This window comes from Marinomonas foliarum (assembly GCF_016906065.1).
Classification (GTDB): Bacteria; Pseudomonadota; Gammaproteobacteria; order Pseudomonadales; family Marinomonadaceae; genus Marinomonas; species Marinomonas foliarum.
Map to the genome: position 1 here is coordinate 57,672 of NZ_CP070273.1, position 57,671 is coordinate 115,342.

Sequence of the window (57,671 nt, forward strand, 5' to 3'; positions counted from 1 at the left end):
AATCAAAGGTGGCGTAGATATTCTGCTAATCGAAACTATCTTCGATACTTTGAACGCAAAAGCCGCTATTTATGCAGTTTTAGATTATTTCGAAAAAACGGGTGTTCGTTATCCGATAATGATTTCCGGCACTATTACCGATGCCTCAGGGCGTACTTTATCCGGTCAAACCACGGAGGCTTTCTGGAACTCTATTTCTCACGCTAAACCTATTTCTGTTGGTTTAAACTGTGCGCTAGGGCCAAAAGAGCTACGCCAATACGTAGAAGAGCTTTCGCGTATTGCCGACACTCACGTATCTGCTCACCCAAATGCAGGCCTACCTAATGCCTTTGGCGAATATGACGAATCGCCAGAGGAGATGCTTGAAGAGATTCAAGGTTGGGTTGATTCAGGATTTTTGAACATAATTGGTGGTTGTTGTGGTACAGCCCCTGAACACATTAAGACTTTCGCAACGGCCTTTGCAGAAGCAACACCACGGGTCATTCCAGAAATTGACAAAGCCTGTCGCTTATCAGGCCTCGAGCCATTTAACATCGATGGCGATAGCCTGTTTGTTAACGTCGGTGAAAGAACCAACGTGACCGGCTCGGCCATGTTTAAACGTCTTATCAAAGAAGGTGATTTTGACACCGCTTTGGATGTCGCTCGTCAGCAAGTGGAAAACGGTGCGCAGATAATCGACATCAACATGGATGAAGGCATGTTGGATTCGCAAGCTGCAATGGAGCGCTTTCTTAAGCTCATCGCGTCTGAACCGGATATTTCTCGTGTGCCTATCATGCTGGATTCTTCGAAGTGGGAAATCCTTGAAGCGGGTTTGAAATGGATTCAAGGTAAAGGCGTCGTTAACTCTATCAGTATGAAAGAGGGCGAAGATAAATTCCGCGAACAAGCGCGTAAGCTAATGAAATACGGCGCTGCGGTTATCGTCATGGCCTTTGACGAAGTCGGTCAAGCGGACACTCGTGCTCGTAAAATAGAGATATGTCGTCGTTCATACCATATTTTGGTGGATGAAGTTGGCTTTCCACCTGAAGACATTATTTTCGATCCAAACATCTTCGCTATCGCTACAGGTATTGAAGAACATAACCGATACGCTTTGGACTTTATCGAAGCAACAGGCGATATTACTCGCGAATTGCCTTATGCCAAGGTGTCAGGCGGTGTTTCAAACGTCTCTTTCTCGTTCCGTGGTAACAATCCAGTACGTGAAGCCATTCACGCGGTTTTCTTATATCACGCGATTAAACAAGGCATGACAATGGGTATCGTTAACGCAGGGCAACTTGCCTTGTATGAAGATATCCCAACAAAATTGCGTAATGCAGTTGAGGATGCTGTGCTTAACCGTACGCCCGATGCCACAGACAACTTGTTAGCAATCGCTGGTGAGTTTGCAGGAAACGGCGAAGTCGCAGAAAAAGAAACGCAAGAATGGCGTGGTTTACCCGTTTCTGAGCGCTTAAGTCATGCGTTGGTTAAAGGCATAACCGAATTTATAGATGATGACACTGAAGAAGCTCGTTTAGCCTTTGCGCGTCCGTTAGAAGTCATTGAAGGTCCATTGATGGATGGTATGAGCATAGTTGGTGACTTATTCGGTTCCGGTAAGATGTTCTTGCCTCAAGTAGTGAAATCAGCGCGAGTAATGAAAAAAGCCGTAGCCTACTTGATGCCTTTCATTGAAGAAGAAAAGCGTCTCAATATGGATACGGCTTCATCCAGCAACGGCAAAATCGTTATGGCGACGGTGAAAGGCGACGTACATGATATTGGTAAAAACATCGTTGGTGTTGTATTGCAGTGCAACAACTTCGAAGTGATCGATCTTGGTGTCATGGTGTCGGCGGAGAAAATCCTGCGCACAGCAAAAGAAGAGGGCGCAGACATGATCGGCTTGTCTGGCTTGATCACGCCATCGTTGGATGAAATGGTGCATGTTGCCAAAGAAATGGAGCGCCAAGGCTTCGATTTGCCCGTCATGATTGGCGGTGCGACAACATCAAAAGCCCACACAGCAGTAAAAATTGAACAAAACTATAAACGCAACCAAGTCGTTCATGTGACTAATGCGTCTCGTAGTGTTGGTGTGGCCAGCGCCTTACTGAGTAAAGATAAAGAGCGTTACCAAAAATTTGTCGATGAAATTAAAGCGGATTACGAGAAAACACGTATTCGTTATAAAGATCGCGCTAAAGCGGGTCGCCGTGTTTCTTTGGATAAAGCGCGCCAGAATAAAGGCCCAATCGCATTTGATGGCAGCAATGTTGTCCAGCCGAACAAACTTGGCATCACCGTATTAACGGAAAGCGATATCGACCTAAACCTAGTTAAAGACTACATAGATTGGACACCTTTTTTCCAAACATGGGAACTTGCAGGTGCTTATCCTCGCATTCTTACTGACGACGTGGTCGGTGTTGAAGCCACCCGCGTGTTCCAGGATGCCTTAGTCATGCTGGATGAAGTGATTGCGAGTAAATCGTTGCAAGCAAGAGCGGTTGTTGGCTTATTCCCTGCTAACCAAGCAAACCATGATGATATTGAGATCTATGCAGATGAATCACGCAACGAAGTGATCGAGCGCTTGTCTTTCCTGCGTATTCAAAACGAACTGACGGCCCCAGGTAAATACAACCATAGCTTAGCCGATTTTGTTGCACCAAAAGAAAGTGGCGTCGCAGATTATATCGGAGCCTTTGCTTGTGCGGCAGGCTTTGGTATCGATCCTTTGGTAGCGAAATACGAAGCGGATCATGATGATTACAATTCCATTATGATTAAGGCGGTTGCAGACCGTTTAGCTGAAGCGACGGCTGAGTATTTACACGAAAAAGTTCGTAAAGAGTATTGGGGCTACGCTGAAGTAGAAGAATTAACAAATGAACAATTGATCAAGGAAAAATACCAAGGTATTCGCCCAGCACCTGGTTATCCAGCTTGCCCAGACCACACTGAAAAAGCCAAGCTTTGGACGTTGTTAGATGTAAAAGAAAAAATTGACATGGAAATCACGGAAAGCTTTGCCATGCTTCCAACCGCCGCAGTAAGTGGTTGGTATTTTGCTCACCCTGATGCGACGTATTTCGGTGTTGGTAAAATTGGCCCTGACCAAGTGGATAACTACGCAGAACGTAAAGGTATGAGCAAAGACGATGCGGAGCGTTGGCTAGCGCCTAACCTTGGTTACGACCCAGAAGACGATAGAATTTAATTCACCTTGTGAAAGCCTTATTTGCTCGAGCAAATAAGGCTTTTATTTTCAGCACCAAGAGGCGTTATGTCAAAAGCAATCAAAGATCCAGAAAAACATCAGCAGCGTATGCAAAATATCAAAAAGCATGTTGATCAGCGTATTGCTAAGGCCCAAGAAGATAAAGGCACTTTTGTTCTTTTGACGGGAAATGGAAAGGGCAAATCTAGTTCGGCATTGGGAATGGTTGCCCGTGCACTTGGGCATGATATGAAGGTCGGAGTGGTTCAATTTTTGAAGGGAGAATGGAACACTGGCGAGATTGATTTCTTCAAACAACAAGCAAATGTACGATGGGAAATTATGCCTTCGGGCTTTACTTGGGAAACACAAAATAGGGAAGCAGATATTGTCTCTTCGGAAGAGGCATGGGCAAGTGCTGTGAGCATGCTCAATGACACTACCGTTGATTTGGTCGTGCTAGATGAGCTGACTTATCTATTGCACTATGAATACCTTAACGAAGATGATGTGTTAAAAGCCTTAATGTGTCGCCCTGAAAACCAACATCTTGTTGTGACTGGTCGTGGCGCTTCTGATGCCTTGATTGAGCTTGCTGACACAGTGAGTGAGATAAAAGAACTTAAGCACGCCTTTAAACGGGGTATCAAAGCGCAAAAAGGTCTGGAATTTTAGGGGCTTCTACCTTTATAGTGGGGCACATAAAATTATAAACATAAAAACGTATATTCTTTCTTAACGAAATAGAGGTATTTATGGCAACAATTGAGCGCATGGAAGTAGGTCAACGCATGAGCCGGATCGTTAAACATAACGAGACTGTGTATTTATGCGGCCAAGTGGGTGCGGATGCAAATACGGATATCACTGAGCAAACTAAAACCATGCTAGAGAAAGTTGACGTCTTATTAGAGCAGGCCGGTTCAGACAGATCTTATATCTTATCAGCAACAATTTATCTTCGAGATATGAAAGATTTTACAGAAATGAACGCTGTTTGGGATTCATGGATTCCAAAAGACCACGCACCAGCTCGAGCTTGTGTTGAGGCGAGACTAGCAAGAGCTGAATTGTTAGTAGAGATCTCGGTTGTCGCAGCCATCAAATAAAGATAATTACGATTATTAACCGACAGTGCGACCAAGCTTTAGTCGGTTAATTTCTTTTCACAAGCACATCATGCTCAACCAAAGCATTACTTAGTACTCGTATGGTTCTTGCCATATCCCGCGATAAGTTCATTAGCAAAATACCAAAATCAAACGGATATTGGTCATGGAAGTCACTAAATAACTGACTTGAAATTTCCAACAATAAAGAATCTTCTAAAGCATATAGACTGCCCACACGCTCATGCAGAGCAATCATGGACACGAAGCCAATCGCTTCACCAAAACAAATGGTCCGAGTTCGTAACTTCTTATCATCATGCTGTTTATAAAAATCTAACCTACCATGTAAGACAGCATGAAAACTTCCACCTTGGCTGCCATAAGAAAAAATCTCATCGCCTTTTGTTACTTTGTGCAAAACACCTTCGTCTAGTAAAAATTGGATAGAGGGGTTTGATAAAGCACCAAAAATTGAGCCCTCTTTTAAGTGTTCTGGCGATACATCATACTGTGAATCTACTGCTAAGACGGTTTCCATATCTCTCTCCGTCAGTGGTTATAAATATATCATCGGCCATGAATTGAATTTCTAAATAGCCAACTTATACATTAGTTTTAGCATTACCTAGCCAAAAGGTTAGTGTCATTTTGTATTCTGTTTGTGGGTTATTGACTCTATATGTAACAGTTAGTTCGCGCTTTTTTTAACAATAAGCACTTTCTTCCTTAAAGAGTCACTTCATTCTGTGCGATAATGCGCCGCATAATCTTTGCTCTTATGATGACAAACAAATAAAAGCAAAAACACTTACCTCATGATAAACGGAAGAATGCTTTGTTAACGACGGCTAATATCACCATGCAATTTGGTGCAAAACCTCTTTTTGAAAATGTCTCTGTCAAGTTTGGAGAAGGAAAGCGCTACGGTCTAATCGGTGCCAATGGATGCGGTAAATCCACCTTCATGAAAATTCTAGGCGGTGACCTAGAGCCAAGCGGAGGAAACGTATCTAAAGACCCAAATGAGCGTCTGGGTAAATTGAAGCAGGATCAGTTCGCCTACGAAGAATACTCCGTTATTGATACTGTCATTATGGGCCACACAGAGCTTTGGGCAATTAAGTCTGAAAAAGATGCTATCTACGCAAACCCGGAAATGACAGAAGCTGATGGTTTACGCGCTGGAGATCTTGAAGCTGAATTTGCTGAAATGGACGGTTATACGGCCGATGCCCGTGCCGGAGAGCTTCTATTAGGCGTGGGAATTCCTACAGAACAGCATTATGGTCTGATGAGCGAAGTCGCTCCTGGTTTAAAGTTACGTGTTTTACTTGCTCAGGCTTTGTTCTCTGATCCAGAAATCCTATTACTAGACGAACCAACCAATAACTTGGATATCAATACTATCCGCTGGTTGGAAGGTGTTTTGGTCGAACGTAACTGTACCATGATCATCATTTCCCATGACCGTCACTTCTTAAACTCTGTATGTACTAACATGGCAGATTTGGATTACGGTGAATTGCGTTTATTCTCTGGTAACTACGATGAATACATGACGGCGGCGACTCAAGCGCGCGAACGTCTGTTATCTGACAATGCTAAGAAGAAAGCACAAATTAACGAATTGAAATCATTCGTTAGTCGATTCTCTGCCAACGCCTCTAAGTCAAAGCAAGCGACTTCACGAGCTAAACAGATTGATAAGATTCAACTAGAAGAAGTAAAACCTTCTAGTCGTCAGAATCCATTTATTCGTTTTGAGCAAGAGAAAAAATTACACCGTATGGCAGTGCAAATTGAAAACGTTGCCAAGTCATACGACGAAGAGCTATTTAGTGGCTTGAACATGATGGTGGAAGTCGGTGAGCGTATTGCAGTTATCGGTCCGAACGGTATCGGTAAAACAACCTTGCTAAAATGTTTGGTTGGTGACACAGATCTAACCAGAGGTGATGTTAAATGGTCCGAAAATGCGAATATTGGTTACTACGCTCAGGATCATGCTCATGAATTTGAAAAAGACGTCGATCTAATTGAATGGATGGGTCAATGGGGACAAGAAGGGGATGACGAGCAAGTTATTCGTGGCACTCTAGGTCGTTTACTTTTCTCTCAAAACGACATTAAGAAATCTGTGAAGGTACTTTCTGGTGGTGAACAAGGTCGCATGCTATTTGGTAAGTTGATGCTGCAAAAACCTAACGTTCTAGTTATGGACGAGCCGACTAACCACATGGATATGGAATCTATCGAGTCTTTGAACTTGGCGCTTGAAAACTATCCAGGCACTTTGATTTTTGTCAGTCATGACCGAGAATTCGTTTCATCCTTGGCGACTCGTATCGTAGAAGTAACGGAATCTGGTATCGTCGATTTCCATGGAACATACGACGAATACTTAGCGAAACAAGAAGTGTAAGCATTCGACTAACCAAGTATGGTGTGTAAAAAAGGAAGGTCAAGCGCCTTCCTTTTTTGTGAGTTGAGAAAGTAGTGCTTTATGCTTTTCGCCTATCTACATATTTCTCCGGCTCTCTATATTCAAGAACCTCAATGCTGTCATCCAATTGAATACTTCCTGTATTCATTGCAATCATATTTACTCCAAAAGTAACACCGTCCTTACCCAGCAATCTAAACTTACCTAGTGTTTTCAGTGGTTCACCTTTTCCTATTCGTTCTGCTGTTTTCGGATTTAATGTTGTGAAAATACAGCGAACACAGGGCTTTACGTTTTCAAACTCTACTTGCCCAATACGAATTCGCTTCCAGCTGTCTTCTTCGAATGGATAATTCCCCTTTACAACCAAATTAGGTCTGAATTGCATCATGTCTATGTCTTTAGGGCAGCTACGATTAAGCTCTTCGAGTGACGCTTCACTTGTTAAAAGAAATGGATAGCCATCAGCAAAAGCCACTGGCACGTCAGGCCTACGACTGGTAAAACGCTCTGATGCTCCGCCAAAATGAACAAGCTGTACAGGTTCTCCGGCCACCTCGCTAAACCAGTCATTTATGTTTTCACTGGTTGTTTGCCCTTGTAGTACATCATCCCACACAGTTACGCTTTTATATTGCTCAGCAAAAATAGATGGGCTAATAACAATATTGTGAGGCATATCAGGGTGTGAAAGGGACCATTGCTCCTCACCAATAACTTCAGCAGACACTAGAGTGATATTCGGGTGTTCTCGCCCTGTAATAAACAAACCATTTGGCTTCACGAGCATGTAGCGGCGATCTCCAAAAAGGCCAGTCATTTCGACATTGCTGCTTTCTAAAGAAATACCTTGGATAGATTTTATCGGATAGATAACGAGTCCACTTAGGGTGTAAGGCATGAAAATTCCCTTTTTGTGCTGTAGATAAAAAATAAGTCATTATTATTGCTCAACGGGAAAGTCTTTCCAATAAAAAGCCCCAGAAAATCAATTTCTGAGGCTTTAGTGTGCTTGCAATTTGAACGCGTAGCTTACAAGTAGTATGAAGCCAGAGGCGGGAAACCGTTAAACTCTACAGCACTGTAAGTTGTTGTATAGGCACCGGTTGATAACCAGTACATGCGATCACCAATTGCTAGATTCAGTGGCAGGCCATACTTGTAGTTTTCGTACATGATGTCTGCGCTATCACAGGTTGGCCCTGCAATAATCACTTCTTCCAGCTCACCGCCTTTATCTACGTGAATTGGATATTTGATAGATTCATCCAATGTTTCAATAAGGCCAGAAAATTTACCAACATCGGTAAATACCCAGCGATTTAATGCTGTGTGTGATTTACGAGAAATCAAAACAACTTCACTCACTAGAACGCCTGCATTAGATATCAAAGAGCGACCTGGCTCTAGAATGATACGAGGTAAGTCTGTACCAAAATCTTCTTCCAAGAAACGTTTGATTTCTTCTGCGTATGTTGCCAAATCATTTGTACGAGCAATATAGTTAGCAGGGAAACCGCCACCCATATTAATCATCTCTAATACAATGCCATCTTCTTCTTTCAAGCGTTCGAAAATTACTTTAACGCTAGCAATTGCTGCATCCCATGCGCCGATATCACGCTGCTGAGAACCAACATGGAAAGACACGCCATAAGGAACTAATCCTAACTCTTTCGCAAGTACAAGTAGATCCATCGCCATATCAGGACGGCAGCCAAACTTACGTGAAAGAGGCCAATCAGCGGTTACCGTTCCTTCTGTCAAAATTCGAACATAAACACGTGAACCAGGAGCTGCTTTTGCGATATTACGCAAATCCGCTTCTGAATCTGTCGCGAACATGCGCACACCTTTTTCATAAAAGTACCGAACGTCCTTTGCTTTCTTGATGGTGTTGCCGTAACTAACTTGCTCTGGTGTGATACCGCCAATTGCAAGCAGCTTATCTAATTCATAACGTGATGCCACATCAAAGTTTGACCCGCGATCACGAAGTAGAGTTAAAATTTCAGGTGCTGGATTTGCTTTAATTGCATAAAAAATATCAGCAACCGGAAAACCCTTTGTTAATTCTGTATAGGCTTCATCAATGATATCAGTATCGATAACAACAAAAGGGGTGTCTTTGGTCTCAGCAAACGCTTTAAAGCGAGCAAAGCGCTCTGGTGTGTAAAAAGAATTGACGTCAATAGTCATGGGCAAAAAGCTCCTTAATTATGCAAAACATAAACCGATTTAATAAGTAAACGCCTTTACCTTCTCCCGTCCTACTTATGGCTGTTACTTATCCGGCTTTATTGGCCTTAAGCGACTAGCGCAGCAGTTGAAGCGGTGCGGATTATGTTCAGCAATGACGCGGGCGAAATTTAAGACGCAGGACGTCTTTGGTCAAGTATTTTTTCATATTTTAGACCAAAAAAAAGAGACTGTGATCATCTCCTTTTTATTTAGGGGTTTTACTGCCTATTTCAGACCAGATCGAGCCTGAAAATAATGTAATCCGCTGCCGATAATCAAAGCTGAGATAAAGTAAAAACCTTCAGCAGGATTGTTGATCAAAGCAGTTAAACCTGGACCGGGGCAATATCCACTTAACCCCCAACCAATACCAAAAAGTACTGAGCCTATAATAAGCTTACTATCTATATGACGTAACGATGGCACTTGCCATTTATTCGATAAAAGTGGCTTAATTTGTTTGTTTTTAATGATGTAACCAAGCATACCAACAGCAATAGCACTGGCCATCACTATGAGCAGTGATGGGTTCCAGTTACCAAAAATACCTAAAAAGCCTATGACAACGGCTGGGTTGGTCATTTCTGAAAATGCCAAACCTAAACCAAACAAGATACCAGTGATGAGTGTTACGATTGCAGACATGTGATTTCTCCTAATTTAACACTGCTACAGTCATAATGGCTGCCAACATAAAAGTTAATGTAGCGATAATTGAGCGCGGCGATAGTCGTGAAATCCCGCAAACACCATGGCCGCTCGTGCACCCACCACCTAACCTAGTACCATAACCGACCAATAGTCCAGATGCGATAAGCAGCCATGGGCTCCTGACTTCAGGAAAATCCACTGTTTGCTCAGTTAACGTACCGTAGGCAGCACCACCAATAATTAGTCCAACAATAAATAAGAAAGGTAGAAAGCGCTCTTTAGAAAAAAGCAATTGCGATAAAATACCACTTATACCAATGACTTTACCAAGGGTTAACAGGTAAATCGTTGTTGTTAGACCTATGAGTAAGCCACCAACTAAAGGGTTAAAAATCATGTCCATCATTCAGTCCTCATTTTTATATTAACTAATTCTAATATATCTCATAAGAAAACCCTAATATATTGTTTCTTGCTATTTTTCACCTCATTTGTACACAGTGTTTATTCATTACGATACTGATATTAATCAATCTTCATTGTATTCTTAGATATCTTGAGGAGAGACTAATGAACGAGTTGTGGCTAGGTGCGTCAGCAGAAAGTGCAGATTATATTTTTTTACTGCCGAATAAACCGGAATTTCCGCCCCATTTCTTAACAAAAGATTTCACTAATGCTGATGTTGCCACTTTAATTGAAGTTAATGGAAATCATTGGCGTAAAATTTTCACCATTATGGCAAAGCTGGCAGTACCAGATGACAGCACTTGGCGAACATTTCGTGATGTGGATTTACTAGAAAGAGTTGGTATCGCTTTCTCCGTCGATCAAATTCATAATTTTAAAGGCATTGTGTTTATTGTTGGCAAGACTTTTGAAAGTGTATACCCAGTTCCTGATCATGCAGAATTAATAGGCGACAAACATCAAGCCAAAATTAGTCTTCCCTATATCTGGTGCCCATATCTAGACTATCGACAATTCCCTAATAGCCTTATTGAAGCTCTACGCGAGTGTATTTTGGAGAAATAATGATTACAGCATTAAAAAATCTTTTTAAACTTCCAGTGGAACAGGTCGAGCAAATATCTTATCAAAAAGCGGTTGCCGCTTTGTTAATGGAAGTCATGCTTGCAGATCATAAAGTCGATGAGCAAGAAGAAAAGCAGGTCAAAGGCTTTCTCCGTGAAATAAGCGATTTAGGTGAAGATATTGATGTTTTATATGAAGACGCTAAGTCTGGGGTTGATGAAGCCAATGATCTGTATCAGTTCACTAAAGTCATTAATGACGGGGCGACACTAGAGCAAAAGATGCTACTACTTAAGGGTTTATGGCGCGTGGCCCTTGCAGACGGAGACATTGATTCATATGAAGATCATAGAATAAGAAGAATCAGCGAATTGCTATTCATGCCTCATTCAGAATTCATTCAGGCTAAACTCTCGACTCAAGCAGAAATGAAAGCAGAATAATAGAAAATAAAAATGCGGCCAGTGTGCCGCATTTTTTTGACTGGTCTAGATCTAATTTACAAGACTTAGACTTACGCTGCGAAGTTTGCTGCTGCGAATTCCCAGTTAGCAAGAGCCCAGAAACCTTTAAGGTAATCAGGACGAACATTGCGGTAATCAATATAATAAGCGTGTTCCCAAAGATCAACGGTGATGATCGCTGTTTGGCCGCTTGTCATAGGAGTGCCTGCATTGCTAGTGTTGACGATTTCTAGAGAACCATCAGCGTTTTTAACCAACCAAGTCCAGCTAGAGCCGAAGTTGTTTACTGCTTTGTCATTAAATGCTTCTTGGAATTTCTCGAAAGAACCCCATTTTGCATTAATTGCATCAGCAAGAGCGCCAGTTGGCTCGCCGCCGCCATTAGGGCTTAGGCTGTTCCAGAAAAAAGTGTGGTTCCAGATTTGAGCTGCATTATTGAAAACAGGGCCCGCTGGAGCAGATACAATGATCTCTTCAAGCGTTTTATTTTCGTATTCAGAACCTGGTACTAAGCCGTTCAGTTTAACAACGTAAGTGTTGTGATGCTTGCCATAGTGGTATTCAAGCGTCTCAACCGACATGTGAGGCTCTAGTGCGTCTTTAGCATAAGGAAGAGCGGGTAATTCAAAAGCCATTTCAATTCTCCTTGCTTTTATTTAACGAAAAATGCTTGTTATCAAGCAGTTAATGGTGCTTATATAGTATCACCGAACATCTAAAGATAATATTCTTTAGATTTGTTCTTGAGCTAATTTCCATAATTTTTGTTAATAACGATATATAAGATTTCCATGCGAAAAGACGATGATGTTGAGATCCCAAGCCTGACTCTGGATCAAGATGAAGTCAGCGAAAGAAGGCCTAGTGCTGCCACGCCTAAGAGCCAGACTACTCCTACACCAGCAAGACCCGCTCATGCGCCAAACGTTGTGCATAAGAAGCAGAGCCTTGCAGGAATCTATTTTTTGTTAATTCTTTTGCTTATTATTTCTGCTGGCGCCGGTTATTGGCTGTGGCAACAAAATATGCAGTTGCGCAACGAGCTTTACGGCGCTAAAAGTGAAATACAAAATTTGGATCACCAATTGCTTGCTGCAGATGTTTCTGCCAATAAGCAGGGAGAAACATTGGAGGAAACACTAAACAACCATGCCAGCGAAATTCGCAAATTATGGGGTGTTGCTTACGATACAAATAGAAAGTCCATTGCAAGTAATGATGCTGCTATTGAAGAAGTGCAAAAAAAGCTTTCGACAATGCGTGAAACTATGTCGACTCAATCTAAGCGCATAGCGGTTCAAGCAGAAGCTTTCAATGAAGTCGAAGCGGGCTTTAATAAGCTGGTTCCTTCTGTTGCCAACATTGATCAAGCCGTGAAATCAATTGCCGTAAAACAAGCCGATCAGGCTAAGCAATTGCAATCTACTGAAAAGCTGATCACCTCACAGAGCGGTCAGAACGAGGCACAGGCATTAAGTTTAGAGCAAGTCTCTCAAAGTTTAGCGGCCCTAGAAAACAAGGTTGCCTCGATAGAGGCGCAAGCTAAGGGCTCAAACAATTCTGATATGGCGAATATTGAACAAACATTGTCTAGACATCAAGAAGCTATCGAATCTAGCGATACATTTAGAGTTCAGGTAAATGCAGAAATCATTCGATTACGTAAGCAAATTAATCAACTGATGCTAGAGCAGCAACTGATTAATGAATGATAGATAACATTACTCATTACGTTACTTAAAGGCCGATTGTTTCGGCCTTTTTTGTGTCTTCGCTTTTTTAAACTCCTCTATAAACCTTATGTACCTCCTAGCAACATATGGATTTTTTAATATCTATATTCCACTAAAGTCTAGATGGGGTTATTTTTATAACTTTAAGGCATGTTATAGTTTGGAAAATGCTGAATCCTGATATATAGAGATGGGAAATTATGACAGAGGCAAGACTTACTCACTTAAAACAACTAGAAGCCGAAAGCATTCACATAATACGTGAGGTTGCGGCTGAATTTGATAACCCGGTAATGCTTTATTCTATCGGTAAAGATTCAGCTGTAATGCTGCACCTTGCTATGAAGGCATTCTATCCAGGCAAACCGCCATTTCCACTTATGCATGTGGATACTGGCTGGAAGTTTAAAGAGATGATTTCATTTCGCGATGAAATGGTCGCAAAACTTGGCCTAGAGCTTATTGTTCATCAAAACCAAGAGGGTATTGAGCAAGGCATTGGACCTTTCACACATGGTAGTTCAAAGCATACCGATGTAATGAAAACCCAAGGCTTAAAACAAGCTTTAGACAAATATGGCTTTGATGCTGCTTTTGGTGGCGCTAGACGTGACGAAGAAAAATCTCGCGCCAAAGAGCGCGTTTATTCTTTCCGTGATAAACAGCATCGCTGGGACCCAAAAAATCAGCGTCCAGAATTGTGGAATATTTATAATGGAAAAGTTAATAAAGGAGAGAGCATCCGTGTTTTCCCGTTATCAAACTGGACCGAATTGGATATTTGGCAATACATTTATCTGGAAAGTATTCCAATTGTTCCTCTTTATTTTTCAGAGAAGCGCCCAGTTGTAGAGCGTGATGGCACTTTAATCATGGTCGATGATGAGCGTATGCCTTTGAATGGCGAAGTACCTGAAATGAAATCAGTCCGCTTTCGTACACTAGGCTGCTACCCATTAACCGGGGCTGTGGAGTCTGAAGCAGCATCTCTGCCTGAAATTATTCAGGAAATGCTACTAACAAGAAGCTCTGAGCGACAAGGGCGAATGATTGACCATGATTCATCTGGGTCAATGGAAGAGAAGAAGAAACAGGGCTATTTCTAAGTTTGGAGTAAAGAAAGAATGTCTCACCAATCAGAATTGATCAGCCAAGACATACTTGGTTATTTGAAACAACATGAAGAAAAAGACTTATTACGTCTTCTTACATGCGGCAACGTCGACGACGGCAAAAGTACCTTAATTGGCCGCTTACTTCATGACTCTAAGTTAATTTATGAAGACCACCTAGATGCTGTTAAACGTGATAGTAAAAAATCCGGCACACAGGGTGAAGAAGTTGATTTGGCTTTACTTGTTGATGGTCTGCAAGCTGAGCGTGAGCAGGGCATCACGATAGATGTCGCTTATCGCTATTTTTCTACTGAAAAACGTAAGTTCATTATCGCTGACACCCCCGGACATGAGCAATACACTCGTAATATGGCAACAGGGGCATCAACTTGTGACCTTGCTATTATTTTGATTGATGCGCGTTATGGGGTTCAAACCCAGACTCGTCGCCACAGCTATATTGCTTCTCTATTGGGAATTAAGCATGTTGTTGTTGCTATTAATAAAATGGATTTGGTTGATTTCTCTGAGGAGAAGTATGAGCAAATCAAAGCGGACTATTTGAAATTCATTGGTCAACTTGGCGATCGCCAACCGGAAGATATTCATTTTGTACCCATGTCAGCATTACGTGGCGATAACGTGGTAAATGCTTCGGAAAGCACTCCTTGGTATCAGGGTGGGTCATTGATGTCTATCCTAGAAACCGTACAGATCAACCGTGATGTTAAGCGTGACTCGTTCCGATTCCCTGTTCAATATGTTAATCGCCCGAATTTAGACTTCCGTGGTTTCTCTGGAACCATTGCGGCAGGAGTTGTGAAGCCTGGCGACAAAGTGGTTGCCTTGCCATCTGGAAAAACGTCGACTGTAGAAAGAATTGTCACCTTTGATGGCGATCTAGAAACAGCAAAAGCAGGGCAGGCGGTTACTATTACACTGGAAGATGAGATTGATATCAGCCGTGGCGATATGCTTTCGCACCTTGGTCAAGAACCTCTGATCGCGACGACGCTCCGCTCTTCAATTGTCTGGATGGCTGATCATCCACTGGTGCCTGGTAAATTGTATGATTTCAAGCTCGGAACACAAACTGTGCCCGGTAAAGTTCATCACTTTAATCATAGAGTTGATGTTAATACACTCGAAGTCAGCGACATCGATTCACTAGAGTTAAATGGTATTGGTGATGCTGTTATTCAATTCGATGCACCTGTTGCGTTTGATGAATACACAGATAGTCGTTTTACTGGCGCACTTATTATTATCGACCGTTTAACCAATGTAACGGTCGGTGCTGGGATGGTTGAAGAGGCTGTAGCTGAACTAGATCAAGAAACAGTAGTTACTGCAGAAGATCGTGCAGCTCGACTTGGGCAAAAGCCTGCGATTATTGCATTGTCAGCCAATGTCTTAGCGCAAAGTGACGCTCTTGAGCGTCTGTTGTTGCGTCAAGGCGTTGTTGCATTGGTCAAGGCGGATGCAACTGCACAAGAAGCTGATTTGATTCGCCAGACGGGCATTGCCTTTTTAGTCGCCGATTCAGTAATTTCTGACTCTGAAATTACAGAAACATCGCTAGATGAAGTGGTTGAGTTGATTGTAGAAAGTGTAGTGCTATAAGTGAGTGAAATAGTGAAAAAGCCAGTTCACATATAATGAACTGGCTTTTTTGTTTTTGTAACAAGTGGACTAGGCGGTTTCTTCAAGGTCCACCCGTTTAACCACTTTATGCTGATCTTCATTACTACCAAACTTCCAATAGCTAGAAATGTAAAATTTATCTTTTTCAATTTCTTTTTCGACTTTAAAGAATGAGCGCAGTGCTTTCATATTAGTAAATTCACAGGCGACCCATACGGACACGCTTCCTTTAGGCCATGAAAGCGATTTTACTACCTCAAGTAACAAGCTGTTATTTTCACCAGGATGTGGATTAATTACCCATTTCAACTCAATACCTTCTGGGTGCTTTAAGGGTTGAATATCATCTTCAGAAATAACTTCTAAGATTGCATACCCTTTAGCATCATGCGGTAATTTTTCTAAATTGACACTGATCGCGGGTAGGGCTGTCATATCTCCTACGATGATCTGCCATTGTGCAGATTCTTCAATGAGCTTTTTGGGCCCAGGCCCACCAACAAGAATTCTATCATTGGGATGAGACTGTTTCGCCCAAGTTGATGCAGGACCTCCATCTTCATGCAGGACAAAATCAATATCAATTTCATCCTCTCTCTGATGGCGAATAGTATAAGTACGGAACAATGGTTTTTGATTTTCTGTGGGGAAAATAAGTTTTACATATCCACTTTCTTGATCTTCAGGAATGGTATTAATTTCGTCACCACCCAAGGTTACACGCAACATATGAGGGGTAATGTATGCTTTTTTAATAACAACTAGTTCTCGTGATTGTGGCTTGCTCATGGCGGTCTCCTTAATTCTGTTTGTCGCATTTAGATAATGAAACGCAGTCGCTTATCATGGTGTCCGAAATACGTATAAAATCGTTTATTTGCTGATCTGTTAAATTTCGCGTCATTCTCTCGACTGCTGCCTGTTCTAAGGTGGTTATTTTTGATAGTTGCTCATGACCTAGATCAGTTAAACTCAATAACTGGCTTCGGTGGTTTTCTGGGCTGCGAACTTTCGTTATATAATTGCTCGTAAGCAATTCTTTTAGAACTCGTGTAACCTGAGATTTATCTAATGAAAGTCGGTCAGAAATATCCTTTGCGCTGCAGTTGTTGATCTTATTTACACACTTTAGAGAGCGTATATGAGTCACTGGCATAGAGACATTTGCCTCTAATGCAGCGCTGCGCACTTGATGTCGATAGAGATGCAGAAGCCGGTGAACCGACTCGCCAATATTTTCCTTCATGCAACCCTCTTTAATAATGTATGAAGCCCTTTTATATGAGAACGATTATCAATATATTCCTAATAGTTGACAGTGTCAACTAACGGATCGCACAACACCATAAAGCCATAATCCTTGTCATTTTTCTTGCGTGCATTGACAGTATTTATGAGTTGCTTCTCTTATTGGCGTGAATCATTACAATACATGCATCAATATTAAGTAGATTTAAAAGTGGATAAAAAAAAGGTTTATCAAGCCATTACTGATGCATTATTACAGCGCTTCGAAACCGCCAAATGGGCTGCTAAACAAGCCCATGATGCTGCGACCAATGAAGAAAGTGTGGCTGAAAATAAATACGATACCTTTGGGTTAGAGGCTTCATATTTGGCTCATGGCCAATCAAAGCGAGTTCTCGAATGTGAAAAAGATTGGTTGTTTTTCAATAAAAAAACATTTGATATTTTTAATGAGAATGACGCTATTGAGTTATGGTGCCTAGTAGCACTAAAGATAATTGACACAGTCAATGAAGTTGAAAAATATTTCATAATTTCTCCCTGTGCAGGTGGTCTAACGGTCGAGATAAATGGCAAATCTATTTATCTCGTCACGATATCAAGCCCTGTTGGAAAAGCACTGCTAGGAAAAATGGTAGGTGAAGAGGTCGAATTGCTGCAAAATGGCAAGCAAACGGCTTACGAAATAACCAGTATCAGTTAATAGCGAATATTGTAGCCGACAAATTTAGGCCAGCCCCTAGAGAGTCGGCTTATGTTCGCATATAATGTTTTGCCTTAAATTATTCAGCTCTTCCATTTAGCATAAAACACATTGTTTAACTTGGTGGAAGGCACTCTAAGAACACATCACTCTCTTACTGAGATAGTAATAGGAAAAGAAATTATGCGCAGCCATTATTGCGGCGAGTTAAATGCTTCTAACATTTCACAAGAAATAACCCTATGCGGTTGGGTTCATCGTCGCCGAGATCACGGTGGCGTTATTTTCCTAGACGTCCGTGACCGTGAAGGTATTACGCAAGTTGTTTTTGACCCAGATCGCGCAGAAAGCTTTGCTTTGGCAGACAGTGTTCGTAACGAGTTTGTTGTCAAATTAAAAGGCTTGGTTCGTGCTCGCCCAGAAGGCACAGTCAACCCAAATATGAACACTGGCGAAATCGAAGTTCTTGGTACTGACTTAGAAATTCTAAATGCCGCTAAAACACCACCGTTCCAGCTTGATGAACATCAGTCTGTTGGTGAAGATGTGCGTTTGAAAAATCGTTTCATCGATTTGCGTCGCCCTGAAATTCAGCAAAAAATGCGTTTCCGTTCAAAAGTTACTTCTGTATTGCGTCGTTATTTAGATGAAAATGGTTTCTTGGATATTGAAACACCAATCTTGACTCGTGCTACTCCTGAAGGCGCACGTGACTATTTGGTTCCTAGTCGTACACAACAGGGAAGCTTCTTCGCTCTTCCTCAGTCTCCACAGCTATTTAAACAGCTGTTAATGGTGTCTGGTTTTGATCGTTACTACCAAATTGCTAAATGTTTCCGCGATGAAGATTTACGCGCCGATCGTCAGCCTGAGTTCACTCAAGTAGATATTGAAACATCTTTCATGAGCGAAAAAGAAATCATGGCGATGACGGAAGATATGATTGTTGGTCTATTCAAAGAGTTAATGAATGTAGACCTAGGCACTTTCCCTCGTATGCCTTATTCGGAAGCGATGGAAACCTACGGTAGCGACAAACCAGATCTTCGTATTCCGCTAACTATAGTTACTGTCTCTGATTTAATGGCGAATGTTGACTTTAAAGTCTTCTCAGGGCCAGCGACAGACCCCAAAGGTCGTGTAGCAGCACTGAAAGTCCCTGGTGGTAACGCCTTAACTCGTAAACAGATCGACGATTACACTAAATTCGTTAGCATCTATGGCGCTAAAGGATTGGCTTACATCAAGGTCAATGATAAATCCAACCTTGAAGAAGGCCTTCAATCTCCAATCGTTAAGTTCTTGCCTGTTGAGGTACGTGCTGCGTTGCTAGAACGCCTTGAAGCACAAGATGGTGATTTGATCTTCTTCGGCGCTGATTCTGAACGAGTTGTGAATGAAGCTCTTGGCGCGCTTCGTTGCAAACTAGGTGAAGACCTAGATCTATATACTTGCCAGTGGGCACCATTATGGGTTGTTGACTTCCCAATGTTTGAAGAAACAAGTGATGGCGGAATTACCGCAATTCACCACCCATTCACAGCGCCTTCTTGCTCACCAGAAGACCTAAAAGCAAACCCATTAACCGCGTTATCACAAGCTTATGACATGGTTCTTAATGGCACTGAACTTGGTGGCGGCTCTATTCGTATTCACCAGTCTTCAATGCAAGAAACCGTATTTGAGTTATTGAATATTACTAAAGAAGAGCAGGAAGAGAAATTTGGCTTCTTGCTCGATGCATTGAAGTTTGGTGCGCCTCCACATGGCGGTTTAGCATTTGGCCTTGACCGCCTAGTAATGCTGATGACTGGTTCAAGCTCAATTCGTGACGTTATAGCTTTCCCTAAAACTCAGAGTGCGACTTGTCTATTGACCCAAGCACCTGGTGAGGTAAGCGAGAAACAACTAAAAGAGCTAAACATTCGAGTTAGAAAACCGGTTGTTGAATCCTAGTGTTTGCTTTTAACTTATTTTAAAACAGTAAGTTATGTTAATAATTTGAAAGTAAAACGTAAAAGGTCGCTAATTAGCGACCTTTTTTATATTTTTACATTGCATACTTTGTAAAGGGCTGTTGAAATATACAGTAATTATAAAAGGCGCGAGAAGAATGTCGACGACCAGAATTTTAGCGATTGACCCTGGATCCCGGATTACCGGGTTTGGTGTTGTCGATATCACAAATGGTAAATCCGTTTATGTGACTAGTGGCTGTATTCGGCTACCGGATGAGGCGCTATCGGTTAGACTAAAGTATATTTACCAAGGCGTCTCTACATTGTTAAGTGAGTATGAACCGCACGAGTTTGCTATAGAAGAAGTGTTCCTAGCTAAAAATGCCAATTCTGCCTTAAAGCTTGGTCAAGCGAGAGGGGCAGCTATTGTGGCTGCATCTCTTCAAGATTTGGTTGTCCACGAATACGCTGCAAGACGAGTAAAACAGTCTGTTGTAGGAAATGGCAACGCAGACAAAACACAAGTTCAAATGATGGTTCAATTGTTACTTCACTTAGAATCAAAACCTCAAGCCGATGCGGCCGATGCGTTAGCCATTGCCTTATGCCATGCAAATACACGAACCTCAGGAGGTTTAGAGTATGGTGTTGGTAAACGAGCTGGACGTACCTCTAAGCGTTGGACAGAGCAAGATGTAAGGAAAACACTGTGATCGGACGAATAGTCGGCACCCTGATAGAAAAGGCACCTCCTGAACTATTAGTCGATGTGGCTGGTATTGGATATGAAGTAAGCGCCTCAATGACGACCATTTATGACCTTCCTCAAGTTGGCGGGCAGGTTACTCTTTATACCCATCTATTAGTAAAAGAAGATTCGCATACTTTATACGGTTTTATTGATAAAAATGAGCGCGCTTTATTTCGCGTTCTTATCAAAGTTAATGGTATAGGCCCAAAGATGGCACTCGCTATTTTATCAAGCATGTCATCAGAAGAGCTAATTAACAACGTACAAGAGTCCGATGTGTCTGCCCTTACACGCATACCAGGAGTGGGTAAAAAAACAGCTGAACGCTTGATTATTGAGCTCAGAGACAAGCTTGGACAAGCAGCAAAAAGTGATTTATTTTCAGCTCCAGCAGTTTTACGCCAAGTTCAAGCTGATCCTAGACAAGAAGCGGAAGCTGCACTTATATCTCTTGGCTACAAACCACAAGAGGCAGCAAAAGCGATAGCGGGCGTACCGATAGATTCTGCAAATAGCGAAGATGTCATCAAGGCAGCACTGAAAAGCATGCTTAGGAATTAATAGATGATTGAACAGGATCGCATTATTTCAGCTGAACTTAAGGGCAATGATAGACAGGTAGATAGGGCAATACGCCCTCAAACACTTGCCGAATATATCGGTCAGCCAGTTGTTAAAGAACAAATGGAGATTTTCATTCAAGCAGCTCGTCAGCGTGAAGAGCCGCTTGATCATACTTTGATATTTGGACCACCAGGCCTTGGCAAAACAACACTGGCTAATATTATCGGCAATGAAATGGGTGCTGAGGTGAGAACAACATCAGGTCCAGTGCTTGAGAGAGCAGGGGACTTAGCCGCTTTACTTACGAATTTGAACGAAGGGGATATTCTCTTTATTGATGAAATTCATAGACTAAGTCCAGCGATAGAAGAAGTTCTTTATCCTGCTATGGAAGATTACCAGTTGGACATTATGATTGGTGAGGGGCCAGCAGCAAGATCAATTAAAATTGAACTCCCTCCCTTTACGCTTGTCGGAGCAACTACGCGTGCAGGGTTATTAACGTCCCCCCTACGTGATAGGTTTGGCATTGTCCAAAGGCTTGAGTTTTATGATGTAGAGTCATTAACAACGATTGTTGCACGATCAGCTGGAAAAATGGGCATGGACCTTGATCATTCAGGCTGTTTTGAAGTGGCCAGAAGATCAAGAGGAACACCAAGGATTGCCAATAGATTATTGCGCCGTGTCAGAGATGTGGCGCAAGTTAGTGGTGAAGCTATTGTTGGGCAAAAGGTTGCTCAAAGAGCGCTTGATATGTTAAGTGTAGATAGTCAGGGATTTGATCACTTAGATAGACGTATGTTGTTGACTATGATAGAAAAGTTTGACGGTAGGCCCGTTGGATTAGATAGTGTCTCTGCTGCTTTAGGTGAAGACAAAGATACAATAGAAGATGTCATAGAGCCTTTTTTAATACAGCAAGGCTTTATTATAAGAACACCGAGAGGGCGCCAGGTCACGAAACGCGCTTACGAACATTTTAATTACCAGCTACCTTCAGATTTTAAATAGAGGTTAATAATGTCAATTTGGGGACTTATCGCCAGCGCCAGCTTTGTAGTTCAACTTGTTATGTTGATTCTACTAGCAGCTTCCATATTTTCATGGGTCGTAATATTCCAGCGAATTAGAGTTTTAAAAGCTGCAAAAAAGACACGTGCAGCCTTCGAAGAAAGTTTTTGGTCGGGCATTGATTTAAGCCAACTTTATAGAAAATTAACTCAAGAAGGCAGAAAAGTAGAGGGTATGGAAAATATCTTCACTTCTGGAATTAAAGAGTTCACCAGACTGAGACAAAACCAAAATGTCGAGCCTGAAGCCATTATGGATGGGGTACAACGAACCATGAGAGTGGCACTATACCGAGAAGAGGAAAAGCTTGACCAACACTTACCGTTTTTAGCAACGGTTGGTTCTACTAGCCCGTATATTGGCTTGTTTGGTACCGTTTGGGGGATTATGCATTCGTTTATAGGACTTGCTGAGGTTCAGCAAGCCACACTAGCAACAGTAGCGCCCGGTATTGCGGAAGCACTTATCGCAACAGCGATTGGTCTAGCTGCAGCCATTCCAGCCGTTATTGCTTACAACCGTTTTTCTTCAACAGCAGAGTCTCTCAGCTCTAGTTATGAAAACTTTGCGGATGAATTTACAAGCATTTTACACAGGAAAGTCCATGTGAGAGAGGGAGGCGCTGTATAGTGGCTCGTTCAAGAAGAAACAAACGTCGCCCAATGGCGGAGATCAATGTTGTGCCGTACATTGATGTTATGTTGGTTCTGCTCGTCATTTTTATGATTACAGCCCCTATGCTTACACAAGGGGTTGATGTAGAGCTACCCAATGCTAATGCGTCACCTATACAAGACAATGAAAATGATGTACTGATTGCTTCAATTGACGCTAAAGGAAGTTACTATTTAGATGTTGGCGGCGCTCAAGAGTCTATTGAGTTATCGCAGTTACAGGACCGCGTAAGAAAAATATTAAACCAAAACCCTAAAATGTCCGTACTAGTAAGAGGCGATAAGAATGTCCCTTACGGTGATGTTATCGGTTTAATGGTTGCCTTGCAGGGTGCTGGCGCTCCAAATGTGGGGTTAGTGACTGAGCCGGATACAAATTAATGAAATGGTTGCGCGTGGACAGTTATAGTATTCCAATCATATTGGCTGTAGGTTTACATCTTAGCATTGTAATCGCAGGTCTATTGACCATTGATTTTAGTGATGAAGAGCAAAAAAAACCAAAAAGACCGCCTATAGTTAATGCCACTGTGATTGACATTTCTCAAACAATTATTGGAAAGCGTGAAGCGGAAGAAAGAGCAGCAAACCAGCAAGCTGCTGCTTTAGCAGAACAAAAGAAAAAACAAGCTGAACAAAATAGAAGAAAAGAGGCGCAGCGTAAGGCCCTCGAAGAAAAAGAAAAACAATTAGCTCGTGCTAAACAGCAAGCCCAAGAGAAAGCAGAAGCGCAAAAGAAAGAAGCAGAGCAAAAAAGAGAGGCGGAGCGCCAGCGCGTTGCCAAAGAAACTGAGAGTAAACGTCTAGCACAAGAGGCTGAGAAGAAGCGCCTGGCTGAGCAGCAAGCTAAGGATAGACAACGCAAAGAAGAGCTTGCACGCAAAGTAGAAGCAGAAAGGCAAGCTGAAGAAGAGCGAAAACGCCAAGAAGAAGCAACTAGACTCGCTGAGGAAAAGAAAAAAGCCGAAGAGGCCGCTGCTGCTTTAGCCGCCGCTGAGGAGGCAAAAAGACAAGCTGCTGAAGCTCAAATGGTGCAATCTATAAGTGGATTGATTAATGATAGAGTAACAGCTAATTGGAATAGGCCACCTAGTGCACGAAATGGTATGAAAACCTATCTTCGAATTTACTTCTTACCTAATGGCGAAGTAAGGAATGTGGATGTTACACGGTCTAGCGGCGATGCTTTATTTGACCAAAAAGCCGTCGATGCTGTTTATAAAGTAAGAAAGATTGACGAGTTATCAGAAATAGACTCTTACGTTTTTGAACGAAATTTTCGTCAAGTAGATTTAATTTTTAACCCACAAGATTTGAGAAACTAATGATGTTTAAAAGATGGTTGAGTGTAGTATTCACTTGCTTAATATTTTTGAGTACAGCTAGAGCCCAATTAGTTATTGAAATAACGAGTGGTGCAGATCAATTATTACCTATTGCTGTAGTCCCTTTCGGCTATACTGGAGTAGATGCGCTACCAGAAGATGTGGCGCAAATTGTTGAGGATGATTTAAGTCGCAGTGGTTTATTCCAAGCAATACCTAGATCAAATATGCTAAGCATGCCTTCAAAAGAAGCGGATGTATTTTATAGAGATTGGCGTTTATTAAAAAGTGATTACGTTATTATTGGAAACATTCAAAAGCTCCAAAATAATCAATATAGAATTGGCTTTGAATTATTAAATGTTTTAACCCAAAAACCCGTTCAAAAGCATAGCTCAATAGATGTAGGTGCGGCAAACTTTAGAGACGCTGCACATTATATAAGTGATAAAGTTTACGAATTATTGACGGGCACAAGGGGAGCATTTAGTACTAGAATATTATATGTTACTGCAGAAGGTGATAAAAAAGCTCCTTTGTTCAAGTTACAAGTTGCTGATGCCGATGGCCATCGCCCACGTGTAGTTGTTGAATCAAAAGAGCCAATACTTTCTCCATCTTGGAGTATGGATGGACGAAATATTGCTTATGTAATGTTTAGAAATCGCCGGCCAAATATTTTTATACAAGAACTAGCCACTGGTAAAAGACAACAAATAGCACAATTTAGAGGATTAAATGGTGCTCCATCATGGTCACCGGATGGTAAAAAATTAGCATTAGTCTTGTCTAAGGACAACAATCCAGAGATATACACTCTGGATATCGCCACCCAAAAACTGGAGCGTATGACGAATCATTATGCTATTGATACCGAACCAAGCTGGGAACCAGATGGTAAAGGAATAGTATTCACATCTGATCGAGGTGGTAACCCACAAATATATCGATTAGATGTAAATAGTAAGCGTGTAGAACGAGTAACTTTTGAGGGTGAATTAAACACCAGAGCGAGAATGACTCCAGATGGAAGATATCTTGTGACAGTTCAAAAAGACGATGGCAACTATCATATTGCACTACAGGATATGAAAACTGGTCGCGTACAAATTCTAACGGAGACTTACTTAGACGAATCGCCAAGCATTGCGCCAAATGGTAGCATGGTGATGTATGCCACAACCTATCAAGGAAAGGGTATCTTAGCCGTAGTATCCGTTGATGGACTTGTAAAATATAAGTTACCATCAGCAGACGGAGATGTACGAGAACCATCTTGGTCCCCGTATTTCAAATAAAGACATTGAGGAGTGAATAATGAGTGTAAACAAACTAGGTAAGTTTGCTGTAATTGGATTGTCTGCCGCTTGGATTGCGGGTTGTAGTACAACAGCGACAGATACTGATTCTTCAACTGTTGCTGAAGATGCCAATTCAACAGAGCAAGCAGCTAATACTGACGGTTCTGATCAAGCATACGGTGCTGGTGAAGACGGTGCATTAACAAGTGTTATCGTTGATGATACCGATACTGCAGCCCAAGGATCTAGCATGGATTCTCTAGCTGGCGTTGAAACTGTATTCTACTTTGATTTTGATAAATCAATTGTTCGCCCAGAATCCCGTGAAGCATTGGCTAAACACGCTGAATATTTGGTTGCAAACCCAGATGCGCGTGCTGTTTTGGAAGGTCACGCTGATGAGCGCGGTACTCGTGAGTACAACATGGCTCTAGGTGAGCGTCGTGCTAAAGCGATTAGCCGTTATTTGACTATCCAAGGTGTAGCTGCTTCTCAAATCGAAACAGTGAGCTTTGGCGAAGAAGTGCCAGTTGCTTTTGGTCACGATAGCAACGCTTGGCAGCTAAACCGTCGAGTAGAAGTGCGTTACGAATAATGATCTATAAAAATATCAGAATTCGCTCTTTTGCAATGGTGCTGTGTTTCACAGCACCATTCGCATCAGCTGAAATGCAGCAGGCAAGCGGAGGGCTTTCACCGGGAGCCGCCGCTGACCTACTGTTCCAGTTAGAAACGCTACAGCAAGAAGTTCAAAGTCTTCGTGGCCAACTAGAAGAGCAAGGGCATGAATTAAAGTTAATGAAGCAAAGCCAGCGGGATCGTTATATTGATCTCGACAAACGTATATCATTGCTGATGTCGGCTTCTGTTAATGAAACGAACAGAAATCTACCTCCGGCACAAAATCAAGAACCACAGCGAGCAGTCAATCAAGATGCAGCAACTAGCCGAACAGCTAGTAATCAATTAATTACCTCACCTTTAGCTCCTGTTACGCTCCAACCGCCAACAGAAGCCTCTCAGCAAGCTTATAACGATGCATATAACCTTATTCGTCAAAGAAAGTTTGATGAAGCAGAGACGGCATTTACGCAGTTTGTGAAACAATTCCCAAACAACTCTCTTACTGGCAATGGTTACTATTGGCTAGGGGAAGTTAAATTGGTACAAGGTCGCTCTAGTGAAGCTATTGACGCATTTACTACTGTTATTCAGAAATTTCCTGGTCACAGTAAAGAGCAAGATTCATTGTACAAATTAGGGACAGTTAGCGATCAAATGGGCGATAGTGCAAAAGCAAAATCTTACTTGCAAGATGTTATTCGTCGCTTTCCAGACAGTAAAGCAGCTAAACTAGCGTCAGGTTATTTAAGTAAAATTAAATAGCTTGCATTCCTCAGCGGGCTCTGTATTATACGCAACCCGTTGGGTCGTTAGCTCAGTTGGTAGAGCAGTTGACTTTTAATCAATTGGTCACTGGTTCGAATCCAGTACGACCCACCAACGTTTTTATTCCTTTTGTGATTTTTGGGTCGTTAGCTCAGTTGGTAGAGCAGTTGACTTTTAATCAATTGGTCACTGGTTCGAATCCAGTACGACCCACCAAAAAACACTCATTCCGCTCCCAGTTTCTTAAGGGGTAATGATATGTCCGAGCTTTCCAATAAGTCAGCACTTCGCGATACCGTCCAAAAATATTTATCTGAAGCCGAAGAGAGTCTGAAAATAAAGTCAGTTGATGACGTTCAGATTCGTGCTGAAATAAAGTCATTACTAAAAGAAAAGAATGCTGTTTTAGTTGCCCATTATTATACTGAAGATGCAATCCAAGAACTTGCTGAAGAAACGGGCGGAATTATTGCCGATTCTTTAGAGATGGCCCGTTTTGGCGCAAATCACCCAGCAGATACATTAGTAGTTGCTGGTGTGAAGTTTATGGGTGAAACGGCAAAAATCTTGAGTCCGGAAAAAACGATTTTAATGCCAACTCTTGAAGCGACTTGCTCACTTGATATTGGCTGCCCTATAGATGAATTTTCTGCCTTTTGCGATCAATACCCAGATCGTAAAGTAGTCGTTTATGCCAATACTTCAGCGGCCGTCAAAGCACGTGCTGATTGGGTAGTTACTTCTAGTATCGCTTTAGATGTTGTAGAGCACCTTGTTGATCAAGGTGAAAAAATTATTTGGGCTCCAGATCAACATTTGGGCGGATATATCCAAAGAGAGACAGGTGCGGATATGATTTTATGGGATGGTGCTTGCATCGTCCATGAAGAATTCAAAGCAAAAGGAATTACTGATCTAAAAGCGGTATACCCAGACGCTGCAGTGCTTGTTCACCCAGAATCCCCAGAAGCAGTTGTTGAAGTGGCCGATGTAGTTGGCTCAACTTCTCAGCTGCTAAATGCTTCTAAAGCAATGCCTAACGATACATTTATTGTGGCAACGGATAGAGGTATTTTCTATAAAATGAAACAAGCCTCTCCAAACAAGCGCTTTATAGAAGCCCCAACAGCTGGCTCAGGTGCTTCCTGTCGCAGTTGCGCACATTGCCCTTGGATGGCTTTAAACAGCTTGGAAATGTTGAGAGATGCTTTAAAAAACAATTCTGGAGAAATTCATATCTCGGAAGAAACCAGAGTGAAAGCACTACACCCATTACAACGGATGCTAAACTTTCAAGTAAAATCGTAAGCAATATATTTAGGGACTCTAATACTTAAGAGTCCCTAAATATTTCTTCTCTAAATCAGCAAATGCCAACTGCAACCTGTCACTCTCAAGACTCTTTTTGTTAAAAACACCCCGTAATTCTTGGTGACTTTTCCCCAGCCTCATAGCTAATACTTTCTCTTTAAGCTCCGTGGTTATACTAACCAGCTTTCTATTTCTTTCTCGCTGTACCAAGAGTTCTGAAGATAAGTTATTTGAGGCCTCTTTATTAGGATTTATGTGCTCTAGCTCACTCTTGAGTTTCTGATTTGCATTTTCTATAGTTTGTAACTCGTGAGCAAGAAGAGTCACACAGGTTTCAGATTCATGTAGGAGCCTCTCTAGCTCTTTGGTATCTTTATCTTGCTCAGCAAGAGTTTCTACAGGAAAATTTTCTGTGGCTGAGCTCAATCCGTCTCGTAATGAAATTAGCGTTTCTTTTTTATTGGTATGCAATGCTTGAAGGCTACCAATTGCAGTACTGTTGTTTTCACTTAGTTGCTTTTCTAATTCAATAAGTTTGGCATCTCTATCACTAATATACTGCCTTAAAGAAGCAATCGACAGATTGGATGTTTCTAGTTCTGACTCTAATTGCAAAACCAAGAGCTGAGATTCCTTAGATATGCGCTCGAGCTTTGCAATAGCCGCTTGTTGAGCTTCAATAACGGAATGAGAGGTATGATTATGTTGGGCTTTAGACATCTCATTTTTTAGTTGATCTATTACAGTTTCTTGTCTTTCTGACAGGTGATTTAGGCTAGATATTTGCCTCATCAGGGTTGTTCGACGCTCTCGATCCTGGTTGCGGACCGCAGGAGCTTGCATATGAAATGCAGAATCTACTTCCTTATTAACACCTTGCTCTTTCTTTAGTCGTTCTATTTTCAGTCTAAGCTCATTGATTTTAGACTCTAAACGCGCTTTCTCAATTTTTTTAGCCGCCAAACGTTTTAGAGCCTGTTTTGATCTTTCAATACCATTACGCAAATCTTCATTCAAAAGATATTGATTTTCAGATAACAACTCCTTAGACATTAGAACCTCTGCGATCTGAATAAATTCTTCTTCCATTTCCTTTATGCTTTTTTTCAGCTCGTCAATATTATGCAGCTTTAACTTTGGGCTAAACAAAGCAGAGAATAAACTGGACAAAAAACGCTGTAATATTGGAGTTGGCTGTTCACTCACTTGATTCAACAGGATAGCTCGCTCAGCCTTTAAAATAGTCCCCCAAATTTTTAGGCGATTCTTTTCATGTTCACTCATTTGATTCAGCTCGAGAGCATTAGCGGCAAAGCTTATTTGCTTATCTAAGTAACGAGCCAGCCCCTTATATACATCTGGGTTATCTGCACCTTCCGATAAACTTAGCATATCATCTACACTATTTTCCAAAGTACTAGACTCTATAGCCTTGGCATTTTTTGAAAGTCTATGTGTCATCCATAGAAAGAAAATACTTACTAAAACAAGTAGTGTACTAATCTCAAGCAAAGTCCAAATCAACCACTTAGCCATAAAAATCCTCGACCTATCGGCAATAGATGTGATATTCATTATCATTAATTAATAGCAGATAACGAGTTCACTTTCATCATTCTTCACGTTTACGGAATAGATTTTTTTATGAGTAAAGAGTTTATAGCATTCATGCGCAATCGCGCGTCTCAACCAAAACTTGATTCGCCAGCGCCAAACGAAGATGAATGGCTTTCAATCCTTAGTGCGGCAAGTCGAGCCGCAGATCATGGCAACTTAACGCCCTGGCGCTTCCGAGTATATGAAGGGGAAGGGCGCGCAAAGTTAGGGCAAATTTATTGGCATCACGCGCTTTCAGAAGTTGATTCAATGCCTTTAAATAAAGAAGATGCATTCATTAAAAAAGCTTATCGAGCGCCAACCGTATTGCTCGTTTATGCTCACATCCAAGATCACCCTAAAGTACCAGCAATTGAACAAATAATGGCAGCCTCAGCAGCCGCTCAGCAGGTTTTACTTGGCCTAAACGCTCTTGGTTATGGCGCAATGTGGCGAAGCGGCCCAGCTTGCTTTACACAGAAAACAAAAGATCTCTTATCACTCAAACCAAATGAGCAAATTATTGGCCTCATCTATACAGGAACCCCCACAGAAAAACAGGATCTCATTCGAGAGGTAGAGCTTGAATCACATCTAACATGGGTAAGAGATTAATTTCTAAGGTTTAATTGCAAAAAAACTATTGCAATTAAACCTCTCCATCACTAATATACGCGCACAAATTACGCAGCGCGTATAAAAGTTTTGGTGAGCTGTCCGAGTGGCCGAAGGAGCACGCCTGGAAAGCGTGTATGTCGAAAGGCATCAAGAGTTCGAATCTCTTGCTCACCGCCATTATACCTCTAGAATCATGGGTTACAGAGTGTTTCTAGAAATTGTACATCAAAAAGTACATCAATAGAAAACCAGTTAGATTAGCTTCTAACTGGTTTTTTTTGCTCTAAACTTTATTTTTCTAACTCTTTCCTATTGGCTTTTAAGTTTAGTAGAGCGTTTTCAATAACCTGGCTTTGGCTTATCTTATCTAGTTTGCACTGGAGCATTAGCTCTTTATACGCAGCTGGTGAAATGTTGAATACGCCATTTTTTTGTTTAGATCGCTTCCTCCTTAAATACTGATTCCATGCCGTTTTCATTTGTCTGAAGATTTCTCGAGTGTCACTCGTTTCATCCCACCTACACGCATGATCAATGAAAATATTTACATTTTTTATGTTGGCTTCGTTGTTTAAGTTAGGCTGAAAGAATCGTGTTATGCCCTGAAAAATCCGTTTTTTCTGGACGTAATCATTGATCCATGTAGCTTGAAGCTCATCAGCAGGCACAATCCATTTCAGTCTCTCGACCATTTTTATATTTCTTGGGATTTCTGCTACCCGTACAGGTTTATACGTCTCGTTCATTTCAAGTCAGTCTTTATTTGTATGATTAGCCTTAACCATTATGTAAGTCTTGCTAGCTGAGTTTCTTGTAGCATAGTTCAAAAACTAACACTTAACTAGGACTACATTCTAGTAAATACTAGATTGTATACATGAAACATAACAAGTAACATTCTCAAAAATACCCTGTCTTACTACTCTATATTAAAGGTTTTAATGTGATTGGTGCCCAAATCCTCACACCAGACGAACGCTTGCTCTTGCTCTCTCTTTATCTGGATTATAGTCAGCTCTCATCCTTTTCATGCTCTATTGAAAAGCTTGTTAATGAACATCCTGCTTCGAGGAAAAGCATTACAGCGTTTTTTAAAAAAATGCAGTTTATGAATTTTTTGAAGGTTGAAAAAAGCTATGGCACTAGAGGGCCAAACCGGTATTTTTTTACAGAACATTGCCATCAATGGAGAGAGACAGACAGCATTTTAGGAAGTATTACCGAAGCAAATCATTTGATGTATTCGAAAGTCATACGCGAACCGTGTGAGCCGATTGTGCGAAGAAATGAAGATATAAAACTGTCTAATTCAAATCGTTTTTTATTGTTAATACTGATTTTGAAATCTGACTCTTTAGGGAGAGTTTCGAGCCTATCTATTTCTGAATTATCTAAGTTGATGGGCGTAAGCACTGGCAGCATAAAGCTTCGAATTAAGGCATTGAAAGCAATTGGCCTCTTAAGTGTCTATATCCCTGGGTGTAGTCATAAGGCAATCTTTGGTAAGAGCAAGGGAGTCTTGATTCTGGATGTCATGAATGCATTCATTTCTGATTTGTTTCCCAAGGCAAGTCGTCTTACCGCTAACATGCCTAATTTTTATGATTCGGATTTTTTTGGCATTTCTGAGGTTTCTGCTTTATTAGCAGGGATGAAAACAATTCATCTTACCTTTAATAAGTATGATTTTGATTTTAATTCAATTAAAAAACTGTTTGATAAGGATAACAGAGGGGCAAAGGTAAACGTTCATGATCATCTGCAATTTGTAATTTGCCATTTTACTTCAATATATTTAATCGAATATTGGGATCAAATAGGTACGAGTAATGAAGTGCAGCCGATTGATGAGTCACTGACTCTCGATTTTTTGACCCCTAAAAATGTTATTGTTAATGATGTTTATGTTGATTTTCTAAAGCTCATATCATTGTGGATCCATAGAACAGCTATCGCCCATAAATTTTTACTGCTCTTCCAGTATGGAGTGTCGTTTCGACCAAAATCTATGTTGATTATACCCACTAAAAAACTCAACACACATTTTTCAAAATTTGAAGTTGTTTTTGAAGCTCATGGCAAGTATCAAAGTGATGTACTGAGTGTGGGTGTTGATGGTGAAATTTGCTCAGCGATGGGAAATACTAAAGAGATAAAATTTGATGAATTTATAGGTGGTTTGTACTCATACCTTGTAACAATTTGATATCAGTAGGGGTAAATAACTCCAGAGTGATTTTTTTGCAGCTAAATGGGCTAGAGACTATATGCTGCTTGGCTTTAATTTTTCTTTTTTTGTCTGTAATAGATATATAGATCTATATATCTTAACCAATAATAAGAATGTATATGACCATGCACAGCTATAAGGCTATATAAGTAATATTAGAGGCATGTAAGAGTTTTAAAAAACATAGCTGGTAAACCCTGTGAATAGAATCACAGGAGAGCAGCTATGCCCAAACATCTTTCAATTTTAAACAGTAACCGATACTGCAACTTACCAGTCAACACCAACTACCAATTAGTTGAACGTTATCTTTCGCAAATCCATAACGTGATGAGTACCGCTTTTGCTCAGCACCCGCGTAGCATTGTCTTTCATACGGAGCTTCGCTTCCCACAGACTTACCAATGTTCAATAACAGAAAACGATTGTATTAGTCGTTTTATTGCTTCATTTAAAGCTCAAGTTGATACTGAGATTAAAGCAAGGTCTAAGCGTAGCAGTAGGGCACACCATACAGCTGTACGATATGTTTGGTGTCGAGAGCAATCTACCTCTAAGAATGTTCATTATCATGTTTTCTTTTTTATGAACGGCGACACTTTTCGTAGTTACGGTGATCTACGTCATCCTTTGCCAGGGCAACTGTGCTACATGCTTAATATTGCTTGGTGTCGAGCTTTACATCTTATTGAAGATGCAAGTAGTGGGTTTGTGCATCTACCTGGGCCGTTAATGCGCGTCAATATTAATGACTCTAATCCTCAGGAGTCTTATGATGAATTCATGAAAGTCAAAGCTACTCCATTAGAATCAGTGGCGCATTGGATCAGTTATCTTGCAAAGATTGATACAAAGCAATACGGGCAGGGTGGGAGAAGCTTTGGCTGTAGCCAAAAATAATATTAATTGCAGACTACAGACAAGTACCATTCAGGTACTTATCTGTAAGTGTATGCCTGATTTCGAATATTATAACTCTATCCCTTCCATTAGCTTATAAGCGTCAAAGTAGGATCTTGATCAAAAACCAATGCAGAATGTGGTATAGCATGATCCTTCCTAGAGTAACCAAGCGAACATAGGCATTAATCAGTACCTGTTTGATTGCAGACTTTACGTCACGAAAATTCTGCTTATATTGAAAGCCAGCAAAGCACATTAGTAAGAATAATTTGGTAAACATTATTTAAAACTCCTTTTTACTCTCATGGATTTTAATGAAATTAAAGGGTAAGGGATCAACTCTCGAACGTTAGGTTTCTATGGCAGAACTGTGCCTTTAAAGCAGACCCAGTTCAGCGAACGACACACATTCTTTTCCAACCACAATGTGATCAAGCACTCTGATATCAATCATTTTTAAAGCTTCCGTCAGCTTGTCGGTAATGTTTTTGTCTGCCATAGAAGGCTGTGGATCTCCTGATGGATGATTGTGAGCAAACATCACTGCAGCTGCATTGTGCTGCAGTGCAGCTTTAACAACTTCCCTTGGATAAACGCTTGCAGAGTCAATTGTTCCGAAGAACAGTTCTCGATACTCGATTAGGCGGTGTTGGTTATCTAATAAAAGAACAGCAAATACCTCTCTTTCATAATGACCAAGTTTGGACTGTAGAAATTTTTTTGCCGCCTCAGCTGTAACCAATGTTTCTCCGCGCTTGTATTTGGAAGCGATTATCTCGGAAGCCATCTCCAGTACCTGATCGGCAGTCATAGGTTTTCTTGTTACATAGTGGTTTGAATTACTCATTCTGAAGATTCCTTTTACTTATTCATTGTTAGCTAATAAGTAATATAGGCATCAGAATTTATTGAATAACAGGTGTTTTTTTTGTACAGACGAGGAGGGTGAAAGCCAGTGTTTATAAGGGATGTAACATCCCTCTGGCTGTGATCTTTTTTATAAAAAACTTTTTTTCGTAATGAGGTGAATGAGACCGTACAGGAGTTCACCATGAGACTAATACGATTAAAAGAAGTGTTGAGGTTAACCGGCTTAAGCCGTTCAACTATCTATAATAGAATGAGTAAAGACCATTTCCCCAAGCCAGTGAAGCTTGGAGAAAGAATGGTTGCTTGGGTTGAGTCTGAAATTGAAGACTGGATAGAAGAGTTGATTCAGCAACGTGGTTAAACATCAGAAAATATTGCGATTAAAGACCACCAGCACCCTCATGTGTGAAGGTGTTGGTGGCTACCGATCTTAGATGGCGAAGATTCAGTCTATTTATTTGAAGTGAAATATATGAATTATTGTCCATTCCCCAATTTTCTCGTATTCTCTCAATATCAATTTTAAATAATCCAATCAAAAGACGATGGCATTCTGAATGGAAGATCAAATCCTTACCTTGCGAGAGGTAGCTGCTTATTTAAAGCTGGCAGAGAAAACCGCATATCGACTAGCAAGCGAAGGAAAGCTGCCAGGTTTTAAAGTTGGTGGTTCATGGCGCTTTAAGCGTGAAGACCTAGACGCATGGATAGAGAAACAAAAGGATAACGGATGATTCCCAATTATCAAGATTGCATGAGGCCTTTTCTTCAGGCTCTTCAACAGTCCACTGCAAACGAAGTTAAGCTTCGAGACATCATCAATAGCATTGCGGATCATTTTGAGCTCACAGACGCAGAGCGTGTTGAACCTCTACCGAGTGGCAAACAAGCTATTATCGATAATCGTGTCGGATGGGCCCGTACCTACCTAGCCAAAGCAGGACTAATTGATAGTCCGCGTCGTGCTCACTTTGTCATTACAGAGCGTGGCATTACGGCCTTAAATACGCCAAACCTTGAGATTAATAATCAATACCTTAAGCAGTTTGATGAGTTCGTTGCCTTTAAAAATTTAAGTAATACAAAAGAAACTATTGAAGACACGCAACAAACACCTGTCAAACTAGGCATGGAAGACGACAGCGCCATCACACCTGATGAGGCCCTTCGTAATGCTTATAAGACAATTAACGACGCATTAGCTCAAGATATATTGGAACGCACTCGTAACGTCTCTCCGGCTTTCTTTGAGCAGCTTCTAATAGACTTACTCATTGCTATGGGTTACGGCGGTACAGAAGAGGGCACTGCACACGCTTTAGGAAAATCTGGTGACAACGGCGTCGATGGAGTCATCAATCAAGACCCTTTAGGTGTAGACCAAATTTACATCCAGGCTAAACGCTACAAGCAAGGTAATAACATTAGCTCTGGAGACATTCGAGACTTCTTTGGTGCGTTAAACTTACATAACGCCCAAAAAGGCTTATTTATCACCACGTCAGACTTTACCAGCTCCGCGATAGACACTGCTCAAAAGCTCAGTACCAGAATCGTACTAGTAAACGGCAATGATTTAGCGAAGCTTATGTTGCGCTACAGCATCGGTAGCCGAGACGAACAAACCTTATATATTAAACGAATCGACGAAGAATTTTTTGAAAATTAATTTAATACAACGAATCAAATAGAGCATTTAATGAACACAGAATACCTCAAGCAACTTGAAAAAGACCTATGGTCAGCAGCGGATAATTTACGTGCCAACAGCGATTTAAAGTCCAGCGAATACGCTACGCCAGTACTGGGTTTGATCTTCCTAAAATTTGCTGACAACAAATACTCTCTGGCTGAAGAAGCGATTTTTAAAGAATACAAAGCTTTAAAAGGCACCCGAAGAGAAAAACCTCTTAGTGATATTGCCATAGAAAAGTGTGGTTTTTATCTACCAGACCACGCCCGTTATGATTACTTGCTTAACTTGCCAGAAGAAGAAAACATTGCCAAAAAGATCAAAGAGGCAATGCAGGACATCGAAAAATACAAGACTGAACTCGATGGCGTGCTGCCGAAAGACGAATATATTCCTCTAACGCGCACTGATAACACGCTCCCCGCACAATTGTTAAAAGCTTTTTCTAATATTCCCAAGGAAACCAGCGGCGATATTCTTGGCAAAATTTACGAATTCTTCCTAAGCAGCTTTGCCCTTGCAGAAGGCCAAGGCGGTGGTGAGTTCTTCACACCAACGTCCGTTGTGCGCTTGATGGTCGAAATCATCGAACCTTTCAATGGCACAGTGTACGACCCTGCTTGTGGTTCTGGCGGTATGTTCGTGCAATCGCAACGCTTTATTGAAGATCATCGTAACGAGTTACAAGCCCTAGGCGAAGACCACAGCGAAAACTCTCTCTTCGTTTACGGCCAAGAAAAAACCTTAGATACAGTAAAACTAGCGAAAATGAACTTAGCCGTTAATGGTTTACGGGGCGAAGTACGCCAAGCCAACAGTTACGCGGAAGATCCTTATCAAGGCTTTGGCAAATTTGATTTCGTGATGGCAAATCCGCCATTCAATGTAGACGATGTTCCCATTGCTACCGTTGAAAAAGACCCACGGTTTAATACTTATGGACTGCCGCGCAATAAAGGCAAAGTTAAAAAAGGCAGTGAAGGCAAAGAAACCGTCCCGAATGCCAACTATTTATGGATCAATCTATTCGCGACCTCGTTAAAAGAAAAAGGCCGTGCCGCTTTGGTAATGGCAAACTCTGCCAGTGACGCGCGCCACAGTGAAGCCGACATTCGTAAAACCTTAGTGAATAACAACCTGATCTATGGCATGTTGACCTTGCCATCTAACATGTTTTATACCGTTACTCTACCTGCCACCTTATGGTTTTTTGATAATGACAAACAAGATGACAAGCTGCTCTTTATTGATGCGCGTAACGTCTTTACTCAGATAGACCGCGCCCATCGCGAATTCACAGAAGAACAAGTGCACAACATCGCCATTATCAGCAAACTGCACAAAGGGCGACGCCGAGAATACGTTCACCTAATCGACAGTTATTTTGAAAAAGGCATGGCACTACTCGCGGAAAACAAAACGCAAGTTGCACAAGTAACTGAACAACTGTTGACAGTATTGGACGACGAGCAAGGCAAGCGCACAGTTGGCGAGTTGCTCAAGCAATGGTCAACGCTGACACAACTACAAAATAACTACGATGCCTATAAAGGCCAAGTAATTGGTCAATTTTCACAAAGCAGCAAAGTAGACAACATCAACCAAGCGCAACACACACTTCGCCAAGCGTTTGACCCTTTCTTTATGGCATTACATGCCGGTTTGAAACAGCTTGATAAAACCATTCGCCAGCACGAAAAAGCCCTTGTAGAACAAGCAAAGCAAGAGGCTATCAAAAAAGGCGAAGCACCCAAACGCAGTACGACAGATCGAAAAACCAAACTACTCAAACAAGCCCTAGAACAATTACACAAAGAAGTCACATCATCAGAAAGCTACTTTAAACACATCCATTGGTTACAAGAACGCTTCCCCAAAGCCGAATACGAAGACGTCACCGGACTCTGTAAGCTTGCATCGCCCGATGAAGTGAAAGAGCAAGATTATTCAATGAACCCTGGCCGTTATGTTGGCGTGATAATTGAAGAAGATGGCAAAACGGAAGAAGAGTTTACATCAGAGCTACTTGATTTACAGTCGAAATTCAACTCATTAAATGATGAAGCCAAATACTTAGAGAAAATTATAAACGAAAATATTGAGTTGGTAGTTGCATGAGTATGGAATGGAAAGAAGTAAAACTAGCTAGCTTGTGCAAAAAAGTTACAGTAGGTCATGTTGGATCAATGGCGGATAAGTATATTTCCAGTGGAATTCCATTTTTAAGATCTCAAAATATAAAGCCATATTGTATCGATGATAAAAACATGATGTACATCGATAGACCATTTCATGAGAAACTTCGAAAGTCAGAGCTTAAGGAAGGAGATGTTGCAATCGTAAGAACTGGATATCCAGGGACAGCATGTGTGATACCAAAATGGCTTGGAGAAGCTAACTGCAGTGACTTAGTTATTATTCGACCAAGTAAAGAGCTGAATCCATATTTTTTAACTGCAATATTTAATTCTTCATTTGGAAAGAACTTAGTTTCTGGAAACTTAGTAGGTGCCGCTCAACAGCATTTCAATGTCACTGTCGCAAAAGAGCTAAAGCTTAAATTTCCACCTAAACCAATTCAAAATAAAATCGCTGCCATCCTTACAGCCTACGACGACTTAATTGAAAACAATAAGCGCCGCATTGAGCTGTTAGAAAAAATGGCGGAAGAGATTTACCGTGAGTGGTTTGTGCGCTTTCGCTTTCCTGGTTGGGAAAAGGCAAAATTCGAAAAAGGGATTCCTAAGGGTTGGAGTGTTGAAAAAATAAAGTCTATTGTTGATAGAAAAAAATTTGGCAGAATTTATCGTGACAACGAACTAAAATCCGATGGAAAAATAGTAGTTATTGATCAATCCAAATCAAACTACCTTGGATTTTATGACGGCAAACCTGAACATAAAGCTTCAATAGATATGCCTAAAATACTGTTTGGGGACCATACCTGTAAAATAGTTTTAATACATAGAGACTTTTCTTTAGCTGAGAACGTTATTCCATTTACTCCAATAGAAGGTATGCCTGTTCATTTCTTATTTCATTTAATAAAAAATAAAGCTATCCAAACTGAATACAAGCGTCATTGGACTGACCTCACTGTTCAGGAGGTGCTAGTCCCACCAAATATACTACAAGAAGAATTCTCTATTTTAGTCAAAAATAATTACCAGTTAATTGAAAACCTAAAAGAAGTAATAGAAACACTCAATAAATCAAAAAGCCTCCTTCTCCCTCGCCTTATTTCAGGTAAGTTATCGGTAGAAGAGCTGGATATTCAATTTCCGCCCAGCATGCTAGAAGACGCGACTGTCTAATCATTAAAAAAAACAAACAGGCACGGTTTAAATCTCAGTAATAGGATTTTATATGGCACAGGGTAAGGTAAAGAATTTTATCAGTGAAGATGACATCGAAATGGCCTTGTTGCAGCATTTGCAGCATATTCATGGATTCGATGTGCTCAATTGTTTTACCGCCAAACCGGATGAGTTAAACGACGGTTCCCATCGGCAAGATAAACGGGATGTGATTCTTGTTGATCGCTTGCGGGACGCTTGCATTCGTTTAAACCCTGCCGTGCCAGATAATATTATTGACGAACAAGTGTTACCCAAGCTGATGGATCGGCGAATTGCCATGAGCCCGATTAAGGCCAACCGCGAATTAGATGAACTGATTCGTAATGGTGTGCCAGTGGTATTTGAAGATGAAAATGGGGTTAAGCAAGATGAAAAGGTTAAACTCATCGACTTCCCTAGCTTTCAGAGTACAGGCGAATCTTTTTCTGTCACTAAAAGTAAAAACCATTACATAGCCGTGCAGCAACTATGGATCAAATCTTCCGTGCAAGCGCCCTACGCTGGCTATCGTCGGCCGGATGTCATTCTTTATGTGAACGGTTTGCCTTTGGTGTTTGTTGAGCTGAAAAACTCCAACGTCAAATTACGCTCAGCCTATGACGATAATTTAGAAGCCTACAAACACGATATTCCACAGCTGTTCCACTGCAATGCTTTTTGCATTCTCTCCAATGCCATCGAAACCAAGGTCGGCAGCTTCACCGCTGGCTGGGAACATTTTTTCAGTTGGTTACGAGTCGACAATGAAAAAGAAGTTATCGACCGCAAAAAAATCGCCAAAGAAGGCACCAGTATTCAACGGGTGGTAAACAGTCTCTGCGCACCGACTAAATTGCTGGATTACGTTGAAAACTTTGTTTTATTCCATAAAGACACCACCAAGATCATCGCTCAAAACCACCAGTTTATGGGGGTAAACCAAGCCTTTGAACGTTTTCAACAACGTAAAACTCACGATGGCAAACTGGGGGTTTTTTGGCATACCCAAGGCTCAGGTAAAAGCTTTTCGATGATTTTTTATGTGCGCAAAATATTCCGTAAGATAACGGGCGATTTTAGCTTTGTCGTGGTGACAGACCGTAAAGACTTAGACGATCAAATCTACCGTAACTTTTTAAATACCAACACAGTCAATAAGACTGACGCTGCACAACCTAAAAATTCGGATATATTACGTGATTATTTAGGGCTGAATAAAAAACTGGTTTTCACACTTATCCAAAAATTCCGCTACCCAAAAGGTAAAAAATTCCCTTGGCTACTCGACAAAAGTGACCGCGAAGTCATTGTGATTGTCGATGAAGCCCACAGAACGCAATATAAAGACCTTGCTGAAAATATGCGTGCGGGGCTAAAAGGCGCTCACTTCATCGCTTTCACTGGTACACCTTTACTAGGAAAAGGCCGTAAGACAAATAAATGGTTTGGTGATTACGTCTCAGAATACAACTTCCAACAAGCCATGGAAGACGGCGCTACCGTACCACTTTTCTATCACAAACGTGTTCCTGAAGTATTGCTCCAAAATGATGATCTTGGAGAAGAGTTCTACGAACTGTTAGAAGATCAAAACCTAGACGATGCTCAGCAACAAAAATTTGAAAAGAAATTCGCGAAAGAAATGCAGGTTATTGTCCGTGATGATCGTTTAGATACCATAGCTCAAGACATTGTTTATCATTTTCCTCGCCGAGGTTATTTAGGCAAAGGCATGGTAATTTCGCTAGATAAATTCACCGCTGTAAAAATGTACGACAAGGTACAAAAACACTGGAAAGCCGAAATAAAACGACTGCGCGGCATTGTTAATTCCACAGATAACGATATTGAGCGCGAACGATTTAAGAAAATGATTGCATATATGAAGTCTGTTGATATGGCGGTCGTAATCAGTGATAGCAAAGCCGATGAAAAGAAATTCGAACTCGCCAAGCTTAACATCAAGCCTCATGCCGAACGCTTTGAAAAAATAGATGAACACGGCCAAGGCATCGAAGAGAATTTCAAAGATCCTGAAAACCCACTTCAGTTAGTTTTCGTCTGTGCCATGTGGTTAACCGGATTCGACGCACAAACCGTCTCGACGCTTTATATCGATAAGCCGATGAAAGACCACACCTTGATGCAGACTATCGCTCGCGCCAATCGCGTGGCGTCTTATCAAATACAAGGCTATAACGGTAAACTGGTTGAAAAGAAAAACGGCGAAATTGTCGACTATTACAATGTCTTCCGTAATATGAAAAAAGCGCTTAATGACTACGCCCAAGGTGAAGAAAATAGCGCTCAGCCTGTTCAAGAAAAATCAGAATTATTTCGTCTTTTAGATGATGCCATTGCCCAGGCCTATGGTTGGTGCCAAGAAATCAATATCGACTTAAACGCCATTGCCGACCAAGACGAAGTATTTAAGAACATTGAGTTGTTTGATTATTATGCCGATATTCTGCTAAGTAAAGATGAATGGCGTAAGTCGTTTTACGTTTACGACAACACGGTGTCCTCTCTATATGAAGCGTGCAAACCAGAAATACTTCAACAGAAACGACGTCCATTAATTGCCGTTATTCAGTATTTGCGTGGCATCTTTGATTCCAAAATAGATGAAGCAGACATTGATGAACTGACAATGCAGATTTCGGAACTACTCGATGAAAGTGTCGTGGTCGACAATGCCGAAAAATTCTCCATCAAAGAACACCAAGCTCAATACAACATTGTCCAAAAAGGCAAAACGTGGGATTTAAGTAAACTCAATTTTGAAAAACTCAAAGAAGAATTTGCCCAAGCCACTTACAAAAACATCGAAATTGCAGAAGTTAAAGCCTTCATCGAAAATAAGCTTCAGCAAATGATGCAGGTAAACCTTAATCGCACAGACTTTGCGGTGAAGCTGCAAGAAATCATTGATAAATACAATGCTGGTGGCTCTTCTACCGAAAACTATTTTGATGACTTAATGGACTTCGCTGAAAATTTAAAAGAAGAAGATGAACGACATGTACGCGAAGGACTCACAGAAGACGAACTTGAGTTGTACGACCTCCTTAAAAAAGAAAAGCTCACTAAAGCAGAAGAACAAAACGTGAAGCTTGCAGCGAAAGACCTCATCGTTCGCCTATTACAAAGCCATCCTAAAGTCTTAGTTCAAGATTGGTGGAAAGACGGACAAACACAACGCCAAGTTAGAGCCGCCATTGAAGATGTTCTAGATAAAGATTTGCCAGACAGCTACGGACGAGTCGAGTTCAAAGAAAAATGCGACAGGGTATACGACATGATCGTCGACTTCGCAGCAAATGGTAAAAAATGGGTAGCTTAATAATACAATTCTCATGACCATGTTTAAAAAAGACATTGAGTAATGCTCCTCTTTGAAAAGAGGAGCATTACTCCTTAGATAATTTAAAAGGATTTTTATGTTAAAAACGGACTTAAAGCAAATTAACTTTAAGCTTTGGTTAGCCTTAATTGTCAGCTCTTTCATCCCACTTATTTATACGACCACTCGTATTCATTTTATTGGAAGCATGCCAGATAGTTGGTCTCTTAGTATTGCGGCTCAAGTTGCCTGGTTAAACATTGGTTATGAGGTTATTGGTGAAGCTCTCATGCTTCCATTGGCCTTCATATTGGGACAAGCTTTCCTAAACCCCGTAGAGTTTAGAAAAAGGGCAGTTTCATCTTTAGCTATCATTATTTTGGTTTATGCCATCATGACGGCTTTTGTCGTTCAATTTACTCCTCAGCTTGTTACAGCCATGCAGCAAAACAGCATGCTATTGCAGGACACTATTATTTATATCCGCTTAGAAGCACTCGCTATTTTTATTTCTAGTGGGTATATGTTTATGAATTTGCTTCTTGTGCTTCATAGTAAGTACAAAGCACTTTATACGCTTTTAGTCATCCAAACAGTACTTATCGTAGTTTGTGATAGTGTCCTGGTTAGCCAACTACCGTTCTCTTATAAGCTTGGTATAAATGGCATTGCAGTGACAAATATTTTGGTGAATTCATTGTTGATTGTTGCAGCTCTTCAGTTGCTTAAACGCAATGCTATTAAGCTGTCTTACAAAGACATACGTTTTAAAAAACAAGCCTGGTTAAGGTTATGGTTCAACGTAGGCAGCAAATCTGGCTTAGAGTCTTTTGTTAGAAACACCGCATTTGTGGTTATGATTCTACAGTTGATGAATCAGCTTCAGCAGGCAGGGACGTTTTGGGTTGCAAATGGATTTATTTGGGGGTGGTTGCTATTACCTATATTGACTCTAGGACAAGTGGTGAAAAGAGATGCAGCAACGAGCAACGGGCTTAGTGAGGAGCGTGTTAATAGCTATTTAATGATCACGCTAGGTGTAGTTGCACTGTGGTTGCTGACACTACCGTTTTGGGAAAGCTTTGTTCACAACGTCATGGGAATAAACAACGCTTCTGAAGTAACACATTTAGTAATGGTTATGATTGGCTTCTATGTTGTCTTTGCCTTCAACAATGTCATCGATAGCTATTTTTACGGCATAGGTCGAACGGACTTAATGTTGTATCAGTCGTTGATCGTAAACACCCTGTTTTATGGCGCTGCATTTGTTAGCTACCAACAAGGCTGGTTTATTCCATCGTTGAATAAAATCGCCATTATGTTTGGTTTAGGTATCACACTAGATGCGGTCATTACTTGGCTTTTATATCGAATGGTAAGGAAGCAGTCGAAAGCCATGGATGATGGCTCCAAGATTTCGTTTTCTTAAGACTAATCTAAAATTTGGAATACAAAATCACAATAAACTCAGGTTATTTTTAGTATTTTAATGTTGGCACTGCTTTGGTATGACTTATTGCAAAACTCTACGAAATAACAAACTAAGTGCGACACTATATCTTTGAACAGCCTGATGTATTGTAGACTGAGTGCCTATTAGATATCTGGAAAATATTATTAGAAATATACCGTTAATGCTGCACTAAGCATCTGATGATGTTCGCTTGAAATAAAATTAAAATGACGGAGCTGTACAATGGATTTTCCAAAAAATACTGCTATTGAAGCTTGTGAGCAGTTTATCGAGAAAATAAACGAAGACTCAGGGCAGGTACTACAATTGCCAGTCGATACAGCATCATTGGCATTCGGTGGCCTAGCAAGTGCTATCCAAGCTGCTAACACTTGGATGAGGAAAAGCGAAAAAAGAGATATATTGCTGCGTACAAGTACTAAGCGAGATGTTCTTGCTGACATCAATGAAAGGCCACATAAATTCGCGGCTGCGATGTGTGCAACATATATAGCCTCAGATGCAATTCCAGAAAATAACTTGCGCCCCGAGATTAATCTGTTGGCAAAAGAAGCCATTGAGCAGCAGGGGAGAAGTCCGTTTGGTCTGCAACGAGGAGGACTTTGCTGGTTTGCATTTGTAGATCATAGCTCCAAGGCCTTTGACCGTAATTTCTATATTGAAAAACTTGGCAGCAATCCTCAGCCTCGACTTCCAGAGCAAATAACTGCTGTTATCAAATCTATGATTGACAAGTCAATGGCTGTTACTGGCGGTGCCAATCCATTGTCAGGCAAAGCATTGGAGTATATCGGACGTATTTTTTTCGAATTGTTCTTAAATACACATGAGCATGGAACGAGGGGCGTATTCCGAAGTGAATGGCTACGACCTGGCATGCGGATTATTTATGCTCAGAGCGTCAATTTAATTGAAAAAGCGAGTGATAAAATCACTATGCAACAACCTGCTTTACATCAGTATAGTGAGTCCTCAAAAGCACAAGGCATGAAGAATAAGAAACGCTTTGTAGAAGTTGGTATTGTTGATTCAGGTCTTGGCTATTGCGGGCGCTGGCTTGCAGATCAAGAGAAAGAAAGCTCACTTTCTGACCTTAAAATTGAAGACGAATATCAAATTTTTAAACAATGCTTCCAGTTTCGTCAAACATCAACACAGAATGAAAGTAAAGGTAATGGATTACCTGTTGTGATGGATAGGCTAACTAAGCTAGGGGGATTTATTAGGATTCGAAGTGGTCGATTAGCCGTATACCGCAATTTTATAGATTCTCCATACATAAATAACGATAGTTGTATTTTTTTCGACTGGCAAAGTGGTAAATCGTGTGAAAGTCAGATCTCTGAAATGCCTTTATGTGCAGGAGTCTCTATAACTCTGTTAATTCCTCTGGAGGCTAAATCATGAGTTATTTTGCCTTCCGTTTTTTTGAGCCAGATGACCTTCAAAGAAGCAGTCTTGCTGTATTCACCGAATCTAAGGTGGGACTTGATACCATATCTCGTATTTTAAAACAGGATGTATCAGAAAATTTAGTACCCAAGCATGTTTACCTGATTAATCCTCAAGAGCATAGTTACTCTCTCATTGAGTGCATTAATAACGAAAGTCTAGTTAGCGAGTTCGAATCTTACCTAGGAGATGTTAATGAGCGTTTACGCTGCCTTTCCTTTGATTCAAAAGGGGAGCTTAAGTTTTGTGATAGTACAGCCGTAGGTAAAAGTCTTTCTTCCATGATATTTCAGAGCGGTATGCTTGAATTATTTAAAAAGCACCGTGGGTTAATTGAATCCAATACTGCTTATCACTTTGTAAAGCCATCCGGCGACCATTGCGATAAGTTTATTAGAGCTTCCAATCTATTGGTTTCTAGCTCAGAAGTAACTTTTCTTGCTATTTCCCTGCTTCCATATTTGAAGCCAAATTTAAAGTGCATTTACGTTGATACTTCCTCAATATCTTTTTTAATTAGTATTGCCATTCGACTATATTCAAATTTTGATTGCGGTACTCCAGCTATTGAGAGTTTTGAGTCTTATGCTGCTTTGAATCATCCCTATGATTTTGTTGAAGACAGCACTAGCTTGATATTTATTTCAGCAACCACGAGTGGTTCATTGGCAAACAACCTACTTGAAAACACAAGCCTGCAAAAGGATCAAATCGTTACACTCTTTCATGTCAACCTTCCTACTCACCAGGAGGGGATTTATGATATTTCAAGAGTCGTTTTAAATAGTCTTGTTTCCACTAAAGCAACTCAATGTGAGTTTTGTAAACAGGGATCCAAACCGATACGCATTGCCGGCGATCAGTTTCTTCCAGAAAACCCAAAACATGACCCCTTGGTTATTAAAAAAACAGATTTTTCTTCTAATAGAGAAAAGTTCTTTAGGCAATTTGCTGCAATGCGTGTTTTACGATGGAATCAAATAGGAGTAAATAGTGACAAATCTAAAGAGCACTTTTATTTAGACGTTAAGACCTCTTTAGAAAATATGGCTAAAGATTTTTCTGACAACTTAGAAAGGTCGGCAAAGAGATACATTTCCAGAGACTTAAAGACGGTAATTACTCTTGACGATCCAGGATCGATAGCATTGAAAAATGCTATCGATCGGTATATGGGAAATTCGATTGACTTGCGCTTTCTTTCAGCAACTGACCTTAATCATACTGATTTAAGTGATTCTGGTTCCGTTTTGGTGATTGCGGGAGCAATGACTTCAGGCAGAAGTTTGCTATCGATATCAAGGAAATTGAGATGTATCAACTCCTTATCTTCGATCGTGTATTTTGTAGGTTTTTCAAAGTTGCCGAGCAATGAAGCAAAAACACAACTAGAAAAGGATCTAAAACAGGGTGGTCATGAAGTAATTATTTTGAATAATTGCCCTCTACCACGTATTAAGGAATATAGTAAAACTGCTTGGGATTGGGAACGTGAGAAACTAAGGCCTATTGGAGGGGATGATCCACTAGGAGACAATGAAAATTCTTTACCGCCCCTTCTTGATTTTCGGCGTCAAAAAATCGTCAATGATGAATTAGCATCAGATGATCTATTTTTATGTAACGTTCATGGGGAACCATTGAAGTTGCGCAGAACATTTGCTTTTTGGTCAGAACTCGCATTCGATGAGGAGCGCTTGAAAAAAGTAACTCAGGCTGATGTGTATTGGACAGTGCAGTGTATTATTCATGACTTGCGTATTAAAAGTGAAGGCGGCGGACTTGCTTCGGCCTACCATACAACTTTGATCAGTCCAGCTAACTTTGACCGATACAATGACGGCATCATTCAAGCGGCATTATTACGAGCGGCGTATCCAGTCGAACTTGATTATAGATTGGATCCTTTATTCAGTCGCCAAATGACTGACGTATGTGCGTCTGTGATTCGTAACTGTAATAACGATCAGGGTGAGGCTGCGCTAGAGTTTTTGATGGCACTATGGTCAGGTCGAATGCATTTATTGGATGAGCATCTTAAAGAATTATCAGAGTGTTTCAATGATGATATGACAGTAGATGTAAAGTTTTTATTACGCCAGTTATATTCATAGGTGAACATCAAAATGCAACTCTTTAAAGCTTTGTAGAAAAAAATATGACAATGCTAACTTGATGCATTATCAATTATTAGGAATAACTTCAGACTTTAAGTCGCGACAAAGTGACTATACAAGCTGTTTATGTAACTTAAACAGCCCAGTCTAAGTAAAATTGTACAGTTTACTTAGACAGACCTTAATATGCTCTGTAAGCTCTGTCTTTGAAAATTTAATTTGCCGTTAAAAACCATTCCTCCATCAAAAGCCTTCTTTTCTGTAGCAAGTCCCCACGTTGATAGGCGGCCTCGGCCTGGTCCTTCAGTTTATGCGCAAGAGCGTGCTCAATAACTTCTCTGGGAAAGCTGGTGGTTTCGCCGGCCCAATCCCTGAAAGTAGAGCGAAAGCCATGTTGAGTTAAGTCTTTACGTTCCATACGCTTAAGAACAGCTGTGAGCGTCATATCCGACATCTGTTTACCTTGTTGGCCTGGAAAGACTAAATGGCCACCAGCAACCCTAGGGAGCTCTTGAAGTATCTTAATGGCACCTGTAGAAAGAGGGACTCGATGTTCCTTACGAGCTTTCATACGTTTAAGCTCTCTTTCTTTCATGTTTAAAACTAATTGAGCGCACTCATTGAAAGTGGTATTTCTACCTTGTTGACGTATGACTTCAGCTTTTCGCTCTTTCTTAGCTTCTATTGGGTTGATACCTGCTTTGATCTCATTACGAAGCTCTCTAGCTTTATCTCTTGCTTCAGAAAGTGTTACTTCAGGATAACTGCCTAAACCAAGAAAAAGACGGTTAGGGACTTCTTTACCTTCTTTGTTTATTCTGGTCCCCATAAGCATGTTGAGAACCCAGCTTCTGGAGTTACCAGCAACTTTCAAAGATAAGCCACTAACACCACCAACAGCATGACGACCATCTTGTTTTATCTTAGAGACAGCTAGAGCAGTAAGCTCTTTTGCAATTTTTGGCATCGAATTACCTTGTACATCAACCAGTACATCAATAGAAGTGAGATTTTAGTATATCCGGCTGGACGCTATTGGAAAAGGGTTTTGTATAAGTTACTGATATATAAATATTTAATATATCATAATGAACTTTATTGGAAGCTATTATGGCGGACTTGCTCACCGCCATTATTTCTAAAAAAAAGACGTTTTCGACGTCTTTTTTTTCGCCTTGAGTTTATTAAAGTTTCAAAGAGCTAATCCCAGGTGGCCTCTTTTTCAGAAAGAGTAAAGTGGATATCCCGACCATCTGAACACATCTGTATAATAGAACTCGGTGAACCGTCATCGTTCAGGGACACTAAGCTAACACCTGCGCCATTTAGCAATCGTTCACCACGTGAAGCAGTTTCGGGTTTATGTGGAATGACTTTCACGCTGCGTCGTCGAGTAAACCAGTTTAGAGGGGACCTAGGTGAATACAGCCAGCGATTCAAACGGTCAAAAACATCTAACAACTTTCCAGGAAACTCATTTTTTAAACCACTACTGGTTATTTGCCACAAGTCTGACTCTCTTTTTTCGCCACGTAGCTGAATGTCATAAACGAACGAGTAATGCACATCACCAGAAAGTATGACGAAATTTTTTGGTGTTTTGGTATGACGAAACATATTCATTAGGGCATGCGCTGAGCCAGGGTGAGCCATCCAGTTCTCTGCATCCACCATTAATGGTTTACCAAACCAAGTAAACACTCTCTGAATACTTTCAATAAGCTTAACCCCAAAAATTGGGGCTGGAGATACCAATATAACCGCATCAAGACCTTTTAAATGATGCTGTAGATCTGTGAGCGCCTCCCAATCCATAAGACCCGAAGGTTTTTCTATGGACTTTTCAGATCGCCAGCGCTGAGTTCGAGTATCCAAAACAACAAGAGGGGGTTCTGTTTGCCAAGTATAATTCCATTTTGAAAAGTGAAGCAGCTCTTGTATTAACTCATTATGCTCTGGTTCACCAAGCTTGTTCAGCGCCATTTGACTGCTATTAAGAAGATCCTTGGAGAAGCTCTCTGGGCTATTCCCCCAAGCTTGGCAAAGCAGATAGGCAAATAGCGCGTTGCCAATAATACGTGTAGAAAAGGGGTGGTTGTAGGCTGTCTTTTCCCATGCTGCTGTCAGATTCCAGTCATCGGTAACATCATGATCATCAAAGATCATGGCAACGGGTATGTGAGCCATAGAGCGACGCACTTTCGGCAGACCTTTCACAAACTCTTTTAGTATGACAACTTGCTCAGAAAAGCGTTCTTTTTGATTCTCAGATAAACCTGCAGGCTCAGTCCAACTCTTGTTGTCAAATGTCATATCCCAACCAGTCGGAGACCAGACAAGAGCATACATAGAAAGCATTTCGGCCAATGAAATCAAATGGTTCTGAGCTGTGTCGGTGGTAAAAACTGGTTTACGCACACCGCCAAAAAACTGTTCAATTAAGCCCCTATTAGTATCATTTTCAGGGAGAAGTGTTTCTCTAGCATAATAATGAGGTAATTCGGTATGGAGTTCATGAGAACTAGCAATATCAATACAATCAAGTTTCTCTGCACGTATGCCTAAATGTGGGATTAGTTGATGAATGGCACATAGCATTGGCACTGCGACATCATCAGCGTAAATTTGATCGCCACTCATCATCAAAACGCTTGGCCATTCTTTTGGCTCAGTACTTTGCAAAAGCGAATCCACTCTCAGTAATCCATCATGACTTGCATGATGTGGTTTGCGACAAGAGCCATGCAATATTTTATTCACCTTAGGCTGCAACACAAAGAAGGGGAGTGAATGCCCAGGATAAACAATGTCGTCAGCCCAATCACGCCAACCCAGATCATTAAGGCGTATGTCATAATGAATAGGGCATTGAGTTGGTAATGCTTTGTCTGTAGCTATATTAAGGAGTTGGATATAAAGGTTATCACCCACTTTTAATTCAGTGTGAGAACCCTCAACTTGCGTGCTTTTATAAGAAAAAAGCTGCGTTTTATCTTGAAACAGCGCCAAGTCAACCGTGACTGATTCCGTTGTCATCAACCAAAAAGTTAGTCGTTCTGTGGTCATTCTGCGTAATAGCGGACCTGCCAATACCTGCATATTTCCCCTTACACAATGTCTTGTGGAATACCTTCAATAGAATTAAGAAGTTTGTGAGCTAGTGAGCAAGCAAAAGTTCAGCTTGTTGAAAAATCACCGGGCGACCTTCTTGTGTTGTTGAGGTTACCGTCATTCTAGCCGACAGCATTAATTGATCGTCTTTAGATCTGTATACGGCTTGGAGAAAAGCAAGCTTGAGCTTGGAGACGCGTTCGACGCTAGTTTCAATATAAAAAGCATCACTGCTTTGTAAGGAGCGCTTGTATTCTAATTCTGCTTTTATGAGGACAAGATGAATGCCATGCTTGGTAATCTCGGCAAAGTCCAATCCCCGTGTTTTGATGAACTGATGTCGAGCGTGCTCTAGGTAGTTTTGATATACCGCATTATTAACAATGCCTTGCATATCACATTCATAATCACGAACTTCAAAATATGTCCGATTTCTCTGCTCAATATGATCCTTCATTTTAATACCTTGTTCAAAATCATTTATTCGTGATGCGCGATGCAGTTTTTACCTGATCGCTTTGCATAAACTAGATAGTGCTGAGAGCGATCGACAAGCTCTTTAGGACTTTCATCCCCAAACAAGGTAGCAACTCCAATTGAAACTGTTACCTGACGCAAAAGCACCTTGGTATTTTTATAACGAATTTTTTGGATTGAAACCTCGTGACGTATGGATTCTGCAAGTTGCGCTGCTACGCTAAGCTCCGTTTCACTGAGTAGCATAGCGAATCGTCCACCTTCTAGGCGAGCAATAAACCCAGTTTCTGGTAACATACCGAGCAGAACTTTCGATATATATCTTATTAAAGACGTGCCAGCTTTTTTTCCATATTCCTGATTAACACCAGCTAGGTTATCGATATCAATCAACAGCAAAGTTAAATCATCTTCAGCATAGGGAACCAATGAAAAAAGCGTTCTCTCAAATCCCTTTTCATTTGCTAACAGTGTCATTACATCGAGTTCTGTGTTCTTTTTTACATCAGAAAGTTCTGCTCGAAGTGAAGCCAGTTCATCTTGAGCTGAAACCAAAGAGCGGCCAAACCGCTCAATTGCTTGATTGACTTGAAAGGCACCTTTTTCGAGAGTAGAAGCAAGTTGCTCAATCTGCGATGGGGTACTTGCATCATAGATAGAATCTTTGGCTTTCTGTAAGTTCGAATGAAAGATATTAATATCTTTAGAGATATCGGCTGTATTTGTTTCTAAGCTGCTTGTGAGACTTTTTAACCGCGCACCTTGGGCATCTGCGTGTTGGAATTCTTCAGGTAACAGAAATTCAGTAAATAGCTCTTTTGAGACAAATGCCGGCAGACTGCCAAAGCGGCGTAATGCACGGTCTACTAGCTGATTCAGTTTGGGGTTGTTATTTGAAGCGTATTCGTACCAAATACCGTAATTAAATGGCGTTGGAGGAATATCCAGCTTAACCATAAGCGGAATGGCTGAACGCATTAGCTTATTGGCTTGCTTTGTGTTTTGTTGAAACATCGGAACCTCTACTGCCATTTGCTACCTCTAGACGTCCCATTTCATTAGTAGTAATGCATTATAAAGAGCTTTCAAATCACTCATAAACATTGCTGGCTTCGACTAAATAAATAATATTCATGTTTCCAAACCCTTGAAAACATGAAACATAGTAAATCTAACAACAAAGAATAGCTATCTTAGCCGCCCTTAAATTTACAAGAAAACCCTTCTTTTTCAAGCAACTCTTTAATTTTTGGACGGTTATCACCTTGTATTTCGATATGGCCATCTTTCACAGCACCTCCTGTTCCGCATTGTGCTTTCAGCTTTTTTCCAAGCACCTTTAACTTTTCTTCAGTTAAAGGTAGACCAGTAATAACCGTAACGCCTTTTCCTTTTCTGCCTTTTGTCTCTAAAGCAATGCGAACGTTACCGTCGCCAACTGCCGCTTCATTTTTACATTGGCAATCTGAAATTGGGCTTTCACACCTAGAACAAAGGCGACCCTGATCTGTCGAATACACTAAGTTTCTATTTTTCACGCTCGTTCACTCCCTCATAGGCCATTGATAAGCAACATTTTATCATTTCATTTATCAGGTATCAGATAAAAATATAATATTCAGCATTTATTCAATATCTAAACTAAGATAAACAAAACGAGTTTGATGATATGTGCTGACTATGAAAACAATACTTAAAATCCGACAAGCCTCCGAAAACGATCTTAGAAGCATTTTATTATTTGAGTTCCGAAACAGGAATTGGTTTGCAAAATTCATTCCTCAGGAAACATTGAGACAACAATCTCAAATTTACTTTAAACGCTTACTCAGAAGTGACATTAAGAAATTCCAATACTTAGTATTCTTACCAAATGACGTTTTAATAGGACGCTTTAGTGGTCAGCTGCTAGACGAAAATTCACTGGAAGTGTCTTACCGCATTTCCAAGAACTTCACTAACCGAGGCATTGCCAAATATGTGCTTAAAAATTTATTACTAGTATGGGCCAGCAACGGTATAAATGAGGTATATGCTCAAGTAGCAGACCACAATAAAGCTTCCATAAGAGTGCTGGCATCCTGCGCCTTTGAATTACAAGAAGTCCAAGAAAACTCGATAAATTTGGCAGGCGAAATACATGACAGTCATGTATTTCGCTGGTCAACGACAGAAGACATAGTACCTTTATATACTACACCCGATAGCTCGATAATATATCTAGAACGTTAGTAATAGCAGGGCTTAGAGGGGCCTTGATGACTAAGCGTTCAAGGTTTATAGGGTGAGTAAACTCTAGACTAGACGCATGTAACATCAATCGAAAATCGTCAAACCAAAGTTCCTTAGCTACTTTATTAATATGGCGGCAGCCATAGCAGGAATCCCCAACAAGCGGATTCAAATGATGTTTAAAATGCCGGCGTATTTGATGCTTTCGACCTTGTTTTGGCATCACTTCAACCCAGCTGAGCCGCATACTGTCATAACGGCTAACCGCGACAGGAACTTGATATTGTTGCAATCGCACAAAGCGCGTTTCAGCCTCTTTTTCAGTGCCTTCAATTTTAAATCGTGAGCGACCTTTCTGTTCATTGAGTTTTGCGAGAGGGTAGTCAATCACACCTTCTGAATCACAAAACCCTCGAACTAAGCAGTGATAGGTTTTTTGCGTGGTAGCTTCTGAAAACTGAGCAGAAAGACGTCTTGCTATTTCAGGACTAAATGCCATAACCAGCACGCCCGAAGTACCTCTATCAAGACGATGAATAGGAAAAACCCATTGCCCCGTCTGATCACGCAATCTTTGTACAACCGCATCTTCTTCATCTTTGGCTAAGTTTGTACGATGAACAAGCAAGCCAGCCGGCTTATTAACAACAGCAAGATGTTCGTCTTGAAATAAAATATCTAAGGTCATTAACGTTCATCTATAAAAGAAGTGATTTTATCCATCGCCATATCGACTAAGGTTTGCATTGCTTCATCACTGGCCCATGCGACATGCGGCGTCAGTAAGAAGTTTGGACGTTTGCTTAATGATTGAAGTGGGTTATCTAGAGGCATTGGTTCTTGCGTAGCAACATCAAAGGCAGCACCTGCAATCGCATTATTTTCAAAAGCACGCACCAATGCGCTTTCATCAACAATACCGCCACGGCTGATGTTTAATAACAAGCAACTATTCTTCATTAACGAAAACTCATCATCACTGATTAAGTCTTTTGTTTCTGGCGTTAATGGGCAATTAATATTAATAACATCTGCTACTTTCAAAGCCTCTTCAAAACAGATATAGCCCGGTCTTGTATTTGTAGCGCCTTTACGCTCAGCAAATACAACTTTCATTCCAAATGCGAGTGCGATAGCAGCCACTTCTTTGCCTAATGATCCATTACCAAAAATAGCCATAGTTGAGCCAGACAAATCTTTAATAGGATAATCAAGAAAACAAAAGTATTCAGAGGAAGACCATCTACCTGCTTTAACGGCATCTAGATAGGAAAACAAGCTTCTTCTTAATGCCAGCAGCATAGCAAAAGTATGCTCTGGTACACTGGTTGTCGAATAACCAGACACATTTTGGACGCTGATATTTTTGTCTTTGCAGGCGTCTAAATCGATATTATTTGTGCCTGTTGCCATTACTTGTACGAGTTTTAAATCCGCTGCACCGTTGATCGCAGTGGCGTCAACCACTACTTTATTGGTCAACACGATATTCGCATCTTTAATGCGTTCCGCTACTAGTTCAATCGGTGTGTTTTCATATGTCACCACATCAATAACTTTAACGGGTAATTGGATATTTATGTGGTCAGGGAATGATCCTCTATCTAAAAAAACCGCTTTCATCGAGCTTTCCTTATTTTTATCTATTTAACTCTGCCTAATAGTGGCTTTAAATATGGCAGTATATTTTGTAACACAATGGGCTGCCCATCCTTGTTCGGATGTAACCCATCTTTTTGCATTAGATCTTTATTTAGAGCAACGCCTTCAAGCATAAATGGCATATAGGCAATATCGTACTTAGTCGCGATATTCTTATATAAATTAAAGAACATTTCTGTATAGCGTTTGCCATAATTTTGCGGGATTTGGTTGCCAATCAACAACACAAGGGCACCGTTAACATGAGCTTGCTCAACCATTTTTTCTAAATTTCTAGTGGTCTGATCTAAAGGGTAACCACGTAAAGCATCATTAGCACCAAGCTCTAATAGTACCAAGTTTGGTTTATGCGTTGTTAGCAGATCATTGAAACGAGAAAGGCCGCCTTGCGTTGTTTCACCACTAACACTGGCATTAATAATGTCTATTTCTGGGTGAGATTGTGAAAGTTGGTTTTTTAGTAAACTAACCCAGCCATCTTGTTGTCGTAAGTTATATGCCGCACTAAGGCTATCTCCCATAACAAGTAGAGTGGAAGCCGAAGCAAGCGAACTGATGAACATGAGCGTCACTATTGTAAACCACTGTCTTATTTGTTTTTTTAACATATCAAACCTTTTTAGAGTGAATCACTATGGATAGAAACACCGCGATTAAAGTATCTAATTTAACTCATACCGTGACGTCAAATACAGGGGATTTAACCATATTGAAAGGAATTAATATGGAAATCATAGAAAGTGAGTCCGTGGCCATTGTCGGTTCATCTGGCTCGGGTAAGTCAACTTTGCTCGGTTTGTTGGCAGGATTAGATGTCAACACATCCGGTGATATTTTCCTATATGATCAAGAGTTCTCAAATCAATCTGAGGAAGAAAGGGCTCTTGCTCGTGGTCAGTATGTTGGTTTTGTGTTCCAGTCTTTTCACCTATTACCAAGCTTACAGGCTATTGAAAATGTCATGTTGCCCGCCGAGCTAAAGGGAGATATAGACGCACGAGAGAAAGCTGAATCACTGCTAGAAAAAGTGGGCTTATCACACCGCTTAACGCACTATCCAAATCAGTTGTCTGGTGGTGAGCAGCAACGTGTTGCTATTGCACGTGCTTTTGCTTCAAATCCTAAGGTACTGTTTGCAGATGAACCGACAGGCAATCTCGATGAAGAGAACGGCAGACTCATTATCAAATTGCTATTCGATCTTAATCAATCACAAGGCACGACATTGGTAATGGTGACCCATGATAATGAATTAGCCAAAATGTGTGATCGTCAATTGGTCATGTCTGCAGGTCAGCTAACGGAAAAAGCCTTATGAGTTTCGCCTTTCGACTAATGTTCCGAGATATTCGCAGTGGCGACCTGCTTACACTTCTATTGGCTTTGGTTATTTCCGTTAGTACGGTGACATCAATAGGTTTGTTTATCGATCGCTTGCAATTATCCTTTGAAAAAGAGTCAGCCAACCTTTTAGCGGCCGACCGACTAATCCGTTCAGATGATATTATTCCAGCAGAATGGGAGAAAAAGGCATCCAATTTAACTCTGCAGACAGCCCAAAGAACGTCTTTTACCACTATGATGTTTGCCGACAACTCGCTTCAGCTATCGCAATTAAGTGCTGTTACTGATGGTTATCCACTAAGAGGCGCCTATTTAATCGATGATATGCTCTTTGGTACGGGGCAAAGTTCCACTGCGACACCAAACCAAGGCGAAGTATGGGTATCATCACGCTTAGCCAGCTTACTTAACGTTAGCCTTGGTGATCAGGTTGAAGTAGGTGACTTAGCGTTAACTGTCACCGAGTTTCTAGTGCGCGACCCTGGCTCTAGCGCTTCCGCTTTTGCAATTTCACCTCGAGCTGTAATGAATATGGCTGATCTAGCCGCTACGAATGTAATCATTCCAGGCAGTCGAGTACGCTACTCTCTATTACTTGCAGGAGACAGGGCATCACTAGATGAATACGAAGACTGGATCACGCCACAATTAAACGAAGGTCAGCGCTGGCGAACCCCAACACAACGTGGTGAACGTATCGGAGACACCATAGGCCGCGCTGAATCTTTTTTATTGCTTGCAGGTACGCTAGCGGTTGTGATGTCTGGTGTCGCCATGGCTCTAGCTTCTTCTCGCTTTGTAAAACGCCATTTGATGCAAGTAGCTATTCTAAAAACACTTGGTGCCACTCCTAAGCTATTAGGCCGATTATTTTTTCTACAGCTATTTGTGTTATTCGTTGCTGGTGCTGTAGTCGGTTTAGGTATCGGGTGGGGAATACAAGAAATTATTGCTTCCCTGCTATCTGGATTAATGTCGACGGCTTTGCCTGAGCCTTCAATTGGACGTTTATGGTTAGGTGCGGCAACTGGCTTAGTTTCTATGGTGGCTTTTTGCCTGCCTCTCATGTCTCACCTTATCAAGATATCTCCTTTATCTGTGTTACAGCCTAATGCAAAAATTGAGTTTAACTCCTTTGCAATCTACTTGATTGGCTTTATCGGCATGTTTGGCCTTATGTGTCTATACACTAACGGCTTTCTGCTACCGAGCATCATGACAGCGGCCATTTTAGGGATCGCGCTTCTTG

56 protein-coding genes and 3 tRNA genes (2 of these 59 cut by a window edge) are annotated in these 57,671 nt (G+C 41.0%); 39 read left to right on the plus strand and 20 right to left on the minus strand.

Features of this window, described 5'->3' with window-relative positions:
- The 3 genes from metH to JSY38_RS00295 all read left to right on the plus strand — a co-directional run.
- Positions 1-3,223, plus strand: partial view of a methionine synthase gene (metH, locus tag JSY38_RS00285; RefSeq protein ID WP_205114693.1) — the 3' portion only. 515 nt of this gene lie to the left of the window's left edge; only the last 3,223 of its 3,738 coding nucleotides appear in the window; its start codon lies off the left edge, out of view; it ends in the stop codon at positions 3,221-3,223.
- Between the two features lie 66 nt (positions 3,224-3,289).
- Complete coding sequence (gene cobO, locus JSY38_RS00290) at positions 3,290-3,898, plus strand: cob(I)yrinic acid a,c-diamide adenosyltransferase (RefSeq protein WP_205114694.1); 609 nt, start codon at positions 3,290-3,292, stop codon at positions 3,896-3,898.
- Positions 3,899-3,978: 80 nt separating this feature from the next.
- Positions 3,979-4,332, plus strand: a complete 354-nt coding sequence (locus JSY38_RS00295) for a RidA family protein (RefSeq protein WP_114412013.1) — start codon at positions 3,979-3,981, stop codon at positions 4,330-4,332.
- 46 nt (positions 4,333-4,378) lie between these two features.
- Here JSY38_RS00295 and JSY38_RS00300 read toward each other — a convergent pair whose 3' ends face one another.
- Positions 4,379-4,873, minus strand: a complete 495-nt coding sequence (locus JSY38_RS00300; RefSeq protein ID WP_114412014.1) for a cyclic nucleotide-binding domain-containing protein — start codon at positions 4,871-4,873, stop codon at positions 4,379-4,381.
- A 297-nt stretch (positions 4,874-5,170) separates the two neighbouring features.
- On the opposite strand from JSY38_RS00300, the gene JSY38_RS00305 reads away from it, so the two are divergent.
- On the plus strand, positions 5,171-6,757 hold the full coding sequence (locus tag JSY38_RS00305; protein WP_114412015.1) for an ABC-F family ATPase: 1,587 nt from the start codon (positions 5,171-5,173) through the stop codon (positions 6,755-6,757).
- 79 nt (positions 6,758-6,836) lie between these two features.
- On the opposite strand, the gene JSY38_RS00310 is transcribed toward JSY38_RS00305, so the two are convergent.
- From JSY38_RS00310 to JSY38_RS00325, 4 genes are all read right to left on the minus strand, one after another.
- On the minus strand, positions 6,837-7,679 hold the full coding sequence (locus tag JSY38_RS00310) for an MOSC domain-containing protein (RefSeq protein WP_205114695.1): 843 nt from the start codon (positions 7,677-7,679) through the stop codon (positions 6,837-6,839).
- A gap of 131 nt (positions 7,680-7,810) precedes the next feature.
- Positions 7,811-8,977 carry a type III PLP-dependent enzyme gene (locus JSY38_RS00315; RefSeq protein WP_114412017.1) on the minus strand — a complete coding sequence of 389 codons (1,167 nt, stop codon included), beginning with the start codon at positions 8,975-8,977 and terminating at the stop codon, positions 7,811-7,813.
- 267 nt (positions 8,978-9,244) lie between these two features.
- Positions 9,245-9,664 carry a DUF6691 family protein gene (locus JSY38_RS00320; RefSeq protein ID WP_205114696.1) on the minus strand — a complete coding sequence of 140 codons (420 nt, stop codon included), beginning with the start codon at positions 9,662-9,664 and terminating at the stop codon, positions 9,245-9,247.
- Between the two features lie 10 nt (positions 9,665-9,674).
- Positions 9,675-10,076 (minus strand): YeeE/YedE family protein, encoded by a 402-nt coding sequence (locus JSY38_RS00325; protein WP_239544083.1) that lies wholly within the window; start codon positions 10,074-10,076, stop codon positions 9,675-9,677.
- Between the two features lie 164 nt (positions 10,077-10,240).
- Here JSY38_RS00325 and JSY38_RS00330 point away from each other — a divergent pair, with 164 nt between their 5' ends.
- Positions 10,241-10,705, plus strand: coding sequence for a DUF6942 family protein (locus JSY38_RS00330; protein WP_205114698.1), 465 nt, complete (start codon positions 10,241-10,243; stop codon positions 10,703-10,705).
- Positions 10,705-11,148 (plus strand): tellurite resistance TerB family protein, encoded by a 444-nt coding sequence (locus JSY38_RS00335; RefSeq protein WP_114412020.1) that lies wholly within the window; start codon positions 10,705-10,707, stop codon positions 11,146-11,148. Before JSY38_RS00330 ends, JSY38_RS00335 begins: the two co-directional genes overlap by 1 nt.
- Positions 11,149-11,219: 71 nt before the next feature.
- On the opposite strand, the gene JSY38_RS00340 is transcribed toward JSY38_RS00335, so the two are convergent.
- On the minus strand, positions 11,220-11,804 hold the full coding sequence (locus JSY38_RS00340) for a superoxide dismutase (protein ID WP_205114700.1): 585 nt from the start codon (positions 11,802-11,804) through the stop codon (positions 11,220-11,222).
- A gap of 156 nt (positions 11,805-11,960) precedes the next feature.
- On the opposite strand from JSY38_RS00340, the gene JSY38_RS00345 reads away from it, so the two are divergent.
- The 3 genes from JSY38_RS00345 to cysN all read left to right on the plus strand — a co-directional run bounded on the left by JSY38_RS00345 (position 11,961) and on the right by cysN (position 15,640).
- On the plus strand, positions 11,961-12,881 hold the full coding sequence (locus tag JSY38_RS00345; RefSeq protein ID WP_205114701.1) for a hypothetical protein: 921 nt from the start codon (positions 11,961-11,963) through the stop codon (positions 12,879-12,881).
- A gap of 221 nt (positions 12,882-13,102) precedes the next feature.
- The gene (gene cysD, locus JSY38_RS00350) at positions 13,103-14,008 is read left to right on the plus strand and encodes a sulfate adenylyltransferase subunit CysD (protein ID WP_114412023.1); all 906 of its coding nucleotides are present in this window, start codon (positions 13,103-13,105) and stop codon (positions 14,006-14,008) included.
- Between the two features lie 18 nt (positions 14,009-14,026).
- On the plus strand, positions 14,027-15,640 hold the full coding sequence (cysN, locus tag JSY38_RS00355; protein WP_205114702.1) for a sulfate adenylyltransferase subunit CysN: 1,614 nt from the start codon (positions 14,027-14,029) through the stop codon (positions 15,638-15,640).
- Positions 15,641-15,709: 69 nt separating this feature from the next.
- On the opposite strand, the gene JSY38_RS00360 is transcribed toward cysN, so the two are convergent.
- Positions 15,710-16,450 (minus strand): siderophore-interacting protein, encoded by a 741-nt coding sequence (locus JSY38_RS00360; RefSeq protein ID WP_205114703.1) that lies wholly within the window; start codon positions 16,448-16,450, stop codon positions 15,710-15,712.
- Positions 16,451-16,460: 10 nt separating this feature from the next.
- Entirely contained in the window at positions 16,461-16,907 is a 447-nt protein-coding gene (locus JSY38_RS00365; RefSeq protein ID WP_205114704.1) for a MarR family winged helix-turn-helix transcriptional regulator, read from the minus strand.
- Positions 16,908-17,120: 213 nt separating this feature from the next.
- On the opposite strand from JSY38_RS00365, the gene JSY38_RS00370 reads away from it, so the two are divergent.
- The 14 genes from JSY38_RS00370 (at position 17,121) to nadA (ending at position 27,956) form a co-directional block, all read left to right on the plus strand.
- Complete coding sequence (locus tag JSY38_RS00370) at positions 17,121-17,612, plus strand: GreA/GreB family elongation factor (protein WP_205114705.1); 492 nt, start codon at positions 17,121-17,123, stop codon at positions 17,610-17,612.
- Between the two features lie 183 nt (positions 17,613-17,795).
- Positions 17,796-19,568, plus strand: coding sequence for an aspartate--tRNA ligase (gene aspS, locus JSY38_RS00375; RefSeq protein ID WP_114412028.1), 1,773 nt, complete (start codon positions 17,796-17,798; stop codon positions 19,566-19,568).
- 157 nt (positions 19,569-19,725) lie between these two features.
- On the plus strand, positions 19,726-20,283 hold the full coding sequence (gene ruvC, locus JSY38_RS00380; protein ID WP_114412029.1) for a crossover junction endodeoxyribonuclease RuvC: 558 nt from the start codon (positions 19,726-19,728) through the stop codon (positions 20,281-20,283).
- Entirely contained in the window at positions 20,280-20,882 is a 603-nt protein-coding gene (gene ruvA / locus JSY38_RS00385) for a Holliday junction branch migration protein RuvA (RefSeq protein WP_114412030.1), read from the plus strand. The genes ruvC and ruvA overlap by 4 nt, the downstream gene beginning before the upstream one ends.
- 3 nt (positions 20,883-20,885) lie before the next feature.
- Complete coding sequence (gene ruvB / locus JSY38_RS00390) at positions 20,886-21,899, plus strand: Holliday junction branch migration DNA helicase RuvB (RefSeq protein ID WP_114412031.1); 1,014 nt, start codon at positions 20,886-20,888, stop codon at positions 21,897-21,899.
- A 9-nt stretch (positions 21,900-21,908) separates the two neighbouring features.
- A complete protein-coding gene (gene tolQ / locus JSY38_RS00395; protein WP_114412032.1) occupies positions 21,909-22,589 on the plus strand; it encodes a protein TolQ in 681 nt (226 codons plus the stop codon).
- Positions 22,589-23,014 (plus strand): protein TolR, encoded by a 426-nt coding sequence (gene tolR / locus JSY38_RS00400; protein WP_181858526.1) that lies wholly within the window; start codon positions 22,589-22,591, stop codon positions 23,012-23,014. Before tolQ ends, tolR begins: the two co-directional genes overlap by 1 nt.
- On the plus strand, positions 23,014-23,958 hold the full coding sequence (gene tolA / locus JSY38_RS00405; RefSeq protein WP_205114706.1) for a cell envelope integrity protein TolA: 945 nt from the start codon (positions 23,014-23,016) through the stop codon (positions 23,956-23,958). Before tolR ends, tolA begins: the two co-directional genes overlap by 1 nt.
- A complete protein-coding gene (gene tolB / locus JSY38_RS00410; protein ID WP_205114707.1) occupies positions 23,958-25,256 on the plus strand; it encodes a Tol-Pal system beta propeller repeat protein TolB in 1,299 nt (432 codons plus the stop codon). Before tolA ends, tolB begins: the two co-directional genes overlap by 1 nt.
- Positions 25,257-25,275: 19 nt before the next feature.
- Complete coding sequence (gene pal / locus JSY38_RS00415) at positions 25,276-25,854, plus strand: peptidoglycan-associated lipoprotein Pal (RefSeq protein WP_205114709.1); 579 nt, start codon at positions 25,276-25,278, stop codon at positions 25,852-25,854.
- Positions 25,854-26,645 carry a tol-pal system protein YbgF gene (gene ybgF / locus JSY38_RS00420; protein WP_205114711.1) on the plus strand — a complete coding sequence of 264 codons (792 nt, stop codon included), beginning with the start codon at positions 25,854-25,856 and terminating at the stop codon, positions 26,643-26,645. Before pal ends, ybgF begins: the two co-directional genes overlap by 1 nt.
- Positions 26,646-26,686: 41 nt before the next feature.
- A tRNA-Lys gene (locus JSY38_RS00425) sits at positions 26,687-26,762 on the plus strand.
- A gap of 26 nt (positions 26,763-26,788) precedes the next feature.
- Positions 26,789-26,864 (plus strand) — tRNA-Lys (locus JSY38_RS00430).
- Between the two features lie 42 nt (positions 26,865-26,906).
- Positions 26,907-27,956 (plus strand): quinolinate synthase NadA, encoded by a 1,050-nt coding sequence (gene nadA, locus JSY38_RS00435; RefSeq protein ID WP_205114713.1) that lies wholly within the window; start codon positions 26,907-26,909, stop codon positions 27,954-27,956.
- An 18-nt stretch (positions 27,957-27,974) separates the two neighbouring features.
- On the opposite strand, the gene JSY38_RS00440 is transcribed toward nadA, so the two are convergent.
- Positions 27,975-29,495, minus strand: coding sequence for a coiled-coil domain-containing protein (locus tag JSY38_RS00440; protein ID WP_205114715.1), 1,521 nt, complete (start codon positions 29,493-29,495; stop codon positions 27,975-27,977).
- Positions 29,496-29,603: 108 nt separating this feature from the next.
- Between JSY38_RS00440 and JSY38_RS00445 the strand changes: the two genes are divergently transcribed.
- Together JSY38_RS00445 and JSY38_RS00450 are read left to right on the plus strand one after the other, a co-directional pair.
- On the plus strand, positions 29,604-30,170 hold the full coding sequence (locus JSY38_RS00445; RefSeq protein ID WP_114413765.1) for a nitroreductase family protein: 567 nt from the start codon (positions 29,604-29,606) through the stop codon (positions 30,168-30,170).
- A 92-nt stretch (positions 30,171-30,262) separates the two neighbouring features.
- A tRNA-Ser gene (locus JSY38_RS00450) sits at positions 30,263-30,350 on the plus strand.
- A gap of 113 nt (positions 30,351-30,463) precedes the next feature.
- Here the strand turns inward: JSY38_RS00450 and JSY38_RS00455 are convergent.
- Positions 30,464-30,919, minus strand: coding sequence for a hypothetical protein (locus JSY38_RS00455; RefSeq protein WP_205114717.1), 456 nt, complete (start codon positions 30,917-30,919; stop codon positions 30,464-30,466).
- A 197-nt stretch (positions 30,920-31,116) separates the two neighbouring features.
- Between JSY38_RS00455 and JSY38_RS00460 the strand changes: the two genes are divergently transcribed.
- Together JSY38_RS00460 and JSY38_RS00465 are read left to right on the plus strand one after the other, a co-directional pair.
- Positions 31,117-32,379 (plus strand): hypothetical protein, encoded by a 1,263-nt coding sequence (locus tag JSY38_RS00460; RefSeq protein ID WP_205114719.1) that lies wholly within the window; start codon positions 31,117-31,119, stop codon positions 32,377-32,379.
- Between the two features lie 249 nt (positions 32,380-32,628).
- Positions 32,629-33,303 (plus strand): inovirus Gp2 family protein, encoded by a 675-nt coding sequence (locus JSY38_RS00465; RefSeq protein WP_205114721.1) that lies wholly within the window; start codon positions 32,629-32,631, stop codon positions 33,301-33,303.
- 103 nt (positions 33,304-33,406) lie between these two features.
- Here the strand turns inward: JSY38_RS00465 and JSY38_RS00470 are convergent, their stop codons facing one another.
- Positions 33,407-33,586 carry a hypothetical protein gene (locus JSY38_RS00470; RefSeq protein WP_205114723.1) on the minus strand — a complete coding sequence of 60 codons (180 nt, stop codon included), beginning with the start codon at positions 33,584-33,586 and terminating at the stop codon, positions 33,407-33,409.
- 96 nt (positions 33,587-33,682) lie between these two features.
- Positions 33,683-34,153, minus strand: a complete 471-nt coding sequence (gene radC, locus JSY38_RS00475) for a RadC family protein (RefSeq protein ID WP_205114725.1) — start codon at positions 34,151-34,153, stop codon at positions 33,683-33,685.
- A 204-nt stretch (positions 34,154-34,357) separates the two neighbouring features.
- On the opposite strand from radC, the gene JSY38_RS00480 reads away from it, so the two are divergent.
- From JSY38_RS00480 to JSY38_RS00520, 9 genes are all read left to right on the plus strand, one after another.
- Complete coding sequence (locus JSY38_RS00480) at positions 34,358-34,537, plus strand: helix-turn-helix transcriptional regulator (protein WP_205114727.1); 180 nt, start codon at positions 34,358-34,360, stop codon at positions 34,535-34,537.
- Between the two features lie 196 nt (positions 34,538-34,733).
- On the plus strand, positions 34,734-34,910 hold the full coding sequence (gene mads1 / locus JSY38_RS00485; RefSeq protein ID WP_148832193.1) for a methylation-associated defense system helix-turn-helix domain-containing protein MAD1: 177 nt from the start codon (positions 34,734-34,736) through the stop codon (positions 34,908-34,910).
- Positions 34,907-35,845, plus strand: a complete 939-nt coding sequence (locus JSY38_RS00490) for a restriction endonuclease (protein WP_205114729.1) — start codon at positions 34,907-34,909, stop codon at positions 35,843-35,845. The genes mads1 and JSY38_RS00490 overlap by 4 nt, the downstream gene beginning before the upstream one ends.
- A gap of 30 nt (positions 35,846-35,875) precedes the next feature.
- Positions 35,876-37,987 carry a type I restriction-modification system subunit M gene (locus JSY38_RS00495; RefSeq protein WP_205114731.1) on the plus strand — a complete coding sequence of 704 codons (2,112 nt, stop codon included), beginning with the start codon at positions 35,876-35,878 and terminating at the stop codon, positions 37,985-37,987.
- Positions 37,984-39,183: a restriction endonuclease subunit S gene (locus JSY38_RS00500; protein WP_205114733.1), complete on the plus strand. Its 1,200-nt coding sequence runs from the start codon at positions 37,984-37,986 to the stop codon at positions 39,181-39,183. The genes JSY38_RS00495 and JSY38_RS00500 overlap by 4 nt, the downstream gene beginning before the upstream one ends.
- A 52-nt stretch (positions 39,184-39,235) precedes the next feature.
- Positions 39,236-42,550 carry a type I restriction endonuclease subunit R gene (locus tag JSY38_RS00505; protein WP_205114734.1) on the plus strand — a complete coding sequence of 1,105 codons (3,315 nt, stop codon included), beginning with the start codon at positions 39,236-39,238 and terminating at the stop codon, positions 42,548-42,550.
- Positions 42,551-42,647: 97 nt separating this feature from the next.
- The gene (locus JSY38_RS00510) at positions 42,648-43,982 is read left to right on the plus strand and encodes an MATE family Na+-driven efflux transporter (protein WP_205114735.1); all 1,335 of its coding nucleotides are present in this window, start codon (positions 42,648-42,650) and stop codon (positions 43,980-43,982) included.
- 267 nt (positions 43,983-44,249) lie between these two features.
- Complete coding sequence (locus tag JSY38_RS00515; RefSeq protein WP_205114736.1) at positions 44,250-45,434, plus strand: hypothetical protein; 1,185 nt, start codon at positions 44,250-44,252, stop codon at positions 45,432-45,434.
- Entirely contained in the window at positions 45,431-47,593 is a 2,163-nt protein-coding gene (locus JSY38_RS00520) for a hypothetical protein (protein WP_205114737.1), read from the plus strand. The genes JSY38_RS00515 and JSY38_RS00520 overlap by 4 nt, the downstream gene beginning before the upstream one ends.
- Positions 47,594-47,810: 217 nt before the next feature.
- Here JSY38_RS00520 and JSY38_RS00525 read toward each other — a convergent pair whose 3' ends face one another.
- The 5 genes from JSY38_RS00525 to yciH all read right to left on the minus strand — a co-directional run bounded on the left by JSY38_RS00525 (position 47,811) and on the right by yciH (position 52,722).
- Positions 47,811-48,563 carry an integrase family protein gene (locus tag JSY38_RS00525; protein ID WP_205114738.1) on the minus strand — a complete coding sequence of 251 codons (753 nt, stop codon included), beginning with the start codon at positions 48,561-48,563 and terminating at the stop codon, positions 47,811-47,813.
- A gap of 233 nt (positions 48,564-48,796) precedes the next feature.
- Positions 48,797-50,695, minus strand: coding sequence for an alkaline phosphatase D family protein (locus tag JSY38_RS00530; RefSeq protein WP_205114739.1), 1,899 nt, complete (start codon positions 50,693-50,695; stop codon positions 48,797-48,799).
- A 58-nt stretch (positions 50,696-50,753) separates the two neighbouring features.
- Positions 50,754-51,164, minus strand: a complete 411-nt coding sequence (locus JSY38_RS00535; RefSeq protein ID WP_114413767.1) for an acyl-CoA thioesterase — start codon at positions 51,162-51,164, stop codon at positions 50,754-50,756.
- A 23-nt stretch (positions 51,165-51,187) separates the two neighbouring features.
- Positions 51,188-52,216 carry a GGDEF domain-containing protein gene (locus JSY38_RS00540; RefSeq protein WP_205114740.1) on the minus strand — a complete coding sequence of 343 codons (1,029 nt, stop codon included), beginning with the start codon at positions 52,214-52,216 and terminating at the stop codon, positions 51,188-51,190.
- Between the two features lie 161 nt (positions 52,217-52,377).
- Entirely contained in the window at positions 52,378-52,722 is a 345-nt protein-coding gene (gene yciH / locus JSY38_RS00545) for a stress response translation initiation inhibitor YciH (protein ID WP_205114742.1), read from the minus strand.
- Positions 52,723-52,864: 142 nt separating this feature from the next.
- Between yciH and JSY38_RS00550 the strand changes: the two genes are divergently transcribed.
- Positions 52,865-53,416: a GNAT family N-acetyltransferase gene (locus JSY38_RS00550; RefSeq protein WP_114413770.1), complete on the plus strand. Its 552-nt coding sequence runs from the start codon at positions 52,865-52,867 to the stop codon at positions 53,414-53,416.
- Here JSY38_RS00550 and JSY38_RS00555 read toward each other — a convergent pair.
- The 3 genes from JSY38_RS00555 to JSY38_RS00565 are packed head-to-tail and all read right to left on the minus strand — an operon-like array spanning position 53,379 to position 55,641.
- Positions 53,379-54,104, minus strand: a complete 726-nt coding sequence (locus JSY38_RS00555) for a pseudouridine synthase (protein ID WP_205114743.1) — start codon at positions 54,102-54,104, stop codon at positions 53,379-53,381. The two genes, JSY38_RS00550 and JSY38_RS00555, sit on opposite strands and share 38 nt — an antisense overlap.
- Positions 54,104-55,039, minus strand: a complete 936-nt coding sequence (locus JSY38_RS00560) for a D-2-hydroxyacid dehydrogenase (RefSeq protein WP_205114744.1) — start codon at positions 55,037-55,039, stop codon at positions 54,104-54,106. Before JSY38_RS00560 ends, JSY38_RS00555 begins: the two co-directional genes overlap by 1 nt.
- Before the next feature lie 20 nt (positions 55,040-55,059).
- A complete protein-coding gene (locus JSY38_RS00565; RefSeq protein WP_239544085.1) occupies positions 55,060-55,641 on the minus strand; it encodes an arylesterase in 582 nt (193 codons plus the stop codon).
- 71 nt (positions 55,642-55,712) lie between these two features.
- Between JSY38_RS00565 and JSY38_RS00570 the strand changes: the two genes are divergently transcribed.
- Positions 55,713-56,396, plus strand: a complete 684-nt coding sequence (locus JSY38_RS00570) for an ABC transporter ATP-binding protein (protein WP_205114745.1) — start codon at positions 55,713-55,715, stop codon at positions 56,394-56,396.
- A protein-coding gene (locus JSY38_RS00575; protein WP_205114746.1) for an ABC transporter permease crosses the window boundary here: on the plus strand, positions 56,393-57,671 show its 5' portion. 1,181 nt of this gene lie beyond the right edge of the window; 1,279 of the gene's 2,460 nt are visible here — the first part of the coding sequence; its start codon is at positions 56,393-56,395; the stop codon falls past the right edge of the window. The genes JSY38_RS00570 and JSY38_RS00575 overlap by 4 nt, the downstream gene beginning before the upstream one ends.

What these genes read in the sequence shown, in the direction of transcription:
- JSY38_RS00540 (WP_205114740.1), bottom strand. Translation starts at nt 52,216, where the DNA reads ATGGCAGTAGAGGTTCCGATGTTTCAACAAAACACAAAGCAAGCCAAT.
- radC (WP_205114725.1), bottom strand. Translation starts at nt 34,153, where the DNA reads ATGAGTAATTCAAACCACTATGTAACAAGAAAACCTATGACTGCCGAT.
- tolA (WP_205114706.1), top strand. Translation starts at nt 23,014, where the DNA reads ATGAAATGGTTGCGCGTGGACAGTTATAGTATTCCAATCATATTGGCT.
- JSY38_RS00530 (WP_205114739.1), bottom strand. Translation starts at nt 50,695, where the DNA reads ATGCAGGTATTGGCAGGTCCGCTATTACGCAGAATGACCACAGAACGA.
- pal (WP_205114709.1), top strand. Translation starts at nt 25,276, where the DNA reads ATGAGTGTAAACAAACTAGGTAAGTTTGCTGTAATTGGATTGTCTGCC.
- JSY38_RS00455 (WP_205114717.1), bottom strand. Translation starts at nt 30,919, where the DNA reads ATGAACGAGACGTATAAACCTGTACGGGTAGCAGAAATCCCAAGAAAT.
- cobO (WP_205114694.1), top strand. Translation starts at nt 3,290, where the DNA reads ATGTCAAAAGCAATCAAAGATCCAGAAAAACATCAGCAGCGTATGCAA.
- aspS (WP_114412028.1), top strand. Translation starts at nt 17,796, where the DNA reads ATGCGCAGCCATTATTGCGGCGAGTTAAATGCTTCTAACATTTCACAA.
- JSY38_RS00565 (WP_239544085.1), bottom strand. Translation starts at nt 55,641, where the DNA reads ATGTTCATCAGTTCGCTTGCTTCGGCTTCCACTCTACTTGTTATGGGA.
- JSY38_RS00500 (WP_205114733.1), top strand. Translation starts at nt 37,984, where the DNA reads ATGAGTATGGAATGGAAAGAAGTAAAACTAGCTAGCTTGTGCAAAAAA.
- JSY38_RS00330 (WP_205114698.1), top strand. Translation starts at nt 10,241, where the DNA reads ATGAACGAGTTGTGGCTAGGTGCGTCAGCAGAAAGTGCAGATTATATT.
- JSY38_RS00525 (WP_205114738.1), bottom strand. Translation starts at nt 48,563, where the DNA reads ATGCCAAAAATTGCAAAAGAGCTTACTGCTCTAGCTGTCTCTAAGATA.
- JSY38_RS00345 (WP_205114701.1), top strand. Translation starts at nt 11,961, where the DNA reads ATGCGAAAAGACGATGATGTTGAGATCCCAAGCCTGACTCTGGATCAA.
- JSY38_RS00445 (WP_114413765.1), top strand. Translation starts at nt 29,604, where the DNA reads ATGAGTAAAGAGTTTATAGCATTCATGCGCAATCGCGCGTCTCAACCA.
- JSY38_RS00470 (WP_205114723.1), bottom strand. Translation starts at nt 33,586, where the DNA reads ATGTTTACCAAATTATTCTTACTAATGTGCTTTGCTGGCTTTCAATAT.
- JSY38_RS00480 (WP_205114727.1), top strand. Translation starts at nt 34,358, where the DNA reads ATGAGACTAATACGATTAAAAGAAGTGTTGAGGTTAACCGGCTTAAGC.
- JSY38_RS00315 (WP_114412017.1), bottom strand. Translation starts at nt 8,977, where the DNA reads ATGACTATTGACGTCAATTCTTTTTACACACCAGAGCGCTTTGCTCGC.
- cysD (WP_114412023.1), top strand. Translation starts at nt 13,103, where the DNA reads ATGACAGAGGCAAGACTTACTCACTTAAAACAACTAGAAGCCGAAAGC.
- ybgF (WP_205114711.1), top strand. Translation starts at nt 25,854, where the DNA reads ATGATCTATAAAAATATCAGAATTCGCTCTTTTGCAATGGTGCTGTGT.
- mads1 (WP_148832193.1), top strand. Translation starts at nt 34,734, where the DNA reads ATGGAAGATCAAATCCTTACCTTGCGAGAGGTAGCTGCTTATTTAAAG.
- JSY38_RS00300 (WP_114412014.1), bottom strand. Translation starts at nt 4,873, where the DNA reads ATGGAAACCGTCTTAGCAGTAGATTCACAGTATGATGTATCGCCAGAA.
- JSY38_RS00520 (WP_205114737.1), top strand. Translation starts at nt 45,431, where the DNA reads ATGAGTTATTTTGCCTTCCGTTTTTTTGAGCCAGATGACCTTCAAAGA.
- ruvB (WP_114412031.1), top strand. Translation starts at nt 20,886, where the DNA reads ATGATTGAACAGGATCGCATTATTTCAGCTGAACTTAAGGGCAATGAT.
- JSY38_RS00510 (WP_205114735.1), top strand. Translation starts at nt 42,648, where the DNA reads ATGTTAAAAACGGACTTAAAGCAAATTAACTTTAAGCTTTGGTTAGCC.
- ruvC (WP_114412029.1), top strand. Translation starts at nt 19,726, where the DNA reads ATGTCGACGACCAGAATTTTAGCGATTGACCCTGGATCCCGGATTACC.
- JSY38_RS00550 (WP_114413770.1), top strand. Translation starts at nt 52,865, where the DNA reads ATGAAAACAATACTTAAAATCCGACAAGCCTCCGAAAACGATCTTAGA.
- JSY38_RS00560 (WP_205114744.1), bottom strand. Translation starts at nt 55,039, where the DNA reads ATGAAAGCGGTTTTTTTAGATAGAGGATCATTCCCTGACCACATAAAT.
- JSY38_RS00440 (WP_205114715.1), bottom strand. Translation starts at nt 29,495, where the DNA reads ATGGCTAAGTGGTTGATTTGGACTTTGCTTGAGATTAGTACACTACTT.
- cysN (WP_205114702.1), top strand. Translation starts at nt 14,027, where the DNA reads ATGTCTCACCAATCAGAATTGATCAGCCAAGACATACTTGGTTATTTG.
- tolB (WP_205114707.1), top strand. Translation starts at nt 23,958, where the DNA reads ATGATGTTTAAAAGATGGTTGAGTGTAGTATTCACTTGCTTAATATTT.
- JSY38_RS00495 (WP_205114731.1), top strand. Translation starts at nt 35,876, where the DNA reads ATGAACACAGAATACCTCAAGCAACTTGAAAAAGACCTATGGTCAGCA.
- tolQ (WP_114412032.1), top strand. Translation starts at nt 21,909, where the DNA reads ATGTCAATTTGGGGACTTATCGCCAGCGCCAGCTTTGTAGTTCAACTT.
- JSY38_RS00320 (WP_205114696.1), bottom strand. Translation starts at nt 9,664, where the DNA reads ATGTCTGCAATCGTAACACTCATCACTGGTATCTTGTTTGGTTTAGGT.
- JSY38_RS00335 (WP_114412020.1), top strand. Translation starts at nt 10,705, where the DNA reads ATGATTACAGCATTAAAAAATCTTTTTAAACTTCCAGTGGAACAGGTC.
- JSY38_RS00555 (WP_205114743.1), bottom strand. Translation starts at nt 54,104, where the DNA reads ATGACCTTAGATATTTTATTTCAAGACGAACATCTTGCTGTTGTTAAT.
- JSY38_RS00465 (WP_205114721.1), top strand. Translation starts at nt 32,629, where the DNA reads ATGCCCAAACATCTTTCAATTTTAAACAGTAACCGATACTGCAACTTA.
- JSY38_RS00365 (WP_205114704.1), bottom strand. Translation starts at nt 16,907, where the DNA reads ATGAAGGAAAATATTGGCGAGTCGGTTCACCGGCTTCTGCATCTCTAT.
- JSY38_RS00310 (WP_205114695.1), bottom strand. Translation starts at nt 7,679, where the DNA reads ATGCCTTACACCCTAAGTGGACTCGTTATCTATCCGATAAAATCTATC.
- JSY38_RS00505 (WP_205114734.1), top strand. Translation starts at nt 39,236, where the DNA reads ATGGCACAGGGTAAGGTAAAGAATTTTATCAGTGAAGATGACATCGAA.
- JSY38_RS00570 (WP_205114745.1), top strand. Translation starts at nt 55,713, where the DNA reads ATGGATAGAAACACCGCGATTAAAGTATCTAATTTAACTCATACCGTG.
- JSY38_RS00295 (WP_114412013.1), top strand. Translation starts at nt 3,979, where the DNA reads ATGGCAACAATTGAGCGCATGGAAGTAGGTCAACGCATGAGCCGGATC.
- JSY38_RS00490 (WP_205114729.1), top strand. Translation starts at nt 34,907, where the DNA reads ATGATTCCCAATTATCAAGATTGCATGAGGCCTTTTCTTCAGGCTCTT.
- JSY38_RS00325 (WP_239544083.1), bottom strand. Translation starts at nt 10,076, where the DNA reads ATGATGGACATGATTTTTAACCCTTTAGTTGGTGGCTTACTCATAGGT.
- JSY38_RS00340 (WP_205114700.1), bottom strand. Translation starts at nt 11,804, where the DNA reads ATGGCTTTTGAATTACCCGCTCTTCCTTATGCTAAAGACGCACTAGAG.
- JSY38_RS00535 (WP_114413767.1), bottom strand. Translation starts at nt 51,164, where the DNA reads ATGAAGGATCATATTGAGCAGAGAAATCGGACATATTTTGAAGTTCGT.
- JSY38_RS00360 (WP_205114703.1), bottom strand. Translation starts at nt 16,450, where the DNA reads ATGAGCAAGCCACAATCACGAGAACTAGTTGTTATTAAAAAAGCATAC.
- JSY38_RS00515 (WP_205114736.1), top strand. Translation starts at nt 44,250, where the DNA reads ATGGATTTTCCAAAAAATACTGCTATTGAAGCTTGTGAGCAGTTTATC.
- nadA (WP_205114713.1), top strand. Translation starts at nt 26,907, where the DNA reads ATGTCCGAGCTTTCCAATAAGTCAGCACTTCGCGATACCGTCCAAAAA.